A 41,924-nucleotide genomic window follows, 5' to 3' on the forward strand; every position below is an offset into this window, starting at 1 on the left:
GATGGTCGCCGCGATCAGGCCGATGTAACCGAACATCGGCTTGCGCGAGAAGACCGGAATGACCTCGGAAATGATGCCGAAGAACGGCAGCGCGAGGACGTACACCTCCGGATGCCCGAAGAACCAGAACAAGTGCTGCCACAGCAGCGCGCCGCCGTTGGCCGGGTCGAAGACGTGCGAGCCGAACTTGCGGTCCATCTCCAGGGCGAACAGCGCCGCGGCCAGCACCGGGAAGACCATCAGGATGAGCAGCGCGGTCAGCAGCACGTTCCACGTGAAGATCGGCATGCGGAACATCGTCATGCCGGGGGCCCGCATGCAGATGATGGTGGTGATGAAGTTGACGGCGCCGAGGATGCTGCCGAAACCGGAGAGCGCCACACCCATGATCCACATGTCGGCCCCGACGCCGGGGGAGTGCACGGCGTCCGACAGCGGCGCGTAGGCGAACCAGCCGAAGTCGGCGGCACCTTGGGGAGTGAGGAAGCCGGCCGCCGCGATGAGCGAACCGAACAGGAACAGCCAGAAGGCCAGCATGTTCAGCCGGGGAAAGGCCACGTCCGGTGCGCCGATCTGCAACGGCATGAGCCAGTTGGCGAATCCGGTGAACAGCGGCATCGCGAAGAGCAGCAGCATGACCGACCCGTGCATGGTGAAGGCCTGGTTGAACTGCTCGTTCGACATGATCTGCGTGCCGGGCCGCGCGAGTTCCGCGCGCATCAGCAGGGCCATGAGGCCGCCGATGATGAAGAAGACGAAGGCGGAGACGAGATACAGCGTGCCGATCTGCTTGTGATCGGTGGTCGTCAGCCATGCGACGGGTGTGCTTCGGGGCTTCCGCCCGACGGCCGGCCCGTTGTCCGGATGCTGCACCTCGGCCCTGTCGTCTCTCTGCGTCCCGATACCGTCCACAGGCCACCAACTCCAGCTGTGCCAAAGAGAATTTCCGGGCCGGAATTCTCCGGCCCGGATCATGATCAATGGCGTGGTGCGGCCGCGGACAGGGCCGGGGGTCCCCGGCACAGGGCCGAACGGCCCCACTCCCGGCGATGAATGCAGCGGGAATGCGCGGTGGTTCAGCTCAGCGACTGCCAGGCGGTCCGGAAACGGATGGCGATCAGCAGTACGACGACCGCATACCACGTGACCGGTACCGCCCAGTGGAATTCCAGCACTCCGCGGACCCATGCACGCGGAGCGGGAATGATGCGGTACTTGAGGCTGTGCACGAGGGAGTACCAGAACAAGGCGATGGTCGCCGCCCAGGTGAGGCAGCACCACAGGCACAGGGCCCCGATGGAATAGAGCGCCTGGCCCATCAGCCACATGCAGAAGGCGGCACCGCCGAACCCGCCCAGAATCAGGCCGATCCAGTACCACCGGGGGAAACGGACGCCGGCCAGCAGCGCAATGCCGCCCGCGACCACGATCGCGTACGCCACCACACCGATCAGTGGATTGGGCAGCCCGAACAGCGAAGCCTGATCGCTGCGCATCACGTCGGTGCAGGACAGGACCGAGCCAACGTTGCAGGCGGGGCGGAACGCCGGGTCCTCGGCCAGCCTGATGCTGTCCGTCATGATGACGGCCGAGGCGAGGAGCCCGAGGCCGCCGGTGACGACCATGAGCCAGGAGAACCTCCGGCCCGCCCCGATCGGGGCCGGCATCCGGCGAGAGGCCGCCCCGGAGCCTGTCGACGGGAGCGACTGCGACTGCGTCTGTTCCGGCTGGCGGCTGTTGTCGGTCGTGTGCCTGTTCATAGCGTTCGATCCTGCCTGCCCGGGCCCCGCCCATCATGGGCCGAACAGGCCCTCGCAGGCGGTGACCGGCCCTCGTGCGCGGGAGGCGCTTGCGTCCGGCCGCCAGGGAGGACGGGGGAGCCACAACAGGCGGCCGGACGCCGACCGTTCCGGAGGGGCCGCACACCGTGCCTGCGCGGTCGGGTGGTTGAGGGATCAGCCGGGCGGACGCGACTGCGGCCGTGAGCGGGTACCTCCGGACCGGTCGTTGCCGGCATGCCGTGCCGGACCCGGTCCGGGCCGGGTCCGAACGGCCCTTCTCCGGGACCATTGGTCCCTCATCCGGTCCCTCGTCCGCGGGGCGGCCCGGGCCGACCGCCCAGGTGCGAAGATCGGGGCCGTTCAGCCCTAGTCGGCCCGGCGCGGGCCGTGCCTGACTGGAGCCATGGCACGGATCTCCCTCCAGCACGACTCCCGGCCGGATGCGCCGACCACGGTGGAGCTGTCCCGGCAGGAGGCGCTGAAGCTCCTCAAGGACGCACGGATCGGACGCCTGGTCTTCAGCCACCAGGCCCTGCCCGCCATCCGGCCGGTCAACCATGTCCTCCTGGACGATCACGTCATCATCCGGACCCACACCGGTGCCGCCATGCTCGGCTCTGCCCGGGACGGGGCTGTTGTGGCGTACGAGGCCGACGAGTTCGACACCGGGACGTGCACCGGATGGAGCGTCGTGGTCACCGGTGAGGCCCACCTGGTGCGGGACCCGGCCGTCCAGCAGCGCTACCAGGCGGCGCTCGAGCCCTGGATCGGCGAGGAGATGGACCACGTGGTCAGCATCAGCCTCGACATGGTCACCGGCTGCCGCATCACCTGACACCGCAGCACGCGGACGCGCCCCCGTAGGCGCGTCCGCGCGCCTACTCCCGGTCAGCGACCGCGTTTCGCCAGGCCGAGACCGTCACTCCGGTGTGCCCACAGCGTGGCCCCCGGGTCCACATAGGGCAGCCCGCCCGTCGTCTGTGTGCGATCGTGCCCGCACCGCAGACTGACGCCCGCGTCCGCGGCACTGGTGAACGCACCCTGGAGACTCACGGTGGCCACGTACGTGCCCGTGCCGGCGCTGCCCGCACCGGGGTCGCCGACCATCGCGGTCGCCCCGCCGACGATCGTGTCGCCCACGTACAGATTGCACCGGGTGTAGTCGCTGGGGGCCCAGCTCACCAGCGAGGCGTTGGCGGACAGCACCCACGATCCGGCGGGCAGCGACTGGTAGATCACCGCCGTCGGGACCCCGCCTGTGGCGCTGAGCTGCACCACGGACGAACTCTGTCTGACGACGTCCTGCGAGGTCGCCAGTTCCGGTGCGGTCACCGCGGGTCTCGCGGCCCCCGCGGATGTCGAGCCCGTCAGCAGGACGGTGCTCGCCAGGAGCCCACTGGCGCCCAGCACCGTCATCAACCGGGTCGATTTCTTCATCTTCCTGGCCTCCTTCAGGTGGAGCGGGTGATTCCTTGCGGGGCTCAGGATGCTGTCCGGGGTGGTGGCCGGACAGGCGCAGTCCGGCCAACCCCGGAGGCGTCCCCCGAATGGCACGGCCCGGCTGGCCGGTTGGCCGGGGTGCTCTTTGACTGGAGACGGTTCCCTCTGTCGACCGAAGGGAAGCAGACGCCGTCATGCCGGAGTTCATACCGTCGTCGCGGTCGAGTCTGGGTACGGACGCTGCGCGCAATCTCGTCCACACGGCCAAGTCCGTGCCGCAGATGCAGAGCATCTCCTCGCGCTGGCTGCTGAGGATCCTGCCCTGGGTGCAGGTGGCCGGTGGTACCTATCGGGTGAACCGGCGCCTGACCTGCACGCTCGGCGACGGTCGGGTCGAATTCGACACGGCCGGCTCCCGCATACAGGTGGTCCCGCAGGAGTTGCGGGAGATCCCGCTGCTGCGGGACTTCACCGACAATGAGGTGCTCACTGCGTTGTCCGGCGCCTTCGACCAGCGCGAGGCGGCCGCCGGAGAGGTGATCGCTTACGCGGGACAGCAGCGCGACCAGGTGATCCTGGTCGCGCACGGCAAGGTGGACAGGACCGGGACCGGCGACTACGACACCCCCGTCTCCCACGGCATGCTCGCCGACGGCGACTACTTCGGGGAACAGTGCCTGGTGGCCGAGGCGCCATGGGAGTTCACGTTCACCGCGGCGACCCCCTGCACCCTTCTGGTGCTCGAACGCGGCGCCTTCGAGCAGATCGCCGCCCGCGCTCCGCACCTGCGGGCACACATCGAGGAGTTCGCCGCCCGCCCACGGCCACGGACGAACCGGCGCGGGGAGGCGGACATCGAGATCGCCTCCGGACACCACGGTGAATCCGTGGTGCCCAGCACGTTCGTCGACTACGAGGCGAGCCCCAGGGAGTATCCGCTCCACGTCGCCCAGAGCGTGCTGCGCATCCACACCCGCGTCGCCGATCTCTACAACGGGCCGATGGACCAGACCGAACAGCAACTGCGGCTGACCGTCGAGGCCCTGCGCGAGCGCCAGGAACACGAGATGATCAACCATCCCGAGTTCGGGCTCCTGCACAACGCCGACCGCACGCAGCGCATCTCCACCCGGACCGGTCCCCCCACTCCCGACGACATGGACGAACTGCTGTCCATGCGACGCCAGACGAAGTTCTTCCTCGCCCACCGGCGCACCATCGCCGCCTTCGCCCGCGAGTGCACCCGGGCGGGCATCACCGAGCCGGGCACCGAGTTCGACGGCCACCACGTCTTCGCCTGGCGCGGGGTGCCGTTCCTGCCCTGCAACAAGATCCCCATCTCCGGGCACCTCACCAGCTCGGTCATCGCCCTGCGCACGGGGGAGGACAACGGCGGCGTGATCGGCCTGCACCAGACGGGGATCCCGGACGAGTACGAGCCCAGCCTGTCGGTGCGCTTCATGGGCATCGACGACAAGGCCGTCATCTCCTACCTGGCCAGCGCCTATTACTCGGTGGCCGTGCTGCTGCCCAGTGCACTGGGCGTCCTGGAGAACGCCGAGGTCGGCCACTACGACGGCGCCGGGGACCGGTGATGCCCCGCCTCCCGGGCGGCCCGACCGGGCTGGGCACCTCGGCCGCACACGTGCGCCCTGCGGGCGACGGCATCGTGGTTCCGCCGTTGCATTGTCCCGGCCCGCTGCGCGACGACCTGGGCCTGGGCGAGGAGCTCAACGAGCGGCTCGTCGAGTGGGCGGGTCAGGTCGGCATCTACCCGGGGCGGCTCGACGAACTCCGCGCCACCGACTTCGGCCGCCTGATCATGCTCTGCCACCCTGGTACCGACCAGGTCGAGCGCCTTCTGATCCCGGCCCGCTGCACCCTTGCCGCCTGGGCGGTGGACGACCACTACTGCGACGACCCCGGCCTCGGAGCCGTGCCCGAACTCACCGGATCCCGCCTCGGGATCACCGCCGCCACCGTGGACCGCATCCGCCTGCCGGACCCCTTCGCCGCCGGGTTCGAGCAGGCCGTCCGGGACGATCCGGCGCTGCGCGCGGTGAGTTCCGCGGTCGAGTATCTGGCCCGCCTGGCCACCCCCGTCCAGACCGCCCGCGCCCGCCACATCTACACCGCGCTGCTCACGGCACTGGGCCAGGAGGCCTCCTGGCGTGCCGCCTCCCGAACCCCTCCGGTGTGGGAGTACCTGATCAACCGGCAGGCCAACAGCTTCCAGCCCTGCCTGGCGGTCATCGACGTGGTCGGCGGCTACGAACTCGCCCCGCAGGTATGGGCCGACCCGCGCATGCAGCACGCCTTCGCGACCGCGGCCCTGGCCGCATCCCTGCTCAACGACCTGTACTCGGTGGCCCGGGAAGGCCGCAGTGCGATCGGGGACTTCAACCTGGCCCTCGCCGTCGCGGCAGAGGACGGCTGCCCGCTCCAGGAAGCCGTCGACCGCAGCGCCGCCCTCCACGACGACCTGATGCGCCGCTTCGAGGCGCAGGCCGCCGAGCTGAGCCTGACCGGCCCGCCCGAACTGTGCCGCTACCTGGCCGGCATCACCGCCTGGTGCGGCGGCAACCACGCCTGGCACCAGGGCAGCCCCCGCTATGCGAGCAGTGCCCCCACCGACCGCCCCGCCCTCGCAAGGAACCCGTCATGAACACCACGCCCACCAGCGCCGAGGTGCTGCGCACCGACTACCAGCGCGCCGTCGCCGCCTACTGGGACACCCACCGGCACGACAGCGTCAACCTGCTGCTCGGCGACATCGACGGCATCTACCACCACCACTACGGCATAGGCCCGTACGACTCCACCGTGCTCGACGGCGCCGCACCCGACCGCGACCGGCGGATCGTCCACGAGCTGCACCGGATGGAGAACGCCCAGGCCGACCTGTTGCTGGACCACTTGGAGCCGCTCACGCGGGACTCCCGCGTCCTGGATGCCGGCTCCGGCCGCGGCGGCACCGGCCTCATGGCGCACCGGCGCTTCGGCTGCCGCGTCGACGGCGTGACCATCTCCGAGTACCAGGTGGGCTTCGCCAACCGGCAGGCGGAACGGCACGGCGTCGCCGAGCATGTGCGGTTCCACTTCCGCAACATGCTCGACACCGGGTTCTCCACCGGCTCCCGGGACGCGGTGTGGACCGACGAGACGACCATGTACGTGGACCTGGACGAGGCGTTCGCCGAGTTCGCCCGCCTGCTGGCTCCCGGCGGGCGCTACGTCTGCATCACCGGGTGCTCCAACGACGTGACCGGCCACCGTTCCCCGGCCGTCAGCCGCATCGACAGTCACTACACCTGCAACGTCCATCCCAGGAGCGCCTATTTCAAGGCCCTCGCCGCCCACGGACTCGTCCCGATCACCGTGCTCGACCTGACCGCGCAGACCCTTCTCTACTGGGGGCTGCGCGCCAGGTCATCCCTGGCGACCGGCATCGAGGAGGCGTTCCTGACCGCATACCGGGAAGGCAGCTTCCACTATCTCCTCATCGCCGCCGACCGCGTCTGACCCCGGCCCGCCGTGCGCGGTGCCGCTCAGGCGGCGGAACGGGCGAACACTGCGTCGAGTTCGGTGAGCAGCGGCTTCGGGTTCAGGGAGAAGTACATGTGGTCGCCGGGCAGCTCGATCAGTTCGGTGGGCCGTGAGGCGGCCTTCGCCCACAGTTCCGCGTCCTGCCGGGACACCAACTGGTCGTCGGACCCGCGCAGCACGGTGAGGGGGACCGGCAGCGGGTCGGTGGAGCCGGGCGAGTACCGGTCGTTGATGCCCAGGTCTGCCCGCAGTGACGGCAGCAGCAGGCCGCGCAACTCGGCGTCGTGCAGCGCGGGATGGTCGTAGCCCACGACGTCGCGGACCCGCGCGACGAACTGCTCGTCGCTCAGCGAGTCGCCCGCCATGACGGGCCTGGGCAGCCAGGGCGCGGCCGCGCCGCTCACGACCAGGCGTTCGGGCAGTCGCAGTCCCTCGGTGGCCAGGCGCTGTGCCGTCTCGTAGGCGACGAGCGCGCCGAAGCTGTGTCCGAAGAGCGCGAACGGTGTGTCCTGGGGCAGTTCCCGTATGTGTCCGGCACACAGGTCGACGAGTTCGGTCATGCCGGTGCAGGGGCCGTCGGCGAACAGCTCCTCCCTGCCTGGCAGTTGGACCGCCGCCACGTCCAGGTGCTGGAAGGGATGACGTTTCCACCGGCGGAAGAGACTGGCGCCGGCTCCGGCGTACGGGACGCACAGAAGTGTGACGGGCATGGGTACGTACCTTTCTGTGAGGGGAGTGAACGGGCCGCCGGCAGTGCGGCGGCCCGTGATCACTGTGTTCAGGCTGCGTCCGCGCGTGACCGGATGAGTCCGGCCATGTCCTGCAAGGTGGCCGTGAGGTACAGGTCGCGCAGCGGCACGTGGCCCAGGCCCGACTCCCGGATCTCCGTGGCGAGGCGTGCGAACAGCAGGGAGTTGCCGCCCAGTTCGAAGAAGTTGTCCTCGGGGCCGACAGGTTCCTCCAGCAGGCGCTGCCATATGCCGGTCAGTTGCGCGGTCACGGGGTCCGCTGTCCCGGTGTCCACCGGGACAGCGGACCCGTGGGTGCGGGGGGCGGGAAGCCGGCCGGTGTCGATCTTGCCGTTGGGTGTCAGCGGGAACGCGTCGACCGCGGTGATCGTGGCGGGCACCAGATAGGCGGGCAACTGCTGTGCCAGCTGCTCCCGGAGCGCCGTTACCCGCTCGGGCCGGTCGGTCACCACGTAGGCGTCCACACAGGCGTTCGCCGGATCGGCGGTGTCCCGCACCACCGCGGCGGCGGCCCGGACGTGCGGGTCCTCCAGGAGCGCGCCGCGGATCTCGCCGAGCTCGATCCGGTGGCCACGGATCTTGACCTGGTCGTCGAGCCGGCCGAGGTGCTCCAGCTCCCCGTTCTCCAGCACGCGTCCGCGGTCGCCGCTGCGGTACAGCATGCCGGCACCGCCGGTGATCGTGTCGGGGACGAACCGCTGCGCGGTCAGCTCGGGCCGGTTCAGGTAGCCGTCGGCCACCCCGGCGCCGCCGACGTGGATCTCGCCGGGCGTCCCCGGGCCGGCCTGCCGCCCCTGCTCGTCCAGGACGTACAGGGCCCAGCCCGGCAGCGCGCGCCCGACCGAGCGGATGCCCTGCCGTGCGTCCTGCAGGGTGAGCGTGCGCCGGGTGCAGTGCACGGTGGTCTCGGTGATGCCGTACATGTTCTCCACCCGGGTGTCCGGATAGCGCTCGAACCACGGAACCAGCACGCGGGTGTCGAGCGGCTCACCGCCGAAGACCAGCAGCCGCACGCGCAGTTCGCCGTTGCCGAACCCGGACGTGCGCAGCAGCGGGGCGAAGGCCGACGGCGTCTGGCTCAGCACGGTCACCCCCTCGGCCGCCAACAGGGCGTGGAACGCCTGCGGGTCGCGCGCGGTCCAGTGCGGCACGACCACCAGGCGCCCGCCGGTGAGCAGGCACCCCCAGATCTCCCACACCGAGTAGTCGAAGGCGAAGGAGTGGAAGAGCGTCCACACGTCGTCCTGGCCGAAGCCGAACTCCCCGGCCGTGGCCGCCAGCAGCGCGGCCACGTTCCGGTGCGGGACCAGGACGCCCTTGGGCCGCCCGGTGGAGCCCGACGTGTGGATGACGTACGCCACGGCGTCGGGCTCCGGCAGCGGGAGCGCCCCGGTCGGGCGGGTGGCGACGGCGGTCACGGGAACCGACGTCAGGCCGGGGACCTGCGTGTCGGTCACCGCCACCGCCAGCTCGGTGTCCTCCGCCACGAACGCCAGCCGCTGCGGCGGGTATGCGGGATCCAGCGGCACGTACGCGGCACCCGCCTTGAGCACCGCGAGCAGGGAGACGACGAGGTCGATGCCGCGGGCCAGGCACACGCCGACCCGGTCGCCCGGGCACACACCGTGTTCCCGGAGCGCGGCGGCGAGGCCGGTGGACCGTGCGTCGAGAGCCGCGTAGGTGATCGTCTCCTCGCCGCAGGTCACCGCGGGCCGGTCGGGGGTGCGCTGTGCCTGCCGGCCGAACAGCCCGGGAATCGTGTCGGGCACGGTCTCAGACATGGTCCACCGCCGGGACCGGCGGGAAGGTGAGCACGGCGGTGTCCCCGGCCACCAGACTCCGGCGCGGGGCGCAGCGCAGCCGGAGGTCCCGGACGGTGCGGCGCAACGGGTTCTCCAGGTGCTGGGCATCGCTGGCCGCCCGGGAGGCCACCACCAGCTGCCGGGTCCGCTCGCGGCGCACGTCCTCGTACCGGCGCAGGCCACGGACGGGGTCGCCGGCCGCCCCCTTCAGGCAGGTGGCCAGCACGACCGCGTCCTCGATCGCCACGGCAGCGCCCTGACCGAGGGCGGTCAGCATCGGGTGCGCGGCGTCGCCGAGCAGCGTGACCGGGCCCTCGCCCCAGCGCTCCAGGAACGGCCGGTCCTGTGCGGGGACCGCGATGATGTCCTCCTCCGGCGTGATCCGGACGACCTCCTGCACCTCGTCGGCCCAGCCGGCGTAGGCGCGCAGGATCTCCTCCTTGCCGCCGCGCCAGCGGTGCGAGTCCTCGGGGGGCATGTTCTTGGTCCCCCACCAGTACGCCCGGCCGTGGCCGATGTCGATCAGCCCGAACCGCTGGCCGCTGCCCCAGTAGTGGCCCACGTAGCCACCGGCGAACCGGCTGTGGGAGAAGGGGACGATCCCCAGCCAGCACACGTAACCGCCGTCGCGGGCGTCGTCGAGCCCGGCCAGCTGTCCCCGGACGGCGGAGCGGAAGCCGTCCGCGCCGATCAGCACGTCCGCGTGCGCCACCCGCCCGTCCGCGAATCGGACCTCGACGCCGGCGTCGGAATGCCGGAACCCGGTGACCGTCGCGCCCAGTTCGATCGGGCAGTCGCCGGCCCGGGCGAGCAGCGCCCGCTGGAGGTCTGGGCGGCCGATGCAGAAGCTCGGCGCGCCCAGGTCGCGGCAGACGTCGGGGAAGGGCCTGGTCCTGATCAGCCGGCCCCGGGCGGTCCTGACCTGGAACAGCTCGATCTTCCGGCCGTACTTCTCCAGGTGCAGGTCGATGCCCAGACTCGCCAGCGCGTTGACCGCGTTGGTCATCACCGAGAGTGCGGAGCCCCGGGCCCGCAGCTCGCCGGCCCGCTCGTACACCTCGACCTCGATGCCGACCCGGCGCAGGGCGATGGCGGTGGTCAGGCCGCCGATGCCCGCGCCGACGACGATCGCCCTGAGCGGTCCCCGGCTCATCGGGCACCGCCGGTGGCCTCGTCGACCATCCGCATGATCTTTGCGGCCATCACGGGCACATACGGCTCCTCCATGATCAGCAGGTGGTCGCCGGGGACCTCGACCACGGTGAGTTCACCGGTGGTGCGGTCGCCCCAGCCGTTGGCGGGCTCCCGGTGCAGGGTGCCCGCGGTGGTGTGCATGTCCAGCAGGACCTGCGGCAGCGGCTGCGTGGCGCGCATCAAGGTGAAGTCCAGGTCGAACGTCTCCTTGCTGTAGTCCAGGGCGGCCTGCCAGTTGGCCGCGTACACCCCGAAGAGGCGGCGCACGATCGCCGCCGAGCTGCCGGGCGGCAGGACGCCCAGGTCCACGCCGCGCTGCGCGATGAACTCGAACTTCTCGGCCAGGGTGCCCAGTTCCTGCGGGATGTGCGCCGCCGGCGACTCGCCGCCCAGCTCCAGGAACAGCAGCTCCCAGAAGAACCAGGTCAGCAGGGCGTTGTCATCGATGGTGGTGAGCTTGCCGGGCGTCAGCGCGACCGTGTCCAGGAGGAACACGTTCGAGGTCCGCTCGCCCTCCTGCTGGAGCTGCCGCGCCATCTCCAGCGCCACGAAGCCGCCGAAGGACCAGCCGCCCAGCGCGTACGGGCCCTCCGGCTGCACCTTCCGGATCGCCTTCAGATAGCTGCTCGCCAGCTCCTGCACCGACCGCAGGGGCTCGCTGCCCAGTTCGGTACCGGCCGCCTGGAGGCCGTAGAACGGCTGGTCGGCCGGGAGGTGCCGGTTCAGCTGCGTGAAGCACAGCACGTTGCCGCCCGCCGGATGCACGAAGAACAGCGGGGGACGGGTGCCCTCGGTGCGGAAGGGCACGAGCGGGTCGAACGTGGCCGACGCCCCGCCGGAGCGCAGGAGTTCGGCCAGGCCGCCGACCGTGGGAGTGGTGACGAACCGTGACATGGGGATGTCCACCCCGTACCGCTGCTTGATCAGCACGATCAGGCGCATCGCGGTCAGGGAGGTGCCGCCCAGGTCGAAGAAGTCGCTGTGCACCCCGACCCCGGACACCTGGAGCAGCTCGGCCAGGATCTCCGCCAGCGTCCGCTCGTACGCGTCGCGCGGCGCGGCGTCCTCGTCGGGCGTCCCGGTCTGCAGGGGGATGCGGCGCAACGCCGCGTCGTCCCGCTTGCCGCTCGGAGTGAGCGGCAGGGCCGGCAGCCACTGGATGTGCGAGGGCACCAGGTGCTCGGGCAGGGTCCGGCGCAGCTCGGCGCGGATCTGCTCCACGTCGGCCGGGGCCGACCTGCCCGTGTCCCGGACCAGGAAGGCGGCGAGGAAGGCGTCCGTGCCCTCCCGCCGGCGGGCCACCACCGCGACCTCGCCGATGCCCGGGAAGCGGTCCGGGCGGCCGGTGATCGTGAGTTCGACCTCGGCGGGCTCCACGCGGAAACCGCGCACCTTCACCTGCGAGTCCGCCCGGCCGAGGCAGACGATGTCGCCGCCGGGCAGCACCCGGCCGAGGTCGCCGGTGCGGTACAGGCGGCCCTCGCCGGTGAACGGGTGCGGCAGGAAGCGCTCCTCGGTCAGTTCCGGCCTGCCGGTGTAGCCGTCGGCCAGGCAGGCACCGTCCAGGTAGATCTCGCCCCGGCTCCCGACCGGCACCGGTCGCAGCCGCTCGTCCAGCACGTGCACGGCACAGCCCGCGATCGGCCTGCCGATGGGCGGCAGTTGGGGGAACGCGCCCGCCGGCTCGGCCATGCTGAAGCTGGTGACGACGTGCGACTCGGTGGGGCCGTACTGGTTCTCCAGGATCACCCCGGGCAGCGCCGCGCACAGCTGCCGGATCTCCTCGGTCACCCGCAGCTGCTCGCCCGAGGAGATGATGACCCGCAGATGGCCCGGCACCAGGCCGAGGGCGTGCGAGACCTCGGCGAGCTGCTGGAGCGCGACGTAGGGCAGGAAGACCCGTTCCACCCGGGCGGTGTCGACGAGTTCGAGGAGGGCCCGGGCGTCCCGCCGCTGTGCCTCGGAGATCAGCCGGAGCGTGCCGCCGGAGGTCAGGGTGGAGAAGATCTCCTGGAAGGAGACGTCGAAGCTCAGCGGCGCGAACTGCAGCGTCGTGCCGCCGGGTGCTCCGCCGGGCGCGTTGTTCTGCCAGGCGATCAGGTTCGCCAGTGAGCGGTGCGGCATCTGCACGCCCTTGGGCTCGCCGGTGGAGCCGGAGGTGAACAGTACGTAGGCGATGTCCTGGGGGGAGACGGCCACCGCGGGCAGGTCCTGCCCGCCGGGGTGGTCCCGGCCGGTGACGGCCTCCACCGGCAGCAGGGTTTCCGGCGCGTCGACGAGGTGGGCGTGCTCGTGGCCGGCGATGACGCGGACGGGGCGGGCCTGCGCCAGCATCAGGCGAAGGCGCTCCACCGGGTAGCCGGTGTCCAGCGGGACACAGGCCGCACCTGCCCGGGCGATGCCCAGGACCACCGCGATCAGCTCCGGCGACCTGTCCAGGGCGACGGCGACCCGGTCGCCGGTGCGGGTGCCGGCGGCCCGCAGGTGACCGGTGACCCGGTCAGCGGCCTGCTGCAGCTCCCGGTAGGTCCACCGGCCGCCGTCGAAGGCCACCGCGGTGGCGTCCGGCGTGCGCGCGGCCTGCTCGGCGAAGAGGGTGACCACGTCCGGACGTGCCTCGGCGGCGACCGCGGGCACGGCGGCCGGTTCCGGTGCCAGGAACCCGAAGTCCACCGTCTCCTGGGGGCGTTCGGTCATGCGCCGCAGCACCCGGACGTAGGTGTCGACGAACAACTCGGCGTGGTCGGGGGTGAAGACGGTCCCGTCGAAGTCGGCGCGCAGCCGGATGCTCTCGTCGACCGGATCGACGTAGGCGTTGACCAGGATCTTGAAGTTGGTCTCCTCCCACGTCCGGAAGTCCAGCAGCCGCACCTGGGGAAGCCGCAGCACCGAGGTCAGCTGGCGGAAGTGGACGTAGTTGAAGGCGGACTCCAGGGTGAACTCCCCGCCGTCGTCGCCCTGGATCGCGCTCAGCGGATAGCGCCGGTGGGGGTGGCTGTCCTGCTCCTGGGCGAACAGTGCGCGCACGGTCTCCAGCCAGGTCAGCCCGGAGGTGTTCACCCGTACCGGCATGCTGTTGAGGAACAGGCCGACGATCCGCTCCGCGTCGGGCAGCTCGGGCCGCCCGTGCGTGACCAGGCCGGTGACGTAGTCCTCCGCGGAGAACTGCGACCCCAGCGCGAGGCAGTGGGCGGCGAACAGCACCGACTTGACCGGGAGTTCGTGCTCCCCGGCGAACCGGCGGACCGACTCCTGCACGGCCTCCGGCAACTCGACGTTGTGCACGACCAGTTCCGTACGGCCGGGGCCCCGGGACAGACGGAAGCCGTCCAGCTGCGGCACCGCCACGCCGTCCAGGGTCTTGCGCCAGTACTCCCGGCTGTCCGCCGACTCCAGGGCGAGCAGCTCGTCGCGGACGTGGTTGGCAGGCGAGGGCAGTGCACCGTCCGGGACCGCCGTGACGTCCGCACCGATGCCGTGCGCGTAGTCCTGGAACAGCTCCGTGATCAGGTTCGCCACGCTGCCGCCGTCGAGGATCGCGTGGTGGAAGCTGAACACCAGCTCGACCGCGTCGTCGCGGACGTGGGCCTGGAACAGGTACAGGGGCGCCTGCTCGAACTCGTACCGGACGAAGCGCCGTTCCTCGATGTGCGACCGGACGGCGGCGGCGGCTTCGGCCTCGGGCAGGGCCCGCAGGTCCACGATGTTCAGCCCGCCCTGCACCTGGTGGTGCACGAGCTGCAGCGGCTGGGAGTAGGAGGCCAGGTCGAACGAGGACCGCAGGACCGGATGGCGCCGGACCAGCCCGGCGAAGGCCGCCCGGAACTCCTCCTCGTCCCAGGCCACGGCGACCGAGTACCGGAACACGTCGTTGTACACGGCCGAGTTCTCGTGCCTGCGGCTGTGGTAGAGCAGCCCGAGCTGTGCCCGGGACAGCGGGAAGGCGTCCTCGAAGGCGGTGAGCCGTCCGCGGTCCACGGCCGGGACCAGCTCCAGGGGCGCCACGGCGGGCGCCTCCGGCTCGTCCTCGGAGTGCAGGACCGCCCGTGCGGCCAGCTCCGCCACCGTCGGGCCCGTGATGATGTCGGTGACGGAGAAGCGGATGCCCCTGCGCTCGCCCCCGGCGCGGATCTTCAGCATCGTGATCGAATCGCCGCCGAGCACGAAGTAGTTGTCGTGGATGCCGACCGAGGGCAGGTCCAGCACGTCCGCCCAGACCGCGGCGAGCTCGGCCTCCATCGCGTTGCGCGGGGTGCCGTCACCGGACTCCGGCGGGCACTCCCCGTCCCGCTGTACACCGGCGTGCGGCGAGGTCCGTACGCCGGCCAGCGCGGGCAGTGCGCCGACCGGGGAGTCCGGCAGGTCGACTCCCTGCCTGATCAGCGCCTGCACGGTCCGGACGACCTCGGCGACGGGGAAGTCGTCGTCGAAGACGTCGGCGGCGTACACCAGGTCGACCTTCACCTCGCCGGCGCCCTCGCCGGCGTGGACGACGATCGCGAGCGCATTGCCGTCGAGGAGTTCCAGCGCCATGTGCGTGTCCACCGACAGACCCGGCACACCCGGCGGCTCCGGGAAGTGCAGATAGCTGATCGTCACGTCGAACAGCGGACCGGAACGCCCGGAGGACCACCAGTCGCGCAACACGTCCGAGAGCGGAAGCCGCTGGTGCTCCTGGAGCCCCCGCACCGACGTCCGTATCTGCTCGGCCAGTTCGGACATCGACCGACTGCCGTCGGCCGCAACACGCAGCGGCAGCACATTGGCGAACACGCCGAGCGCCTGCCGCTCCTCGGCGGAGTGCCGGTTGAGCATGGCGACGCCCAGCGTCACCTCGTCGGCCCGGTGCGCCCGCGCGAGGCACGTGCCGAAGGCCGCTGCAATGACGGTGAACGGCGAGTTGCCGTCCGCCAGAATCCGGTCGATCACCTCGCCCTCGATGACGAAGGAGGTGCGGTGGCCGAGCGGCGCGGTGGGATTCTTCCGGGTGAAGAGCCGGGGTTCGGCGCCGGACAGGGCGGAGGCGAAAAACTGCCGGTCCTGTGCGAAGGACTCGGACGCGCGATAGCGGGTGTCCGCGTCGATGCAGTCCACGAACGACGGCGCGTCGGGGCCCGTGGCCGCCCCGCCCCGGACCGTCTCCGTGTAGCGGGCCCGGATCTGCTTCCTGGTCTCGCTCAGCGACCAGCCGTCCGAGATCAGGTGATGGGCTGTGAGCTGGAAATACACCTCGGTGTCGCTCGCGCGCAACAGGACGGCGTCGTACAGCCGCTCGCCCGGGACCGGCAGCCGCACCGTCCTGCGCTCGTCGGCCCAGGCCCGGCAGGCCGCCTCCGGGTCGCTCCCGGCCCGGAAATCCAGCACCGCCAGCTGCGGCTCCCCGGGCTCCAGCCACTGGTGGGGCTCACCGTCGGCACTGTCGATGCGGATCCGGAACGCGTCGTTGTGCGCCAGCACGTACTCGACAGCAGCCTTCAAAGCCTCCAGGTCGAGGTTCCCGGAGAACTTCTCGCGCAGCACGATGGAGTACTGCGGCGAATCCGGTGACAGGGCGTCCGAGAACCAGATGTCCCGTTGGTGGGCGCTGAGCGGGTACAGCGGGCGAGCATCCATGTAATTCTTCCTCAACTGGCCGAAAAAATAAGTCTCTTGTTGCCGTATGCACGGAAACGCTAACGACGGAGAAAGGAGGAGTTGAGGATTTGAGGCCAAAACTAGTGAAAGGACTAGAGGTCGGGGCGTACGTGTCAACAGGCCATAAGAACCGGGCGCAGGCGGGCGCCCCGGTCCGGGTCCGTCACGGCATCGCGGAAACCGCTGAACGAGTGATTCGCCCCCGTCACGGGCAGGCACTCGACCGTCCCGGGAAAGGGGGAGAAGCGTGACCACGACCCTAGGCCTGCCCGAACCCGTCCGCGCCTGTCTCTTCGACCTCGACGGAGTACTCACCCAGACCGCCACCGTGCACGCCGCCGCCTGGAAGGAGACCTTCGACGCCTTCCTCGCCCGGCGCGACGGCCCCGGCTTCCGGCCCTTCGACGCCGTCGCCGACTACGACGAGTACGTCGACGGCAGGCCGAGAGCCGACGGCGTGCGCTCCTTCCTCGCCTCGCGCGGCATCCCGCTCCCCGAGGGCGGTGACGACGATCCTCCCGAGCGCGACACCGTCCACGGCATCGGCAACCGCAAGAACGCCCTCGTGCTGCAGAAGATCAAGGAGACGGGCGTCGACGCCTACCCCGGATCGGTCCGCTACGTCCACGCCGCACGGGACGCCGGGCTGCGGCGCGCCGTGGTCTCCTCCAGCGCCAACTGCCACGACGTGCTGATCGCGGCCGGCATCGACGATCTCTTCGAGGTGCGGATCGACGGCGTCGTGGCGGCCGAACGGCACCTGCCGGGTAAACCCCACCCCGACACCTTCCTCGCCGCCGCCCGCGAGCTGGGGGTCGCCCCGGCCGAGGCCGCCGTCTTCGAGGACGCCCTGGCCGGCATGGAGGCCGGCCGCTCCGGGAACTTCGGCTTCGTCGTCGGCGTCGACCGCGCCGGCCAGGCCGACGCCCTGCGCCGGCACGGCGCCGACACCGTCGTGCAGGACCTCGCCGAACTGCTGGGAGAGACCGCGTGATCACACACCCCGCCTACCTCGTCGAACCGTGGAGCCTGCGCGAGACCGAGCTCAACCTCGACGTGCTCTCGCAGAGCGAATCGGTCTTCGCCCTCGCCAACGGGCACGTCGGCTGGCGCGGCAACCTCGACGAGGGGGAGCCCCACGGCCTGCCGGGCTCCTACCTCAACGGCGTCTTCGAGTTCCACCCGCTGCCCTACGCGGAGGCCGGCTACGGCTATCCCGAGTCCGGGCAGACCGTCATCAACGTCACCAACGGCAAGGTGATCCGGCTCCTCGTCGACGACGAGCCCTTCGACCTGCGCTACGGGAAGCTGAACCATCACGAGCGGATCCTGGACTTCCGCACCGGCCTGCTGCACCGCACCGCCGACTGGACCTCGCCCAGCGGCCGCAGCGTCCGCGTGCGCTCGACCCGGCTCGTCTCCTTCACCCAGCGCGCCGTCGCGGCCGTCGCGTACGAGGTGGAACCGCTCGACGGGGACGTGCGCATCGTCATCCAGTCGGAACTGGTAGCCAACGAGGCGCTGCCCGAGAACGGGGCGGACCCCCGCACGGCCGCCCAGCTGAAGGACCCGCTCGTGCCTGTCCAGCACGCCGTGAACGACACGCGGATGCGGCTGGTGCACCGGACGGACCGCAGCGGCTTGAAGATCGCGGTGGCCGCCGACCACGTGGTGGACGGGCCCGAGAAGACCGAGATGTCCGCCGAGGCCGAGACCGACGGCAACCTCGTCCGGCTCACCGTCACCTCGCAGCTGGGCTCCGGGCAGCGGCTGCGCGTGGAGAAGTTCGTCGCCCACGGCTGGTCCGCCGCCCGCTCGGTGTCCGCCGTGCACGACCAGGTGGACGCCGCCCTCGCCGGGGCCAAGAGCACCGGCTGGGCGGGGCTGCTCGACGAACAGCGCCGGTTCCTCGACGACTTCTGGTCCCGCGCCGACGTCGAGGTCGCCGGCGACGCCGAGATCCAGCAGGCCGTGCGCTTCGCCCTCTTCCACGTCCTCCAGGCCGGCGCCCGCGGCGAGGCCCGCGCCCTGCCGGCCAAGGGACTCACCGGACCCGGTTACGACGGCCACTGTTTCTGGGACACCGAGTCCTTCGTCCTGCCCGTCCTCACCTACACCGCACCCCAGGCGGTGGAACAGGCCCTGCGCTGGCGCCACAGCACCCTGCCCGCAGCGCAGGAACGCGCCCGCCAACTGGGCCTGAAGGGCGCCGCGTTCCCCTGGCGCACCATCAACGGCGACGAATGCTCCGCCTACTGGCCCGCAGGAACCGCCGCCTTTCACATCAACGCCGACATCGCCGACGCCGTCGTGCGCTACACCGCCGCCACCGGCGACCAGACCTTCGAGAAGGAGGTCGGCCTGCCCCTGCTCGTGCAGACCGCACGGCTGTGGCGGTCCCTGGGCCACCACGACCACCACGGCGACTTCCACATCGACGGCGTCACCGGCCCGGACGAGTACAGCGCCATCGCCGACGACAACCTCTACACGAACGTGATGGCCCAGAACAATCTGCGGGCCGCCGCGGACGCCGCCGAGCGCCACCCGGACATCGCGGACACCCTGGGCGTCGACGACGAGGAGACCGCCGCCTGGCGCGACGCCGCCGAGCGCATGACCCTGCCCTACAACGCCGAACTCGGCGTCCACGAACAGTCCAACGGCTTCACCGGGCACAAGATGTGGGACTTCGCGCACACCCACGAGGACCAGTACCCGCTCATGCTCAACTTCCCCTACTTCGACCTCTACCGCAAACAGGTCGTCAAACAGGCCGACCTCGTCCTCGCCATGGTGCTGCGGGGCCATGCCTTCACCCAGGAGCAGAAGGAGCGCAACTTCGCCTACTACGAGCAGCTGACGGTCCGTGACTCGTCGCTGTCCGCCTGCAGTCAGGCGGCGATGGCGGCCGAGGTCGGCCATATGCGCCTCGCCTACGACTACTTGGGCGAAGCGGCGATGATGGACCTCTTCGACCTGGAGGGCAACACCCGCGACGGACTCCACATCGCCTCCCTCGCCGGCACCTGGTTCGCCCTCGTCATGGGCTTCGGCGGCATGCGCGACCACTACGGCGGCGCCCTCGCCTTCGCTCCCCGGCTCCCCGAGCAACTGGGCCGCCTCGCCTTCGTCGTCCAGGTCAGGGGACGACGGCTGCGCGTGGAGATCACAGGGACGACCGCGACGTACACCCTGCTCGACGGCGAGGCCCTGACCATCCGGCACTGCGGCGAGACGCTCACCGTGCCGCCCGGTGAGCCGCAGTCCCGCCGGGTGCCGGCCCTGACCCCCGGCCCCGCCCCCGAACAGCCGCCCGGCCGCGTCCCGGTCCGCAGGGGAGCGGCCTGGTCGACCACCGACCTCCAGCCCGGGAGCGACGCCCGCGACCATGGGTGACACGGACGGCCGGCATAGGAGACCATGACGACCATGCGGACACCGGGCACCGAAGTGGCGGCCGAAGCACGGAAGTTGCTGCCGGAGGTCGTAGCGGTACGACGACGCATCCACCGCGCACCGGAAGTGGGCACGCATCTGCCGCGCACCCAGCAGACGGTGCTGGACGCACTCGCCGGCCTGGACCTGACGGTGAGCGTCGGCAAGAAGCTCAGCTCCGTGGTGGCCGTCCTCGAAGGCCGCCGCCCCGGACGGACCGTCCTGCTGCGCGCCGATATGGACGCACTGCCCCAACAGGAGAACACCGGACTCGACTTCGCCTCCGAACTGCCCGGCGTCATGCATGCGTGCGGCCACGACACGCACACCGCCATGCTCATCGGCGCGGCTCGGCTGCTCACGGCCCGCCGCGACCGGCTGCCGGGCCGCGTGGTGTTCATGTTCCAGCCGGCCGAGGAACTCGGCGGCGGCGCCCTCCCGATGATCGACGAAGGAGTCCTGCACGGCCCGGACGGCCACCAGGTCGACGCCGCCTTCGCCCTGCACATCAACGCCCGCAACGAGACGGGAACGCTCCACCTCCGCCCCGGCGCCCAGTACGCCGCCGCCGACACCGTACGCATCACCGTCCACGGCAGGACCGGACACGCGGCCGGCCCGCACAAGGTGCTCGACCCCGTCCCCGTCGCCTGCGAGATCGTCCAGGCCCTGCAGACGATGGTCACCCGGACCGTCCCCGTCTTCGACCCCGCCGTCCTCACCATCACCACCATCACGGCGGGACGGGCCTTCAACGTCATCCCTGAGACCGCCGAACTCACCGGCACCTACCGCACCCTCACCGGGACGAGCCGCCGCGCCGTGCGCGAGGGCATCACCAGGGTGGCCCACGGCGTGGCCGCGGCCCACGGCATGACCGCCGACGTCCACCTCCCCGACGGCTACCCCCCGGTGCACAACGACCCCGCCTTCACCGCCACCGTGCGCCGCGCCGTCACCGACGCCCTCGGCCCGTCGGTCGTCCACGACCTCCCGCACCCCACCATGGGCGGCGAGGACTTCGCGTACGTCCTGCAACGCGTCCCCGGCGCCATGGCGTTCCTGGGCGCGTGCCCGCCGGGCAGCGCCCCGGGAACGGTCCCGGACAACCACTCCGACAAGGTGGTCTACGACGAGGATGCGTTGGCGGTCGGCGTCGCGGTGCATTGCGCGGTGGCCGAGACCTATCTCCGCGACGGGGCGTCGTGACGGGGCATCATGACCCCATGGTCACCATCACCCTCGTCCAGGGCGACATCACGGAACAGCACGTCGACGCCGTCGTCAACGCCGCGAACTCCTCGCTCCTCGGCGGAGGCGGCGTCGACGGCGCCATCCACCGCAAGGGCGGCCCCGACATCCTCGCCGCCTGCCGCGACCTGCGCGCCGCGCAGTACGGCAAGGGCCTGCCCACGGGCCGGGCGGTGGCGACGACGGCGGGGCGGCTGCCTGCGCGGTGGGTGATCCATACGGTGGGCCCGGTGTTTCAGGTTTCCGGCGGCGACGAGTCGCTGCTGGCGTCCTGCTACCGGGAGTCCCTGCGGGTCGCGGACGAACTGGGCGCGCGGACGGTGGCGTTCCCGGCGATCTCGACGGGCATCTACCGCTGGCCGATGGAGGACGCGGCGCGCATCGCGGTCGAGACGGTGCGGGCGGCGGAGACGAACGTGGAGGAGGTCCGCTTCGTCCTCTTCGACGAGCGGGCGTACGGGGCCTTCGCCGCGCAGGTGAGGTGACTGACCTGCCTCCGGGCCGTCCCGCGGTGGGCGAACGTCAACACCCGGCGATCTCGGCCCGCGAGCGCGCGTACGAGGTGTTCGCCTCGCAAGTGCGCTGACGTCCTGCCGGACCCCGGCGTGCGAACGGAGAGCAAAGACTGTCCGATTGCTCGTTTCGGACCCGCACGAACCGGTCACGCTGATAGTCCGACGCCGGCCACGCTATGCGACGGGGGGGGGGGCTTGGCATGACCGCCGTACGCGGGCCTCTGGGAAAGTTCGTCAGGGCACTGAGCGTCGCGACGCTCACGGTCACCTACGCCGGGAGTCTCTGGCTGACCTACCGTCAACTCCGCGCCAGAACACCCCTCGAAGGCGCTCTCGGGGCCCCGGGCTGGACGCACGCCGTCCTGGTCATGGGGCTGGTGGTGGGCGGCGGGCTGGGAGTGGCCGCAGCCATTGTCGATGCACGCAGGGAGCAGTCGTCCTGGCTGATCACCGTGGTGGGAACGGCCGCCGCGCTCGTCTGGAGCCTGTGGGTCTCCGACAGCGAGGGTCTGGCCGTCGGCCGCACGGTGTTCGCGGCCGCGCCGCCCTTCGTCGCCCTGCTCGTACTCACCGAACTGATGCGGCAGTTGCGGGGTGCAGTGCGGGGCAAGAAGGAGGCGTAGGGCGTGCCCTATGGGCCGCGGGAGGAGCCGTGTCAGCGGTTCGGGTGCTCGTCGCTGCGGGCATGTGGTGGTGCCGCCGCCCACTGCAGGAGGAAGCGCAGGCCGTCCTCGGCGGGAGTGCCAGGGGGTGCAGTGTAGGCGACGAGCTGTTGGTCGGGCCGGGTGTCGACGGTGAACTGCTGGACGTCGAGGGTGAGCGGGCCGGCCAGGGGGTGGAGGTAGGTCTTGGTGAGCTGCCGGGGGCCACGGACCCGGTGGTCGGCCCACCAGGTCCTGAAGTCCGGATCGCGGTTGCTCAGCTCACCGATCAGTGCGGCGAGTTCACGGTCCTCGGGATGGCGGCCGGCCTCCATCCGCAGCACGGCGACGCACTCGCGTGCCGCCCGGGACCAGTCGGCATACAGCGCGCGGTAGGCGTCGTCGAGGAAAGTGAGGCGGATCAGGTTGCGCTCGTCGTCGGTGAGCCGGTCGAAGTCGGTGAGCAGGGCACTGGCCGCACGGTTCCAGGCCAGCACGTCCATCCGCCGGTTGAGGACCATCGCGGGAACGTCGTGCATGGTCGCCAGGAGCTGCCGCAGTTGCGGGTCGGCCTGCGGGCGGCCCGGCCTGCGGGCGGCGGGTGCCGGTGTGACGTCGGCGAGGGTGAACAGGTACGCGCGTTCGTCCGGGGCCAGTTGCAGCGCGTCGCCGAGGGCGTCCAGGACCGGCCGGGAGACCCGGCGGGTGCGTCCCTGCTCCAGGCGCACGATGTAGTCGACGCTGACATGGGCGAGTTGGGCCAGTTCCTCGCGGCGCAGGCCCGGCACCCGCCGCAGCCGTCCGTCGTCGGGGAAACCGGCCCGGCACGGGTCCAGGGCGGCGCGGCGGGCGCGCAGGAAGCCGCCCAGTTCGTTGTCGGTGGTTCGGACTTCCCGGGATCGCATGCTCCCAGTGTCCACGCGGGCGCGACTCCGTGCCTGGTACTGGTCTGCATAGGCAGCGCTCTCCCTGGCTCGTCACCTCCCGCCGGGGCCACCGTGGATGCGTGGCCGCTCCAGCAGGCCACCGGAGCCCGCCGGACCACCACGGGCCCGTCGCCGCCCATGCACCGGGAGCAGTACATGCGAACCGACGTCTCCTTCCCCAGCGCCGGCCTGAAGCTCGCCGGCCACCTGTACACACCGCACGGCACGCCGGACGGACCGCGACCGGCGATCGTGGTCGGCCACCCCGGCACCGGTGTGAAGGAGCAGGCATCCGGTCTGTATGCGCGACGCCTGGCCGAACAGGGCTTCGTCACCCTCGCCTTCGACGCCGCCTTCCAGGGGGAGAGCGAGGGCGAGCCGCGCGGCCTGGAGGACCCGGCCCACCGGGTCGAGGACATCAAGGCCGCCGTTTCCTTCCTCGCCACCCGTGACGAGGCCGACCCCGACCGCATCGGCGCGCTGGGCATCTGCGCCTCCGGCGGCTACGCACTGGCCGCCGCCGCGACCGACCACCGGATCAGGGCCGTCGCCACCGTCAGCGCCGTCGACATCGCCCGCCAGTTCCGCAACGGCGCCGACGGAACCCAGGACCCCGCCGTCCTCCACCGCATGCTCGCCGCGGCCGCGGCGGCGCGCACCGCCGAGGCCCGGGGCGAGGGTGTGCAGTGCTTCCGGGTCTTCCCCGGGACCGAGGAGGAGGCGCGCGATGGCGGTCCGCACGTACACGACGGCTGGGAGTACTACTGCACTCCGCGCGGCGGGCACCCCCGGTCGGCCAAGGCGCTCACCTGGTCCAGCATCGACCGCATCGCGGCCTTCGACGCCCTCGCCCCGCTACGCCTGCTCGCCCCGCGCCCGCTGCTCCTGATCGCCGGGCGCGCGGCGGTGACCTCATGGATGAGCGTGGCGGCGTTCCAGCAGGGGACCGGCCCGCAGGAGTTGTTCTGGTTGGACGGCGCGACGCACACCGACCTCTACGACAAGGACGCGTACGTCACCCCGGCGATCGCGAAGCTGAGCGGCTTCTTCGGCGCGGGTCTCGCCGAGGCCGCGTAGCCGGCGCTCCGTCCACGCAGAGCGCCGGGGCGGTGTCCGGAGACGGACCGATCCGGAGGGGCTGCACACCGTGTCCGCGCGGTCGGGTGGTTGAGGGATCGGCCGGGCGGACACGGTTGCGGCGGTAAGCGGGTACCTCCGGATCGGTCGCTGTCAGCATGCCGTGCCGGAATCGGCCCGGGCCGGGGCCGGGCGGCCCTTCTCCGGGACCATTGGTCCCTCGTCCGCGGCGGAGAAAAAATTCGCGATACTGCGGAACCAGGCCCCCTTCCATCCCCTCTTCTTGTTCAAGATCCCCTGGCTCAGGTTCGCCCCCCCCGACAGGCGCCGGCTGTCGGACCACACGTCGGTGACATTCCGACCGCGAGCCACTCACGAAAGCCTTTCCATGCACACCTCGCTCAGCGTCCACTCCGTCGTCCGGCGGCTGCGCAGTGCTGTCTTTCCCCCTCCCGCACGGCCGGCGCTCCGGTTTTCCGGGCCGCAGGGCCAAGGGGTGGAGACCAGTGGTTCCGCCTTGGGCACGCACGTGCAGATCGTGGCCCACCCTGATGACGATCTCTTCTTCATGGCGCCCGACCTCTTCCACGCCGTCGCCGCCGGGGCGGAGATCGTCAATGTGTATCTCGTCGCGGGCGAGGCCGACGGTCGCAATGCCGCCCACGGAGCGAAGAACCGTGACCGGCTGGCAGTGGATTACGAGGGGTACGTGGCCGCCCGCCAGCGCGGACTGCGCGCGGTGTACGCGGACGCCGCGCTGAACGATGCCTCGGCCCCCTGGACCCGCGAGGCGTACCGCACTTCAGGCGGCTTTCACGTCGAACGGGCATCCTTGGCGGGCCGCGCGCCGGTCACGCTCTATTTCTTCAACCTCGCGATGACGGGCGGCCGGCCGCCCATGCGTCTGCAGACGCTGTGGACGGGAGAAATCGAGCAGCAGCGGACCCGGCGCCCCACCGGTTCGCCTCTCCCCGATACGTCGGACGCCCCTGACGCGCTCACTCGTGAAGGCCTTATCGACGCCCTCGTCGACCTGCTGGCCGAACACCGGCCCAGCACGGTGCGCACGCTCGACCCGGACCCCGACCACGCCACGTACGACAACGGCAGGGTCACCTACCACGACCACCAAGAACACACGGCAGCAGCACTGTTCGCCTTCGAGGCCCTGCGCCGGTACGGCGAACGGGCAGCGGAGCGGGCACCCGTGGTCGAGAGCTACCGGGGATACGGCAACAAGGTCTGGCCCGGCAACCTCAGTCAGCAGGTTTTTCACGACAAGACCCGCCGCCTCGACATCTACGGGGGGACGGACGGCCGCCGGCGCAAGCACGGCATCGACCCCGGGGACTTCCAACTCGGCGACCGCGCACACCGCAAGGCATACAGCCGAAGCACCTACGCACGCTATTCCCATGCTTCGACCTGGCTGCAGCGAGACGGTGACGGAACGCTCACGGCATTCACCGTCCTCAACGGCAATCCCGTCCAATGGCGGAAGACCGACGGGGAGTTCGCGCCGGGACCGCTGGGCACCGATGCTCCGCAGGGCGGATTCTTCTCGCCGCAGCTGCATGCCGTCGCCACCGATGACGGACTGCTGCATGTGTTCGGCGTCCACATGTCGCTCGCGGCCGGCCGCTACGAGCACCGCCGCGACGTCATGCTCGTCTCCCAGCAGGAACCGGGGGGCCGCTTCGGCGCCTGGCAGAACCTCGGGAATCCGTACAACGCCGAGGGCCTCAACCCCGTCAAGCGCAGAGAGATCGGCCAACCGGAACCGGTCGCCCTGCCGGGCGGCGGCCTCGAGTTCGTCGTGCGCAACTTCGACCGGGCACTGAGCCACCGCCGCCTTGAGCCCACCGGCACGTGGAGCCCCTGGCGCGACCTGGGAGGCACCGTCCAGGAGGGCGTCGCCTGGGGAACCCTCCCCGACGGCACGGTCGAGCTGTACGCCCCTGCCCCGGAGCAGGTCATCCGGTGGGACCGGGACAAGCCGTCGTCCGCCTTCAGCGGCTCCCGTCCGCTGCCCTTCCCCGCCCCGGCCGGGCCCGTCACCCACGTGACGGCAGAGCAGGGCCGCGCGCTGCTGCTCATGCGCCGTCCCGGCACCGGCGAGATCCTCTGCCACCACCGGCCGGGCCCGCAGGGACCCTGGCAGACCGAGCCGCAGTCACTGGGCGGACACGGCGGTACCGGTCCCGTCACGGCCACCAGGACCCGTGACGGCCGGATCGCCCTGGCCACCCGCAACGATCACGGCACCCTCAGCTTTGCCTGGCTCCCGGAGCCGACGGACGAGAATCCGCCCGTCTGGACCGCATCGGGCCCGCTGTCGGTCCACGCGCCCTCGTCGATCCTGGACGCGGACGGGTGCGTCGTGACCGTGGTTCTCGGCGTGGACGCACGCCTGCACATGGCTCGTTGGGAACCGGGGACCCCCGATCCCGTATGGACGACGCCTGCACGAACGCAGGCGGCACACCGCCTCTGCCGGCCTTCTCGCACCGTGCAGGCCGTCTGAGCAGCCGGGGCCGTGTGCACTCGCACCGCCAGAACTGTCAGAGCCTCAGAACGGGAGGATCAACCGTCCCCGGATGCCGCCCGCTTCGAGCGGATGAGCACGGTGGTCAGTCTTCGACGATCAGCCCGAGGTGCTCTTCCAGGCGTGCGATGCGCCGCCCCAACGGCTCCAGTTCCCGGCGGACGGCCGTGGCGAGCGCCTGCTGTGCGCCGACAGGCTCCGTCGGCCGGCCTTGTCCGCTCTCGGCGCGCAGGTGAACGTAGCCCGCCAGCGCGGCGGTGACTGCGCGGCGGACGGGCTTGGGGTCGGCTCCCAGGGCCCGCAGAACCTGCCCGGCGACTCCGTCGGGCTCCATGGTCAGGCCGAGCAGCAGGTGTTCGCAGCCGATGTAGTTGTGGCCGAGGGACGTCGCCTCGGTGACCGCCAGTTCCAGCGCGTTGGCCGCGGGCCCGTCCAGCCGGCGCGGATCGCTGTCCGTCACGGTGGCGTCCTGCTGGACGGGCTGTCGGCGGGCCAGATCTCCCCTGACCCGCTCCGGTTCGACCTCCATGGCACGCAGCACATGGAGTGCGAGATTGGTGCCCTCGTCCAGCATGGCTCCCAGAAGGTGCCCGGTGCCCGTCCTTGGCGCACCGGCCTCCTGAGCCCGCTCCACCGCCAGCTTGAACACGTTCCGCGTCCTCGGGGTGAAGTGCGCCAGCGCCCCGCTCGGTTCGCCGTCGAGATCGCCCAGGGCTGTCTCCCGGATGGCGGTCACCCGCCGCACGGCTTGCTCCAGGGCCCGCTGGCACACGGCCGACACCGGCACTCCGGCCTCCTTGACCGCCTCGGCCAGATCATCGGGCAGATAGACGTTGATCTTCGGCACAGCGCCCTCCCCAACTCGACTATGCCCCCAAGCTAACCCCAACGGGGTTAGACGTCCAGGGGGTTGGCAGGGCGCTCAGGAGGCGGTCGGTGATTCGTCTCGCCGCCAGTAGTTCGGCCGCCACCAGTACAGGGACGTGAGGTCCTCTGGCATGGGGACGCTGCTGGGCCCTGGTTCGAAGGGGTCGCGCGACACGTCGACGGGACGCCAGCCCGGATCCAGGGGTTCGTCGTTGGTCGGCGGGCGCACGTGACGACGGTGACGCTCCTCCATTGCGCCGAACTTCCGGTAGTTGGCCTGAGCCTCCATGAGGCTCAGGCCACCATTCGGGCCGGCCTCCGCCCACGGGTATCGGAGCTGGTAGGGATTCTCCTGCCAGAAGCAGACCGAACAGATCTCGTCCGACCACAACTCGCCGAACATCTGGTGTCCGCAGCACGGGCACGGCAGCCAGCCGCCAGGAGGCGCCTGGCCCGGCGCCGACTCCGCGGAAGCAGCGGCAGTCGGCTCGCCGACCGCCCGGTGCTCTTCATCGTCCACGAACGCGGCAAGTCGCCGATAGCCGGTGATGCAGAGCGCCAGAAGCGTAGTGATGACCACCCCGGCGAGCCCGAACAGGAGCCGTTCCCGCCATGGTACGGAGACCAGCGGGTTGAGTGCCCCGATCACCAGGGCGGGCCCCATCAGCAGCATCAGCAGGAGGCGCGGGTTCCACCACGTCCAGGGTTTCCGCCCGCTGTAGTCGATGGGGAAGACCCAAGGCGCAAGGTGCACGGTCCAGTTCAGTCGTGGTGAGGGGAGGCGTCGGCAGTCAGACATCGAGATCGCAATCCGGGACGGAATATCTGGTGCATATCGTACCGAATAATGCTCGGAAGGCTCAGCGGCGGACACCGCGGACCATCTGCAAATGCGCGGTGCCGTCGTCATTTTGCTGTTTTGAACAGGCGATGGGTGTTCGAGGGGAACGACACCGGCATATGAGAGCCTGCAGCGATGTGGCGACGAAGGAGTGAACGATGAAGTCCGTCCGCGAGGCCGAGGTCCTGGCGCGCGATGCGCACGCCGGGCAGGTCGACAAGATCGGCGTGCCGTACATCGAGCATGTACGCGCGGTTGCCGCGGGGCTCGCGCCCTTCGGCGACGAACTCGTCATGGCCGGACTGCTGCACGATGTCATCGAGGACACCGACTGGACCGCCGAGCGTCTGCGCGCCGACGGTGTCCCTTCTCGGGTCGTCCGGATCGTCGAGGCGGTGACCAACGAGGCGGGCCTGCCCTATGCCGAGAAGATCCGGAGGATCACCGGCGACGCGCAGGCGACACTGGTGAAGATCGCCGACAACGCGCACAACTCCCGCCCCGAACGGGCCGCCCGGCTGCCGCGGGAGAAGCGGGAGCGCCTCGCGGCGAAGTACCGCGCCGCGCGAGCCGTGCTGTGGCCGGCCGCGAACCGGGACGACATCGAGACCGTCGTGCGCATCGTCAATTCCTCGCTGCTGACGGAGCTGGACGAACACCATTGATCCGGGGCGACTGACCGTACCCGGCGAAGTGGCTGATCTCCTGCAGGTGCCGGAAGGCGACGGCCACGATCAGGGCCGCGGTGACGGCGGCCGAGGCGACCGTGTCCGTCCAGGAGCCACCATCCGGCAGCCCGGCCTCAGATCAGCTCCTCGGCGAGCAGATCCATGAGCAGGCCGTCCTGCCAAAGGCCCGTACGGTGGTCTCGCCCGTACGCCCGCATGATCCCCACAGGCTTGAACCCGACCTTGCGGTAGCTGCGGATCGCCGCGGTGTTCGCCGCAGCCGGATCAATGACCAGCCGGTGATGTCCGCGCTCTCGCACCAGCCATCGGGCCAACGTGCGCACAGCGTCGGGACCGAGCCCCTTCCCGTGATGCCGCGCCGTCAAGAAGATGTCGATACCGGCATGGCGGAACTCCGGGTCGGTCTCCTCCGAGAACTGGATCGCTCCGACGACTTCACTCTCGACGACAATGGCGAGCATGCCCTCGTAATCCTCCGGAGGCGACCACCACGCCGCGACTTCCGGCTCCCGGACGATCCTGTCGAGAACCTCACCGTCGCCGCTTGTCGCGGACCGCAGCACGACTTTGTCCCCGCGCAGTTCCATGCCCTTCATTATCCCTGGGCGGTGGAGGCACCCTGGGCACCCACGCAACCATGGCCAACGGCCTGTCGCTGCCGGTCAATCGAGATCTGCAACGGCTGGTTCTCCCGACTCGGCGCGACCGCTCCGCCCGCATCGAGCGTTGCCGACGCGGCGGCGCGAAAGCCGGCCGGCATCGTCCGTTCCGCTGTCATCCCGCGACCGGCAAGAGTCAACTTTCCGGGGCTGCACGATGATCGCCGAATCTGCGAGCGTCCTCCCTGTCCGCCCGGTCATCCCCATCGGAGGCTTCCGCTTGTACCAGACGGTGCCGAAACCCATCCGGCTCCAGCAGCCGACGCCGGTCGGTGACGTCCGGAGCAGCCCGGCCCGGACGGCCGAACCCGCCGTCGCCCGAGGCGGGACCGCGTGGCCGCGCCCGTCCGATGACGGGGCGGCCTTCGCCGCCTCGCTCATCGGCCGCACCATCCAGGATCTGGACCAGTTGGCCGACCAGTTGGCGCACGGGCAGGAGGACGGACGGCTGCGGGCCGTGCTGCACAGCCGGGCCCAGCAGATGGCGGCCCGCGCAGCGGATCCCGTCGCCGAGATCGACGCCTTCCACCGGCGGGCCGCGGGACTGCGTGCGGAGCTGGCGGATGTGGAGGAAGCGGAGCAGTGGCTGGCACGCAAGCGCGCCAAACGGCGGCCTCCGGTCATCCGCTGGATCTACGACTGGATCTATTCTGCCAAGGACCTCACGGATCTCCAGGCGCAGACCGCGGCACTCCACCCCCGGCTGGCCCGTGCCGAGGCGGAGCTGGAGGGAGTCGACTCACCCGAAGGGCGAAAGGCGATCAGCGCACTGCACATCGCGCAACGGTGTTCCCCGGACCGGGACACCTCATGGATCGCAACCGTGCGACAGGACCAACTCGGGCGTACCGAGCAGTTCCTGGCCGACCGCCTTGCCGAGCTGGCCGGCACCGGCCACTCGACGGACGCGCTCGAGCGCGCACGGTCCGACGTGCAGGATGCCGGACGTGCGCTGGCGGTGTACTCCCGCATCGCCCGGCAGGGCACGGACGGGCTGCTGCACGACCGGCAGACCATGGAGGAGATACTCGGACGGCTCCGACGCACCCGGAGCGCGCTGGAGAAGGCCTGCGCCAAGCGCCGGTGGGGCGGCCTGCCGTCCTGGCTCGGCGGGGGCGGGAAGCAGCAGGACGCCCTGCGTACCTCCCTGGACAGGACGCAGGAGAACATCGCCACCGTCGAGGGGCGACTGACGGAACTGGACCGCTGCGCCCGCATCGCCGCCGACGAACGCTACGCGCCGCTGATGGCCCGCGCCGGCCATGTCCATTCTCTGCTCGCCCTGACCGGGCGGGGCACGGTCTGACAAGAGCGCTCGACGGTCCGCCAGGGCCTGTCCGGCGGATGTTCGCGCCCCGTCAGGGGCGCGGGGCGGTGACATATGCGGCTCCGCCGCGTGGGCGCGACCAGCCACAGCCGGCCTGCAGTCGATGCACTGCCTCTGGGGTCCGGGGCGCAGCCTCTGGGGGCACCTCCTGGGGGCACCCCCAGCGGTAGCTGGGGGAGGTAGCTGGGGGAACCTCGACTGCGGGAGCGTCGTGGCTGATCGCGCAGTTCCCCGCGCCCCTTACGGGACGCTGTGGTGCCGCGCGACGAAGAGCACTGGTGCGCATGCCGGTCAGCCCGTAGGCAGGCCGATCCGGCAGGTCCAGCAGCGATGAGCGGTGATCCGATGGATTGGTTCGCCGTACGACCCATGCCTGCTTCTCCAGGCGGTCGATGCCCTTACTGGTAGTGGCGCGTCTCGCAGCGGACGAGGTCGGCGAAGAAGCCCGGGAGGTCGACCTGGCTACCGCTTGACTTAACAGGGAGGCGTCCGGCGCGAACACGCCCCGTGCTTCCGCCTCGTCCTCTTCGATCTTGCTCCACAGCCGCCATGGCAGCCCGGAAGGCTCCGGGTCGGCGGCGTAGGCCCCCGATTCCATCAGCGCCTGCGGCGGGCGCCCCGTCGGGCACCCGCCGCGGGCGATCGCGCTCAGCCGTCAGTACCGCGTCGTGACCGTGACCCCGCTGAACGAGGTCTTGGCGTACAGGCTGATGTACCGGTAGCCCGCCGTCGTGTTCGTGACGGTGATGGTCTGGGCGGTGCCGGACTTGGTGGACGACGTCGTATAGGCCTTGTCCGTCGCCCAGTTGTCGGGGTTGTAGTAGAGGTGGGCGTCGCCGGTGCCGCCGGTCGTGGCGACGGTCAGGGTCGTCGTGCCGGCCGGGAGGTAGAGGTACAGGTAGTCCAGGTTGCCCGCCGTGGCCGAGCGGCCGGTGCGGGAGCAGTTCCTGCCCAGGACGCGGGTGTCCCGGTCCGTGCACGCGGTCACGTCGCCGCCCACCGTGACCTGCTTGCGGGCGGTGGAGGTGCGCCCGCTGTCGTCGGTGACGGTGAGGGTGACGGTATACGTGCCCGCGGACGCGTACGTCTTGCTCGGGTTGGACTCCCCGGACGAGGTCCCGTCGCCGAAGTCCCAGGCCCGTGAGGCGATGCGGCCGTTGCCGGAGGCGGTGGACTTGTCGGTCAGGTCGACGGTCAGGCCCGAGACCTTCGTGTCGAAGCCCGCCGACGGGCCCGCCTTGGCGGCGCAGGCGCCGGACGCGCAGGCGGTGAGCCAGCTGTCGAAGTCGGCGTCGTAGCGGTTGCCGATGCCGGTGGCGTAGACGGCGTAGCCGCCGGTGTAGTCGCCGGTCCGGAAGCGGGCGAGCATGGCGTCGAGGTCGGCCGGGTGCTTCTCGGCCATGTACCGGACCGCGAGGTATCCCCACGGGTAGGTGCGGGTCACGTCGCTGTTCGCGTAGGTGCTCTGGAACAGGGTGCTCAGCCGGTAGGTGTGCTTCCCGGCCTCGGCGACCGCCCCGTCGTCGGTGATGCCGCGGTAGCCGTAGGAGACGTACTCGGCGAGGCCCTCGATCCACCAGACGTCGGGGACGGTCGTCTGCTGGGTGAAGTCGCCCTTCATGTCGTAGCGGGCGTCGAGGTAGTGCGTGTACTCGTGGTTGAGGTTCCAGATCCGGGCCGTGAAGCCGTCGTCCTGGGCCTTCTGGTACATGATGGACGTGGGCTGGTTGTCGGCCTTTGTCGGGTCCCCGGTCAGTGTGATGCCGCCGTTGTCGGTGCTGACGCCGAAGATCGCACCGGCATAGGTCTGGTAGTCGGTACGGCTGCCGAACACGACGAGCCGGATGGTGGATTCGTACTGGTTCGGTATCGCGCCGCTGTCCTTCACGAGGCTGTGGAAGTACGGGTCCTGCCCCAGGAGACTGGCGCAGGTGGCGGCGAGCTCGTCGGAGGTCAGTGCCTGCGCGCTGATGGTGTGCGCCGCGTCGCAGGAATGGGTGATGGGCAGCGCGGCCTTGGTCAGCCGGTCCGGGAGGTTGCAGGTGCCGAAGTAGTCGCAGTTGGCCTTGTCGTAGTAGTCGGCCTGGGAGGCGACGGTGACCCACAGCGGGGCGGTCGGGCCGGTGATCTTCGCGGCGTCCAGCAACTGCTTCGCCAGCGGACGGACCTTGTCCCGCAGGGCGGGGTGCTCGAGATAACGGGCGACGTTCATCCCCGCGTTGGAGTCCAGGTACGAACGGTCGGTGCCCAGCAGCCCCAGGTGGTTGACCGCGAACGTCCTGAGCGTGTCGACGATGCTCGGGTCGGCCGTGACCGCGTTGACGTAGGCCGTGTTCCAGTTGCCGCGCCAGAGGGGCGTGTAGACGTCGTTGACGGCTGCCAGCATGCTGGGGATCGCGTCGTAGGAGCTGTCGTACGCGTCGAGCACCTGCTTGTAGACGTTCAGGTAGCGGGCCTGATCGTCGGCGCTGTCCGTCAGGATGAGGACTTCGCCCAGGGTGTCGCCGTTCGCCGAAGTGACGTCCTTTGCATGCGCGTTGGCGAAGAAGGAGTCCAGGCCGGCCTCGGTCGCCTTCGCCAGGTCCGGGCCGTAGGGGCCGACGTCGGATGGGTGGTTGAACTGCACGTAGTAGCCCGCGCGCAGGAAGAGCGTCAGCTGCAGTGCGCCGGTCGAGCCGTCGCCGGAGTATGCCTCCGCCGCGTTCTGGAAGGCCTGGGCGATGGTGACCATTTGGGCTTCGCGGAAGATGTTGTGCGCGTCCGCGCCCGTGACGGCGAACAGCGTGTTGACACAGTCCTTGGACGAGGCCTTCACGAACTCGACCAGGTCGGATCCGGACCGGCTGCCGAAGTCGGCCGGGGTGCAGGAGGCGTCGGCGGGCTTGCCGGAGGCGTGCGGCTTCTGCGGCGCCGCCGTTGCCCGGGCCGGGCTGAGCGGCGGGAGCTGGGCGACGGACAGCCGTCGGCGTTGCACGGTGTCCCGGTCGTTGGCGTCGGCCGTCGATCCGGTCGGCGGTACGGGAGAAGCCGTGGGCCGAGCGCCGGCTGCGGCGACGGACGGGGGTGCCGCGAGTGCCGGGGTCGCCAGGAGACCGGCGACCGTGACACAGGCGGCCAGGCCGCCGGACACGCATCTGGGCAGGGTGAAGTGCTGGAGCATCCAGACTCCTTCGTGGGAGGTTCGTGGGGGGCGTGGGGGTGCCTCGGGGGAAAAGTGACTGAGGCGTATGCGGCACCGTCCCACCGCGTGAACGCGCGGACAATGGGGTGTGACATAGCACATTGCATGGGCACGTCATAACGTCGAAGTGCCCGTGCCACCCGTGCCCTAGATCCGGGCCCCGCTCCAGGTCCGCGACGCCCACGCCCGGAAGTGCGCCGAGTGTGCGATGAGTTCGCGGTACGCCGCGGTGGCGGAGCCGAAGAGGGTGTCCGCGACCTCGTCTGCCAGGCCCTCGCGGCGCCAGGCCAGGACGTAGCGGCACCACAGCGGGGTGCCGGCCAGCGGCTTGACGAGGACGTCGGAGACCGGTCGGTGCGTCGCCTGGACGACGGACACCCCGAGCCCCTCGGCGATCATGTCCTGCAACTCGACCCGGTCGCCCAGGAATTCGTGCACCGCCACCGGCGTGAACCCGGCCGAGCCGCAGGCCGCGTAGAACACCCCGGGCCAGCCGGCCCCGTCGTCGGGCGTCAGGAACCACGCGTCGTCGGCCAGGTCGGCGAGCGCGACCTCCGGGCAGTGCCGCAGCCGGTGATGCGCGGGCAGGGCGACGAAGGACGGCTCCGTGACGATCCCGCGGTGCGCCACCGCGGGCGAGTGCCGCAACTCCCGCCCGGGGTAGTCCGCCGCGATCGCCGCGTCCACCTCGCCGTGCTCCAGGAGTTCGACGATCTCCGACGACGCGTACACGCTGCTGACCGTGACGTCGAGGCCGGGCAGCAGCGTCCGGAGCCGCATGACCATGCCGGACAGCACCGGCGAGTTGGTCGCGGCCAGGCGTAAGGACCGGCGTGCCTCGGCAGCGCCCCCGGCCGGCGGGCGGCCGATCGCCGCCGCGCGGGCCAGGACGTCACGGGCCCGGGTCACCACCTCCACGCCGTACCGCGTCAGCTCGACACCCGACGTCCTGCGCACGAACAGCGGCTCGCCGAAGAACCGCTCGATCCGCCGGAGTTGTGTGCTCATGGCTGGCTGGGAGTACCCCAGGTCCGCCGCGGCCCGGCCGACGCTCCCGGCATCGGCGATCGCACACAGCACCCGTAAGTGCCGAAGCTCCAGGTCCATGCCGCGGATGGTAGGGAGTGGCGGGGGCGTTCGGACAGGGGGGCGTCTCCGCGGTCTTCTGTGAAATGTCACACGGCCGGCACGGTTGGCACGGCTGGCATGAGTGACGTGTGACCGGTAACACAGTAATGTGAAATTGCACTGACGGGATCCCCGCAAGCCCCCCACTCCACCTGTGTCCGAGGGAGCGTCATGCCCAAGTCGGCTTTACCCGACACCACTTCCCCGATCCGGACGGTCAGCCACGACCTCCCCGTCCCGCCCGAACTCGCGTCCTTCATGGCGTCCGGCTGGGAGGTCGGCTGGGAGGCGGCCCCGTCGGCCGACGGCGTCCGGCTGCCCGTCGCCGTCCTCACCCCGGCCCGCCGGGCCCGGCTCTCCGCGCGCTTCCCCGGGGAGCGGATCCTCGTCACGGCGGGGGAGTTGACGGTGCGTTCCAACGACTGCGACCACCGCTTCCGTCCGCACAGCGCCTACACCTGGCTGACCGGTCTGGCCGGCGAGGAGCAGGCGGGGCACGTGCTGGTCCTCGAACCCGACGGGCCGCACGGTCACGAGGCGGTGCTGCACGTGCGGCCGCGCTCCCCGCGCACGGACGAGGGCTTCTACCGGGACCGCCGCTACGGCGAGTTCTGGGTGGGGCGCCGCCCCGGCCTCGCGGAGGCCGAGCGGATGACCGGCATCCGCTGCGTCGCCCTCGACGGGCTCCCGCCGGGCCGGAACGCGGCCGCCGACGCCGAACTCGCCTGCGTACTCAGCGAACTGAGACTGGTGAAGGACGCGTGGGAAGTGGCCGAGCTGCAGCGGGCGGTGGATCACACCGCCGCAGGATTCGAGGACGTGGTACGTGCCCTGCCGCGCGCGCTCGCGCATCCGCGCGGCGAGCGCTGGATCGAGGGCGTCTTCGGCCTGCGCGCCCGCGCCGAGGGGAACGGCACCGGCTACGAGACCATCGCCGCCTCCGGCGCCCATGCCTGCGTCCTGCACTGGATACGCAACGACGGTCCGCTCGACCCGCGGGAGCTGCTGCTCCTGGACGCGGGCGTGGAGACCGACAGCCTCTACACCGCCGACATCACCCGTACCCTCCCGCTCTCCGGCCGCTTCTCGCCGGTCCAGCGGCAGGTCTACGAACTCGTGCTGGCCGCCCAGGAAGCGGGCATCGCCGCACTGCGGCCGGGAGCGAGCTTCCGCGACTTCCACCGGGCCGGGATGCGCGTCATCGCCGAAGGCCTCGCGGAATGGGGAGTGCTGAAGAGCGCGGAGGGCGACTTCCACCGCCGCTACACGTTGTGCAGCAGCGGCCACATGCTCGGTCTGGACGTCCACGACTGTGCCCAGGCGCGCGCCGAGGTCTATCTGGACGGGGTGCTGAAGGAGGGTCAGGTGCTCACCGTCGAGCCCGGGCTCTACCTCCAGCCCGACGACGAGACCCTGCCGCCCGGGCTGCGCGGCATCGGGGTGCGCATCGAGGACGACCTGGTGATCACGGCCGAGGGGGCCCGGCTGCTGTCCGGCGGCCTGCCGAGGACGCCGGACGCCGTCGAGGAGTGGATGGGTCAACTGCTCGGCGGCTGAGGGGAACACGGGGTGGACGGTACCCTTGGCAACCTCAGTGCAATGTGAAATATTACTGACGTGCCAACGGGAAACCCCTCGGACGTCATCGTCGTCGGCGCCGGCATGGTCGGAGCCGCATGCGCCTACTACGTCGCCCGCGCCGGCCTCCGCGTCACCGTGATCGACCGCGACTCCGTCGCGGGCGGCACCACCGGGGCCGGCGAAGGCAACCTCCTGGTCTCCGACAAGGAACCGGGCCCCGAGCTGGAACTCGCCCGGCTCTCCGCCCGGTTGTGGACCGAACTGGCCGCATCACTGCCGGAGCGGATCGAGTACGAACCCAAGGGCGGCCTCGTCGTCGCCGCGGACGAAGCCGAAGCAGCCGCCCTGCGCACGTTCGCGGACCGGCAGCGCGCCGCGGGCGTCACCGCCGAGGAGATCCCGCCGGACCGGCTCCACGACCTGGAACCCCACCTCGCCCCCGGCCTGGCGGGCGGCGTCCACTACCCGCAGGACGCCCAGGTCATGCCGGCCCTCGCCACCGCACACCTGCTGCGCGCGGGCGGCGACCGGATCCGCCTGCGGCTCGGCGAGGAGGTCACCGGCCTGCTCACCGGAACCGACGGCACCCTGCACGGCGTACGGACACCGCGCGGGGAGGTCCACGCGCCGTACGTCGTCAACGCCGCCGGCACCTGGGGCGGCGAACTCGCCCGGCTCGCGGGCGTGGAGCTCCCCGTCCTGCCCCGCCGCGGATTCGTCCTCGTCACCGAACCCCTGCCGCGCGTGGTGCGGCACAAGGTGTACGCCGCCGACTACGTCGCGGACGTGGCCAGCGATTCCGCCGCCCTGCAGGCCTCGGCGGTGGTCGAGGGCACCCCGGCCGGCCCGGTCCTGATCGGCGCCAGCCGGGAGCGCGTCGGCTTCGACCGGACCCTGTCGCCGCAGGCCCTGCAACGCCTCGCGGCCTGCGCCACCGCCCTCTTCCCGGTCCTGGGCACGGTACGCGCCATACGCGCCTACACCGGCTTCCGCCCGTACCTGCCGGATCACCTGCCCGCGATCGGCCCCGACCCGCGCGTCCCCGGCCTGCTGCACGCCTGCGGCCACGAGGGCGCGGGCATCGGGCTCGCACCGGCGACCGGACTCGTCGTCGCACGCTGCCTCACCGGCGGCGAACCCCCGCTGGACATCGGCCCGTTCGACCCCGGCCGCTTCTGAACTTCCTTCGTCATCCGTCGTGCTCACCGAGAGACCGAGAGGAGGCCCCGGTGGCCCGTATCCCCGCCGACCTCGTCGGGGCGCAGCCCGATCCGCCGTTCGAGATCACCTTCGACGGCCGCCGCATCACCGCCGTGCCCGGACAGTCCGTCGCCGCCGCCCTGTGGGGAGCCGGGATCCTGGCCTGGCGCACCACCCGCGACGGCGGCCGCCCGCGCGGCGCCTTCTGCGGCATCGGCCAGTGCTTCGACTGCCTCGCCACCGTCAACGGCAGCCCCAACCGCCGGGCCTGCCTGGTCCCCGCCCGCCCCGGCGACGCGGTCACCACCCAGGAAGGACACGGCCATGGCCGTCTCGGAGTCTGACCCGTACGACCTGGCGGTCGTCGGCGCGGGACCCGCCGGCCTCGCCGGCGCCGTCACCGCCGCCGAACTCGGCCTGCGCGTCGCCCTGCTGGACGCCTCCGCGCACACCGGCGGCCAGTTCTACCGGCACCCCGCACCCCAGACCCGCGCAGCACGCCCCGAGGCCCTGCACCACGACTGGTCCGTCTACGCCGCACTGCGCAGACGGCTGGCGGAGAGCACTGCGAAGCACCTGCCCGGGCACCACGTATGGAGCATCACGCACGACGCACCACCGGCCTGGACGGTGCACTGCCTCACCGGGGCCGACGGCTGCGACGAGCAGCCGGTGCGGGTACGGGCCCGCGCGGTGCTGCTGGCGACCGGCGCGTACGAACGCCACCTCCCCTTCCCCGGCTGGACCGTGCCCGGCGTCGTGAGCGCCGGGGGAGCACAGGCCATGCTCAAGTCCGGTCTGGTGCTGCCGGGCCGAAGGATCGTGGTGGCCGGCAGCGGGCCTCTGCTGCTCGCGGTCGCCTCCTCGCTGGCCGCGGCCGGCGCGCACGTGCCCGCCCTGGTCGAGGCGTCCGGATACCTGGCGTACGCCCGGCACCCCCGGGCCCTCGCCGCCAACCCGCAGAAGGCCGCGGAGGCCCTCGTCCACGGCACGGCACTGCTGCGCCACCGGGTGCGGCTGCTGCCGCGCAGCGCGGTCACCGCAGTGCACGGAACCGACCGGGTGGAGGCCGTCACCGTGACCCGGCTCGACCGCACCTGGCGGCCCGTACAGGGGTCGGGCCGCCGGATCGCCTGCGACGCGCTGGCCGTCGGGCACGGTCTGGTCCCGCAGATCGAACTGGCCACGGCGCTCGGCTGCACGACCCGCACGACGGCGGACGGCACCTCGGCGCTCGCTCTGGACGGCCTCCAGGAGACCTCGGTGCGCGGTCTGTGGGCAGCGGGCGAGACCGGGGGAGTGGGCGGCGTCCGCCTGGCCCTGGCGGAAGGCGAATTGGCGGGTGTCGCCGTCGCCGCCCGGCTGGGCGCAGGCCGTGCCCGCGGCAGCCGGATCCGGGAACTCCGGCGCCGCCGTGACCGGATGCGCGCCTTCGCCGACGCCATGGCCGCCGCCCATGCCCCCGGCCCGGGATGGCGGCGGTGGCTGGCCGACGACACCGACGTGTGCCGCTGCGAGGAGGTCACCGCCGGACGCATCCGCGAGGCGGTCGACGGGCTCGGAGCGCGGGACGTGCGGGCCGTCAAGCTCCTCACCCGGGCCGGCATGGGATGGTGCCAGGGACGGATGTGCGGTCCGGCCGTGGCCTGCCTCGCCGCACGCGACGGCGATCCCGAACCCCCGCCCGAACGCCGCCCGTTCGCCGTGCCCGTACCGCTGTCGGCGCTCGCCGCCCTCGGCGACGACCAGTGACATCCCACTCTGCACAGAGAGGTTCGTCCACATGACCCCCACCGGCTGGAACAGCGCCCGCCCCTGGCGCGGCATCATGGTCGCCACCGCCCTGCCCCTGCGCGACGACCTGTCCGTCGACTTCGACGCCTACGCCGAACACGTCCACTGGCTGATCGCCAACGGCTGCGACGGCATCGTCCCCAACGGTTCGCTCGGCGAGTACCAGACCCTCACCGACACGGAACGGGCCCGCGTCGTCGAGGCCGCCGTCGCCGCGGCCGGCGACGGGGCCCGCGTGATGCCCGGGGTCGCCGCCTACGGGAGCGCCGAGTCCCGCCGCTGGGCGCAGCAGGCGGCCGAGGCGGGCTGCGGCTCGGTCCTGCTGCTGCCCCCGAACGCCTACCGGGCCGGCGAACGGGCCGTACGCGCCCACTACGCCGAGGTCGCAGGGGCGGGAGTGCCGGTCGTCGCGTACAACAACCCCGTCGACACCAAGGTCGACCTCACTCCCGGCCTGCTCGCCCGGCTGCACCAGGACGGCACCATAGCCGCCGTCAAGGAGTTCAGCGGCGATGTGCGCCGGGCCTACGAACTCGCCGAACTGGCCCCGGAGCTGGACCTGCTGATCGGCGCCGACGACGTCCTGCTCGAACTCGCCCTGGCCGGCGCCGTCGGCTGGGTCGCCGGCTACCCCAACGCCTTCCCCGCCGCCTGCTCCGAGCTGTACCGCGCGGCCGTCGCGGGCGACCTCGCCACCGCGCTCCCGCTCTACAAGTCCCTGCACCCACTGCTGCGCTGGGACTCCAGGACCGAGTTCGTCCAGGCCGTCAAGCTCTCCATGGACATCGCCGGACGCCACGGCGGGCCCGTCCGCCCGCCCCGCTTCGCCCTGGCGGGGGAGGCGCGGGTTGCGGTGCGGTCCGCCACCGAGAAGGCCGTCGCCGACGGCCACCGCTGACCTCCCCCTCGACCTCCGCCTTGTGAAAGGACGTCCATGCGGACGCGCCATGTCTTCCACGCCGTCGACTCCCACACCGAGGGCATGCCCACCCGCGTGATCACCGGCGGTGTCGGGGTGATCCCCGGAGCCACCATGGCCGAGCGGCGGCTGCACTTCATCGAGCACCTCGACCGCCTCCGCACGCTTCTGATGTACGAACCGCGGGGCCACGCCGCCATGAGCGGCGCGATTCTCCAGCCGCCCACCCGGCCCGACGCCGATGTCGGCGTCCTCTACATCGAGGTCTCCGGGGTGCTCCCGATGTGCGGGCACGGCACCATCGGCGTCGCCACCGTCCTCGTCGAGACGGGCATGGTGGAGGTGACCGAACCGGTGACGACCGTGCGCCTCGACACCCCGGCCGGGCTGGTGGCCGTCGAGGTCCGGGTGGAGGGCGGCGCGGCGAAATCGGTGACGTTCACCAACGTGCCCGCGTTCTGCGTGGGCCTCGACCGCAAGGCCGAGGTGCCCGGGTACGGGACGGTGACCTACGACCTCGCCTTCGGCGGCAACTTCTACGCCTTCGTCGAACTCGACGCACTGGGGCTGCCGTTCGACCGCGCCCGCAAGGACGACCTGCTGGCGGCCGGGCTCGCCGTCATGGACGCGATCAACGCATCGCCGGACCGGCCCGTCCACCCCGAACAGCCCGCGATCACCGGGGTCAAGCACGTCTACCTGGCCGCTCCCGGCTCCGACGAGCACCACTCGCGGCACGCGATGGCCATCCACCCCGGCTGGTTCGACCGCTCCCCGTGCGGCACCGGCACCTCCGCCCGGATGGCCCAGCTGCACGCACGCGGCCGGCTGCCCCTGGGCCACGACTTCGTCAACGAGTCCTTCATCGGCACGCAGTTCACCGGCCGGCTCATCGGCGGGACGACGGTCGGCGGGCTGCCGGCCGTGGTCCCCACCGTCACCGGACGCGCCTGGATCACCGGCACCGCCCAGTACTTCCTCGACCCGGACGACCCCTTCCCCGGAGGCTTCCTCCTATGACCATGACTCTCGTCTCGCGCAACCCCGCCGATCCCGCCGACGTGGTCCACCGGTTCACCGCCCCCGGGCCCGCCGCGGTCGCGGCCCAGGTCCACCAGGCCTGGAGACGGCTGACTGGCACAGCGGCCGGGCCGATCAGCGTGCTGGCGGACGAAGTGGGATGGTCCCGCCAGCACTTG

General features: G+C 71.3%; 32 protein-coding genes and 1 pseudogene. 20 read left to right on the forward strand and 13 right to left on the reverse strand.

The genetic code is table 11. The features are described 5' to 3' along the window. Positions 1–975: cytochrome c oxidase subunit I (locus tag ACWD4B_RS23385; RefSeq protein WP_451422564.1), on the reverse strand; the 975-nt coding region annotated here is incomplete at its 3' end. Positions 976–1,076: 101 nt separating this feature from the next. Then, the gene (locus ACWD4B_RS23390; RefSeq protein WP_451422565.1) at positions 1,077–1,625 is read right to left on the reverse strand and encodes a vitamin K epoxide reductase family protein; all 549 of its coding nucleotides are present in this window, start codon (positions 1,623–1,625) and stop codon (positions 1,077–1,079) included. 559 nt (positions 1,626–2,184) lie between these two features. On the opposite strand from ACWD4B_RS23390, the gene ACWD4B_RS23395 reads away from it, so the two are divergent. After that, positions 2,185–2,616 (forward strand): pyridoxamine 5'-phosphate oxidase family protein, encoded by a 432-nt coding sequence (locus ACWD4B_RS23395; RefSeq protein WP_451422566.1) that lies wholly within the window; start codon positions 2,185–2,187, stop codon positions 2,614–2,616. A 53-nt stretch (positions 2,617–2,669) separates the two neighbouring features. On the opposite strand, the gene ACWD4B_RS23400 is transcribed toward ACWD4B_RS23395, so the two are convergent. Then, positions 2,670–3,218: a hypothetical protein gene (locus tag ACWD4B_RS23400; RefSeq protein WP_451422567.1), complete on the reverse strand. Its 549-nt coding sequence runs from the start codon at positions 3,216–3,218 to the stop codon at positions 2,670–2,672. Positions 3,219–3,415: 197 nt separating this feature from the next. Here ACWD4B_RS23400 and ACWD4B_RS23405 point away from each other — a divergent pair, with 197 nt between their 5' ends. Genes ACWD4B_RS23405 through ACWD4B_RS23415 form a run of 3 tightly spaced genes read left to right on the forward strand, consistent with a single transcriptional unit; the run spans position 3,416 to position 6,743 of the window. Continuing rightward, on the forward strand, positions 3,416–4,816 hold the full coding sequence (locus tag ACWD4B_RS23405; protein WP_451422568.1) for a family 2B encapsulin nanocompartment shell protein: 1,401 nt from the start codon (positions 3,416–3,418) through the stop codon (positions 4,814–4,816). Next, positions 4,816–5,886 (forward strand): family 2 encapsulin nanocompartment cargo protein terpene cyclase, encoded by a 1,071-nt coding sequence (locus ACWD4B_RS23410; protein ID WP_451422569.1) that lies wholly within the window; start codon positions 4,816–4,818, stop codon positions 5,884–5,886. The genes ACWD4B_RS23405 and ACWD4B_RS23410 overlap by 1 nt, the downstream gene beginning before the upstream one ends. Continuing rightward, entirely contained in the window at positions 5,883–6,743 is an 861-nt protein-coding gene (locus ACWD4B_RS23415; RefSeq protein WP_451422570.1) for a geranyl diphosphate 2-C-methyltransferase, read from the forward strand. The genes ACWD4B_RS23410 and ACWD4B_RS23415 overlap by 4 nt, the downstream gene beginning before the upstream one ends. Before the next feature lie 26 nt (positions 6,744–6,769). Here ACWD4B_RS23415 and ACWD4B_RS23420 read toward each other — a convergent pair whose 3' ends face one another. The 4 genes from ACWD4B_RS23420 to ACWD4B_RS23435 form a co-directional block, all read right to left on the reverse strand. Further along, positions 6,770–7,477 (reverse strand): thioesterase II family protein, encoded by a 708-nt coding sequence (locus ACWD4B_RS23420; RefSeq protein WP_451422571.1) that lies wholly within the window; start codon positions 7,475–7,477, stop codon positions 6,770–6,772. Positions 7,478–7,545: 68 nt separating this feature from the next. Beyond that, a complete protein-coding gene (locus ACWD4B_RS23425) occupies positions 7,546–9,297 on the reverse strand; it encodes an amino acid adenylation domain-containing protein (protein WP_451422572.1) in 1,752 nt (583 codons plus the stop codon). Then, on the reverse strand, positions 9,290–10,471 hold the full coding sequence (locus ACWD4B_RS23430; protein WP_451422573.1) for an FAD-dependent monooxygenase: 1,182 nt from the start codon (positions 10,469–10,471) through the stop codon (positions 9,290–9,292). Before ACWD4B_RS23430 ends, ACWD4B_RS23425 begins: the two co-directional genes overlap by 8 nt. Beyond that, positions 10,468–16,125, reverse strand: coding sequence for an amino acid adenylation domain-containing protein (locus ACWD4B_RS23435; protein WP_451422574.1), 5,658 nt, complete (start codon positions 16,123–16,125; stop codon positions 10,468–10,470). Before ACWD4B_RS23435 ends, ACWD4B_RS23430 begins: the two co-directional genes overlap by 4 nt. A gap of 268 nt (positions 16,126–16,393) precedes the next feature. Between ACWD4B_RS23435 and ACWD4B_RS23440 the strand changes: the two genes are divergently transcribed. The 5 genes from ACWD4B_RS23440 to ACWD4B_RS23460 all read left to right on the forward strand — a co-directional run bounded on the left by ACWD4B_RS23440 (position 16,394) and on the right by ACWD4B_RS23460 (position 21,973). Further along, on the forward strand, positions 16,394–17,140 hold the full coding sequence (locus ACWD4B_RS23440; RefSeq protein ID WP_451422575.1) for an HAD family hydrolase: 747 nt from the start codon (positions 16,394–16,396) through the stop codon (positions 17,138–17,140). Then, positions 17,137–19,545, forward strand: a complete 2,409-nt coding sequence (locus tag ACWD4B_RS23445; protein ID WP_451422576.1) for a glycoside hydrolase family 65 protein — start codon at positions 17,137–17,139, stop codon at positions 19,543–19,545. The genes ACWD4B_RS23440 and ACWD4B_RS23445 overlap by 4 nt, the downstream gene beginning before the upstream one ends. A 24-nt stretch (positions 19,546–19,569) precedes the next feature. Beyond that, the gene (locus ACWD4B_RS23450) at positions 19,570–20,793 is read left to right on the forward strand and encodes a M20 metallopeptidase family protein (RefSeq protein WP_451422577.1); all 1,224 of its coding nucleotides are present in this window, start codon (positions 19,570–19,572) and stop codon (positions 20,791–20,793) included. 17 nt (positions 20,794–20,810) lie between these two features. Beyond that, positions 20,811–21,320, forward strand: a complete 510-nt coding sequence (locus ACWD4B_RS23455; RefSeq protein WP_451422578.1) for an O-acetyl-ADP-ribose deacetylase — start codon at positions 20,811–20,813, stop codon at positions 21,318–21,320. 230 nt (positions 21,321–21,550) lie between these two features. After that, the gene (locus ACWD4B_RS23460; RefSeq protein WP_451422579.1) at positions 21,551–21,973 is read left to right on the forward strand and encodes a hypothetical protein; all 423 of its coding nucleotides are present in this window, start codon (positions 21,551–21,553) and stop codon (positions 21,971–21,973) included. Between the two features lie 32 nt (positions 21,974–22,005). Here ACWD4B_RS23460 and ACWD4B_RS23465 read toward each other — a convergent pair whose 3' ends face one another. Beyond that, positions 22,006–22,896, reverse strand: a complete 891-nt coding sequence (locus ACWD4B_RS23465; RefSeq protein WP_451422580.1) for a helix-turn-helix transcriptional regulator — start codon at positions 22,894–22,896, stop codon at positions 22,006–22,008. A 177-nt stretch (positions 22,897–23,073) separates the two neighbouring features. Between ACWD4B_RS23465 and ACWD4B_RS23470 the strand changes: the two genes are divergently transcribed. Next, a complete protein-coding gene (locus tag ACWD4B_RS23470; RefSeq protein WP_451422581.1) occupies positions 23,074–23,994 on the forward strand; it encodes an alpha/beta hydrolase in 921 nt (306 codons plus the stop codon). A 517-nt stretch (positions 23,995–24,511) separates the two neighbouring features. Then, positions 24,512–26,518: a PIG-L family deacetylase gene (locus ACWD4B_RS23475; RefSeq protein WP_451422582.1), complete on the forward strand. Its 2,007-nt coding sequence runs from the start codon at positions 24,512–24,514 to the stop codon at positions 26,516–26,518. A 106-nt stretch (positions 26,519–26,624) separates the two neighbouring features. On the opposite strand, the gene ACWD4B_RS23480 is transcribed toward ACWD4B_RS23475, so the two are convergent. Beyond that, a complete protein-coding gene (locus ACWD4B_RS23480; RefSeq protein ID WP_451422583.1) occupies positions 26,625–27,386 on the reverse strand; it encodes a Clp protease N-terminal domain-containing protein in 762 nt (253 codons plus the stop codon). A 75-nt stretch (positions 27,387–27,461) separates the two neighbouring features. Further along, positions 27,462–28,160: a CPCC family cysteine-rich protein gene (locus tag ACWD4B_RS23485; protein WP_451422584.1), complete on the reverse strand. Its 699-nt coding sequence runs from the start codon at positions 28,158–28,160 to the stop codon at positions 27,462–27,464. 245 nt (positions 28,161–28,405) lie between these two features. Between ACWD4B_RS23485 and ACWD4B_RS23490 the strand changes: the two genes are divergently transcribed. Beyond that, positions 28,406–28,912 carry an HD domain-containing protein gene (locus ACWD4B_RS23490; RefSeq protein ID WP_451422585.1) on the forward strand — a complete coding sequence of 169 codons (507 nt, stop codon included), beginning with the start codon at positions 28,406–28,408 and terminating at the stop codon, positions 28,910–28,912. A gap of 137 nt (positions 28,913–29,049) precedes the next feature. Here the strand turns inward: ACWD4B_RS23490 and aac(6') are convergent, their stop codons facing one another. After that, positions 29,050–29,523: an aminoglycoside 6'-N-acetyltransferase gene (gene aac(6'), locus ACWD4B_RS23495; RefSeq protein WP_451422586.1), complete on the reverse strand. Its 474-nt coding sequence runs from the start codon at positions 29,521–29,523 to the stop codon at positions 29,050–29,052. Between the two features lie 304 nt (positions 29,524–29,827). Here aac(6') and ACWD4B_RS23500 point away from each other — a divergent pair, with 304 nt between their 5' ends. Next, positions 29,828–30,901 (forward strand): hypothetical protein, encoded by a 1,074-nt coding sequence (locus tag ACWD4B_RS23500; RefSeq protein ID WP_451422587.1) that lies wholly within the window; start codon positions 29,828–29,830, stop codon positions 30,899–30,901. Between the two features lie 676 nt (positions 30,902–31,577). Here the strand turns inward: ACWD4B_RS23500 and ACWD4B_RS23505 are convergent. Both ACWD4B_RS23505 and ACWD4B_RS23510 read right to left on the reverse strand, forming a co-directional pair. After that, a complete protein-coding gene (locus ACWD4B_RS23505) occupies positions 31,578–34,082 on the reverse strand; it encodes a collagenase (RefSeq protein ID WP_451422588.1) in 2,505 nt (834 codons plus the stop codon). 168 nt (positions 34,083–34,250) lie between these two features. Then, entirely contained in the window at positions 34,251–35,210 is a 960-nt protein-coding gene (locus ACWD4B_RS23510) for a LysR family transcriptional regulator (protein WP_451422589.1), read from the reverse strand. A 192-nt stretch (positions 35,211–35,402) separates the two neighbouring features. Here ACWD4B_RS23510 and ACWD4B_RS23515 point away from each other — a divergent pair, with 192 nt between their 5' ends. The 7 genes and pseudogenes from ACWD4B_RS23515 to ACWD4B_RS23545 all read left to right on the forward strand — a co-directional run. Then, positions 35,403–36,788: an aminopeptidase P family protein gene (locus ACWD4B_RS23515; RefSeq protein ID WP_451422590.1), complete on the forward strand. Its 1,386-nt coding sequence runs from the start codon at positions 35,403–35,405 to the stop codon at positions 36,786–36,788. A 60-nt stretch (positions 36,789–36,848) separates the two neighbouring features. Beyond that, positions 36,849–37,991: an NAD(P)/FAD-dependent oxidoreductase gene (locus ACWD4B_RS23520; RefSeq protein WP_451422591.1), complete on the forward strand. Its 1,143-nt coding sequence runs from the start codon at positions 36,849–36,851 to the stop codon at positions 37,989–37,991. A 50-nt stretch (positions 37,992–38,041) separates the two neighbouring features. After that, complete coding sequence (locus ACWD4B_RS23525; protein WP_451422592.1) at positions 38,042–38,356, forward strand: (2Fe-2S)-binding protein; 315 nt, start codon at positions 38,042–38,044, stop codon at positions 38,354–38,356. Beyond that, complete coding sequence (locus tag ACWD4B_RS23530; RefSeq protein WP_451422593.1) at positions 38,337–39,764, forward strand: FAD-dependent oxidoreductase; 1,428 nt, start codon at positions 38,337–38,339, stop codon at positions 39,762–39,764. The genes ACWD4B_RS23525 and ACWD4B_RS23530 overlap by 20 nt, the downstream gene beginning before the upstream one ends. A gap of 31 nt (positions 39,765–39,795) precedes the next feature. Then, positions 39,796–40,704: a dihydrodipicolinate synthase family protein gene (locus ACWD4B_RS23535; protein WP_451422594.1), complete on the forward strand. Its 909-nt coding sequence runs from the start codon at positions 39,796–39,798 to the stop codon at positions 40,702–40,704. Positions 40,705–40,740: 36 nt separating this feature from the next. Beyond that, positions 40,741–41,745 carry a proline racemase family protein gene (locus ACWD4B_RS23540; RefSeq protein ID WP_451422595.1) on the forward strand — a complete coding sequence of 335 codons (1,005 nt, stop codon included), beginning with the start codon at positions 40,741–40,743 and terminating at the stop codon, positions 41,743–41,745. Beyond that, a pseudogene (locus tag ACWD4B_RS23545) lies at positions 41,742–41,924 on the forward strand (hypothetical protein); the annotation flags it as partial. The gene ACWD4B_RS23540 and the pseudogene ACWD4B_RS23545, both read left to right, overlap by 4 nt.

The organism is Streptomyces sp. NPDC002536 (genome assembly GCF_053594995.1).

What these genes read in the sequence shown, in the direction of transcription:
- ACWD4B_RS23490 (WP_451422585.1), top strand. Translation starts at nt 28,406, where the DNA reads ATGAAGTCCGTCCGCGAGGCCGAGGTCCTGGCGCGCGATGCGCACGCC.
- ACWD4B_RS23415 (WP_451422570.1), top strand. Translation starts at nt 5,883, where the DNA reads ATGAACACCACGCCCACCAGCGCCGAGGTGCTGCGCACCGACTACCAG.
- ACWD4B_RS23455 (WP_451422578.1), top strand. Translation starts at nt 20,811, where the DNA reads ATGGTCACCATCACCCTCGTCCAGGGCGACATCACGGAACAGCACGTC.
- ACWD4B_RS23390 (WP_451422565.1), bottom strand. Translation starts at nt 1,625, where the DNA reads ATGGTCGTCACCGGCGGCCTCGGGCTCCTCGCCTCGGCCGTCATCATG.
- ACWD4B_RS23515 (WP_451422590.1), top strand. Translation starts at nt 35,403, where the DNA reads ATGCCCAAGTCGGCTTTACCCGACACCACTTCCCCGATCCGGACGGTC.
- ACWD4B_RS23395 (WP_451422566.1), top strand. Translation starts at nt 2,185, where the DNA reads ATGGCACGGATCTCCCTCCAGCACGACTCCCGGCCGGATGCGCCGACC.
- ACWD4B_RS23535 (WP_451422594.1), top strand. Translation starts at nt 39,796, where the DNA reads ATGACCCCCACCGGCTGGAACAGCGCCCGCCCCTGGCGCGGCATCATG.
- ACWD4B_RS23430 (WP_451422573.1), bottom strand. Translation starts at nt 10,471, where the DNA reads ATGAGCCGGGGACCGCTCAGGGCGATCGTCGTCGGCGCGGGCATCGGC.
- ACWD4B_RS23460 (WP_451422579.1), top strand. Translation starts at nt 21,551, where the DNA reads ATGACCGCCGTACGCGGGCCTCTGGGAAAGTTCGTCAGGGCACTGAGC.
- ACWD4B_RS23540 (WP_451422595.1), top strand. Translation starts at nt 40,741, where the DNA reads ATGCGGACGCGCCATGTCTTCCACGCCGTCGACTCCCACACCGAGGGC.
- ACWD4B_RS23410 (WP_451422569.1), top strand. Translation starts at nt 4,816, where the DNA reads ATGCCCCGCCTCCCGGGCGGCCCGACCGGGCTGGGCACCTCGGCCGCA.
- ACWD4B_RS23425 (WP_451422572.1), bottom strand. Translation starts at nt 9,297, where the DNA reads ATGTCTGAGACCGTGCCCGACACGATTCCCGGGCTGTTCGGCCGGCAG.
- ACWD4B_RS23470 (WP_451422581.1), top strand. Translation starts at nt 23,074, where the DNA reads ATGCGAACCGACGTCTCCTTCCCCAGCGCCGGCCTGAAGCTCGCCGGC.
- ACWD4B_RS23510 (WP_451422589.1), bottom strand. Translation starts at nt 35,210, where the DNA reads ATGGACCTGGAGCTTCGGCACTTACGGGTGCTGTGTGCGATCGCCGAT.
- ACWD4B_RS23420 (WP_451422571.1), bottom strand. Translation starts at nt 7,477, where the DNA reads ATGCCCGTCACACTTCTGTGCGTCCCGTACGCCGGAGCCGGCGCCAGT.
- ACWD4B_RS23530 (WP_451422593.1), top strand. Translation starts at nt 38,337, where the DNA reads ATGGCCGTCTCGGAGTCTGACCCGTACGACCTGGCGGTCGTCGGCGCG.
- ACWD4B_RS23505 (WP_451422588.1), bottom strand. Translation starts at nt 34,082, where the DNA reads ATGCTCCAGCACTTCACCCTGCCCAGATGCGTGTCCGGCGGCCTGGCC.
- ACWD4B_RS23465 (WP_451422580.1), bottom strand. Translation starts at nt 22,896, where the DNA reads ATGCGATCCCGGGAAGTCCGAACCACCGACAACGAACTGGGCGGCTTC.
- ACWD4B_RS23435 (WP_451422574.1), bottom strand. Translation starts at nt 16,125, where the DNA reads ATGGATGCTCGCCCGCTGTACCCGCTCAGCGCCCACCAACGGGACATC.
- ACWD4B_RS23450 (WP_451422577.1), top strand. Translation starts at nt 19,570, where the DNA reads ATGACGACCATGCGGACACCGGGCACCGAAGTGGCGGCCGAAGCACGG.
- ACWD4B_RS23400 (WP_451422567.1), bottom strand. Translation starts at nt 3,218, where the DNA reads ATGAAGAAATCGACCCGGTTGATGACGGTGCTGGGCGCCAGTGGGCTC.
- ACWD4B_RS23405 (WP_451422568.1), top strand. Translation starts at nt 3,416, where the DNA reads ATGCCGGAGTTCATACCGTCGTCGCGGTCGAGTCTGGGTACGGACGCT.